This is a genomic window from Zooshikella harenae (assembly GCF_018837975.1).
Lineage (GTDB): Bacteria > Pseudomonadota > Gammaproteobacteria > Pseudomonadales > Zooshikellaceae > Zooshikella > Zooshikella harenae.
Window position 1 is genome coordinate 1 of the sequence record NZ_JAGSOY010000027.1, and the last position, 57671, is coordinate 57671.

General features: G+C 39.9%; 46 protein-coding genes and 1 pseudogene (1 of these 47 running past the window's edge). 28 read left to right on the forward strand and 19 right to left on the reverse strand.

All coding sequences use genetic code 11. From position 1 onward, the window contains the following. From KCG35_RS12590 to KCG35_RS12605, 4 genes are all read left to right on the forward strand, one after another. Nucleotides 1–273: hypothetical protein (locus KCG35_RS12590; RefSeq protein ID WP_215820057.1), on the forward strand; the 273-nt coding region annotated here is incomplete at its 5' end. Beyond that, nucleotides 254–622, forward strand: a complete 369-nt coding sequence (locus tag KCG35_RS12595) for a hypothetical protein (RefSeq protein WP_215820058.1) — start codon at nt 254–256, stop codon at nt 620–622. The genes KCG35_RS12590 and KCG35_RS12595, both read left to right, overlap by 20 nt. Nucleotides 623–717: 95 nt before the next feature. Beyond that, entirely contained in the window at nt 718–936 is a 219-nt protein-coding gene (locus KCG35_RS12600; protein WP_215820059.1) for a hypothetical protein, read from the forward strand. Between the two features lie 5 nt (nt 937–941). Beyond that, on the forward strand, nt 942–1373 hold the full coding sequence (locus tag KCG35_RS12605) for a hypothetical protein (RefSeq protein WP_215820060.1): 432 nt from the start codon (nt 942–944) through the stop codon (nt 1371–1373). Nucleotides 1374–1392: 19 nt separating this feature from the next. On the opposite strand, the gene KCG35_RS12610 is transcribed toward KCG35_RS12605, so the two are convergent. Both KCG35_RS12610 and KCG35_RS12615 read right to left on the reverse strand, forming a co-directional pair. Beyond that, a complete protein-coding gene (locus tag KCG35_RS12610; protein WP_215820061.1) occupies nt 1393–1734 on the reverse strand; it encodes a DUF6717 family protein in 342 nt (113 codons plus the stop codon). Nucleotides 1735–1744: 10 nt separating this feature from the next. Beyond that, on the reverse strand, nt 1745–2119 hold the full coding sequence (locus tag KCG35_RS12615; protein ID WP_215820062.1) for a helix-turn-helix domain-containing protein: 375 nt from the start codon (nt 2117–2119) through the stop codon (nt 1745–1747). 100 nt (nt 2120–2219) lie between these two features. On the opposite strand from KCG35_RS12615, the gene KCG35_RS12620 reads away from it, so the two are divergent. The 5 genes and pseudogenes from KCG35_RS12620 to KCG35_RS12640 all read left to right on the forward strand — a co-directional run bounded on the left by KCG35_RS12620 (nt 2220) and on the right by KCG35_RS12640 (nt 8283). After that, nucleotides 2220–5219: a CHC2 zinc finger domain-containing protein gene (locus KCG35_RS12620; RefSeq protein WP_215820063.1), complete on the forward strand. Its 3000-nt coding sequence runs from the start codon at nt 2220–2222 to the stop codon at nt 5217–5219. Nucleotides 5220–5221: 2 nt separating this feature from the next. Next, complete coding sequence (xerC, locus tag KCG35_RS12625; RefSeq protein ID WP_215820064.1) at nt 5222–6292, forward strand: site-specific tyrosine recombinase XerC; 1071 nt, start codon at nt 5222–5224, stop codon at nt 6290–6292. Between the two features lie 742 nt (nt 6293–7034). Further along, a pseudogene (locus KCG35_RS27080) lies at nt 7035–7343 on the forward strand (RNase A-like domain-containing protein); the annotation flags it as partial. Next, nucleotides 7340–7636, forward strand: a complete 297-nt coding sequence (locus KCG35_RS12635; RefSeq protein ID WP_215820065.1) for a contact-dependent growth inhibition system immunity protein — start codon at nt 7340–7342, stop codon at nt 7634–7636. The pseudogene KCG35_RS27080 and the gene KCG35_RS12635, both read left to right, overlap by 4 nt. Before the next feature lie 155 nt (nt 7637–7791). Further along, complete coding sequence (locus KCG35_RS12640; protein WP_215820066.1) at nt 7792–8283, forward strand: hypothetical protein; 492 nt, start codon at nt 7792–7794, stop codon at nt 8281–8283. Nucleotides 8284–8396: 113 nt separating this feature from the next. Here the strand turns inward: KCG35_RS12640 and KCG35_RS12645 are convergent, their stop codons facing one another. After that, nucleotides 8397–10913 carry a glycoside hydrolase family 15 protein gene (locus tag KCG35_RS12645; protein WP_215820067.1) on the reverse strand — a complete coding sequence of 839 codons (2517 nt, stop codon included), beginning with the start codon at nt 10911–10913 and terminating at the stop codon, nt 8397–8399. 848 nt (nt 10914–11761) lie between these two features. Next, nucleotides 11762–13054 carry an FAD-dependent oxidoreductase gene (locus KCG35_RS12650; RefSeq protein ID WP_215820068.1) on the reverse strand — a complete coding sequence of 431 codons (1293 nt, stop codon included), beginning with the start codon at nt 13052–13054 and terminating at the stop codon, nt 11762–11764. 1389 nt (nt 13055–14443) lie between these two features. Here KCG35_RS12650 and KCG35_RS12655 point away from each other — a divergent pair. Continuing rightward, nucleotides 14444–14734 (forward strand): MarR family winged helix-turn-helix transcriptional regulator, encoded by a 291-nt coding sequence (locus KCG35_RS12655; protein WP_215820069.1) that lies wholly within the window; start codon nt 14444–14446, stop codon nt 14732–14734. A gap of 469 nt (nt 14735–15203) precedes the next feature. On the opposite strand, the gene KCG35_RS12660 is transcribed toward KCG35_RS12655, so the two are convergent. Further along, nucleotides 15204–16163 (reverse strand): RsmB/NOP family class I SAM-dependent RNA methyltransferase, encoded by a 960-nt coding sequence (locus KCG35_RS12660; protein ID WP_215820070.1) that lies wholly within the window; start codon nt 16161–16163, stop codon nt 15204–15206. A gap of 301 nt (nt 16164–16464) precedes the next feature. On the opposite strand from KCG35_RS12660, the gene KCG35_RS12665 reads away from it, so the two are divergent. The 4 genes from KCG35_RS12665 (at nt 16465) to KCG35_RS12680 (ending at nt 21490) form a co-directional block, all read left to right on the forward strand. Next, nucleotides 16465–17370 carry an SdiA-regulated domain-containing protein gene (locus tag KCG35_RS12665; RefSeq protein ID WP_215820071.1) on the forward strand — a complete coding sequence of 302 codons (906 nt, stop codon included), beginning with the start codon at nt 16465–16467 and terminating at the stop codon, nt 17368–17370. A 93-nt stretch (nt 17371–17463) separates the two neighbouring features. Next, on the forward strand, nt 17464–18873 hold the full coding sequence (locus KCG35_RS12670) for a carotenoid oxygenase family protein (protein WP_215820072.1): 1410 nt from the start codon (nt 17464–17466) through the stop codon (nt 18871–18873). A 148-nt stretch (nt 18874–19021) separates the two neighbouring features. Next, on the forward strand, nt 19022–19885 hold the full coding sequence (gene murI / locus KCG35_RS12675; RefSeq protein WP_215820073.1) for a glutamate racemase: 864 nt from the start codon (nt 19022–19024) through the stop codon (nt 19883–19885). A 105-nt stretch (nt 19886–19990) separates the two neighbouring features. After that, the gene (locus tag KCG35_RS12680; RefSeq protein WP_215820074.1) at nt 19991–21490 is read left to right on the forward strand and encodes an aldehyde dehydrogenase; all 1500 of its coding nucleotides are present in this window, start codon (nt 19991–19993) and stop codon (nt 21488–21490) included. A gap of 15 nt (nt 21491–21505) precedes the next feature. Here the strand turns inward: KCG35_RS12680 and KCG35_RS12685 are convergent, their stop codons facing one another. From KCG35_RS12685 to alr, 3 genes are all read right to left on the reverse strand, one after another. Beyond that, nucleotides 21506–22186, reverse strand: a complete 681-nt coding sequence (locus KCG35_RS12685) for a TIGR00153 family protein (protein ID WP_215820075.1) — start codon at nt 22184–22186, stop codon at nt 21506–21508. 142 nt (nt 22187–22328) lie between these two features. After that, complete coding sequence (locus tag KCG35_RS12690; protein WP_215820076.1) at nt 22329–23693, reverse strand: NAD-dependent succinate-semialdehyde dehydrogenase; 1365 nt, start codon at nt 23691–23693, stop codon at nt 22329–22331. 229 nt (nt 23694–23922) lie between these two features. Then, entirely contained in the window at nt 23923–25023 is a 1101-nt protein-coding gene (gene alr / locus KCG35_RS12695; protein ID WP_215820077.1) for an alanine racemase, read from the reverse strand. Nucleotides 25024–25305: 282 nt separating this feature from the next. Here alr and lrp point away from each other — a divergent pair, with 282 nt between their 5' ends. Further along, nucleotides 25306–25797, forward strand: a complete 492-nt coding sequence (gene lrp, locus KCG35_RS12700) for a leucine-responsive transcriptional regulator Lrp (RefSeq protein ID WP_215820078.1) — start codon at nt 25306–25308, stop codon at nt 25795–25797. 95 nt (nt 25798–25892) lie between these two features. Here lrp and KCG35_RS12705 read toward each other — a convergent pair whose 3' ends face one another. Next, nucleotides 25893–26225 carry a PilZ domain-containing protein gene (locus KCG35_RS12705; protein WP_215820079.1) on the reverse strand — a complete coding sequence of 111 codons (333 nt, stop codon included), beginning with the start codon at nt 26223–26225 and terminating at the stop codon, nt 25893–25895. Nucleotides 26226–26698: 473 nt separating this feature from the next. Here KCG35_RS12705 and pdhA point away from each other — a divergent pair, with 473 nt between their 5' ends. The 8 genes from pdhA (at nt 26699) to KCG35_RS12745 (ending at nt 37132) form a co-directional block, all read left to right on the forward strand. Beyond that, nucleotides 26699–27793 carry a pyruvate dehydrogenase (acetyl-transferring) E1 component subunit alpha gene (gene pdhA, locus KCG35_RS12710; RefSeq protein WP_215820080.1) on the forward strand — a complete coding sequence of 365 codons (1095 nt, stop codon included), beginning with the start codon at nt 26699–26701 and terminating at the stop codon, nt 27791–27793. 2 nt (nt 27794–27795) lie between these two features. Next, nucleotides 27796–28785, forward strand: coding sequence for an alpha-ketoacid dehydrogenase subunit beta (locus KCG35_RS12715; RefSeq protein WP_215820081.1), 990 nt, complete (start codon nt 27796–27798; stop codon nt 28783–28785). After that, entirely contained in the window at nt 28782–29885 is a 1104-nt protein-coding gene (locus tag KCG35_RS12720) for a dihydrolipoamide acetyltransferase family protein (RefSeq protein ID WP_215820082.1), read from the forward strand. The genes KCG35_RS12715 and KCG35_RS12720 overlap by 4 nt, the downstream gene beginning before the upstream one ends. 114 nt (nt 29886–29999) lie before the next feature. Continuing rightward, nucleotides 30000–31922: a PrkA family serine protein kinase gene (locus tag KCG35_RS12725; protein ID WP_215820083.1), complete on the forward strand. Its 1923-nt coding sequence runs from the start codon at nt 30000–30002 to the stop codon at nt 31920–31922. A gap of 24 nt (nt 31923–31946) precedes the next feature. Next, nucleotides 31947–33221 carry a YeaH/YhbH family protein gene (locus KCG35_RS12730; protein ID WP_215820084.1) on the forward strand — a complete coding sequence of 425 codons (1275 nt, stop codon included), beginning with the start codon at nt 31947–31949 and terminating at the stop codon, nt 33219–33221. Then, nucleotides 33218–34750: a SpoVR family protein gene (locus KCG35_RS12735; RefSeq protein ID WP_215820085.1), complete on the forward strand. Its 1533-nt coding sequence runs from the start codon at nt 33218–33220 to the stop codon at nt 34748–34750. The genes KCG35_RS12730 and KCG35_RS12735 overlap by 4 nt, the downstream gene beginning before the upstream one ends. A gap of 354 nt (nt 34751–35104) precedes the next feature. Next, nucleotides 35105–35581: a hypothetical protein gene (locus KCG35_RS12740; RefSeq protein ID WP_215820086.1), complete on the forward strand. Its 477-nt coding sequence runs from the start codon at nt 35105–35107 to the stop codon at nt 35579–35581. Between the two features lie 540 nt (nt 35582–36121). Next, the gene (locus tag KCG35_RS12745; RefSeq protein WP_215820087.1) at nt 36122–37132 is read left to right on the forward strand and encodes a tryptophan--tRNA ligase; all 1011 of its coding nucleotides are present in this window, start codon (nt 36122–36124) and stop codon (nt 37130–37132) included. Nucleotides 37133–37205: 73 nt separating this feature from the next. Here KCG35_RS12745 and KCG35_RS12750 read toward each other — a convergent pair whose 3' ends face one another. The 4 genes from KCG35_RS12750 to KCG35_RS12765 form a co-directional block, all read right to left on the reverse strand. Beyond that, complete coding sequence (locus KCG35_RS12750; RefSeq protein WP_215820088.1) at nt 37206–38996, reverse strand: alkaline phosphatase D family protein; 1791 nt, start codon at nt 38994–38996, stop codon at nt 37206–37208. A 199-nt stretch (nt 38997–39195) separates the two neighbouring features. After that, nucleotides 39196–40320 carry an ABC-2 transporter permease gene (locus tag KCG35_RS12755; protein ID WP_215820089.1) on the reverse strand — a complete coding sequence of 375 codons (1125 nt, stop codon included), beginning with the start codon at nt 40318–40320 and terminating at the stop codon, nt 39196–39198. A 1-nt stretch (nt 40321) separates the two neighbouring features. Continuing rightward, nucleotides 40322–43066, reverse strand: coding sequence for a ribosome-associated ATPase/putative transporter RbbA (gene rbbA / locus KCG35_RS12760; RefSeq protein WP_215820090.1), 2745 nt, complete (start codon nt 43064–43066; stop codon nt 40322–40324). A 112-nt stretch (nt 43067–43178) separates the two neighbouring features. Continuing rightward, on the reverse strand, nt 43179–44153 hold the full coding sequence (locus KCG35_RS12765; RefSeq protein WP_215820091.1) for an HlyD family secretion protein: 975 nt from the start codon (nt 44151–44153) through the stop codon (nt 43179–43181). Nucleotides 44154–44293: 140 nt separating this feature from the next. Here KCG35_RS12765 and KCG35_RS12770 point away from each other — a divergent pair, with 140 nt between their 5' ends. Beyond that, nucleotides 44294–44917: a DUF924 family protein gene (locus KCG35_RS12770; protein WP_215820092.1), complete on the forward strand. Its 624-nt coding sequence runs from the start codon at nt 44294–44296 to the stop codon at nt 44915–44917. A 176-nt stretch (nt 44918–45093) separates the two neighbouring features. Here KCG35_RS12770 and KCG35_RS12775 read toward each other — a convergent pair whose 3' ends face one another. Beyond that, nucleotides 45094–46872: a choice-of-anchor I family protein gene (locus KCG35_RS12775; protein ID WP_215820093.1), complete on the reverse strand. Its 1779-nt coding sequence runs from the start codon at nt 46870–46872 to the stop codon at nt 45094–45096. A 460-nt stretch (nt 46873–47332) separates the two neighbouring features. On the opposite strand from KCG35_RS12775, the gene KCG35_RS12780 reads away from it, so the two are divergent. After that, the gene (locus tag KCG35_RS12780; RefSeq protein ID WP_215820094.1) at nt 47333–48136 is read left to right on the forward strand and encodes an NPP1 family protein; all 804 of its coding nucleotides are present in this window, start codon (nt 47333–47335) and stop codon (nt 48134–48136) included. 55 nt (nt 48137–48191) lie between these two features. Here KCG35_RS12780 and KCG35_RS12785 read toward each other — a convergent pair whose 3' ends face one another. From KCG35_RS12785 to KCG35_RS12795, 3 genes are read right to left on the reverse strand one after another with little or no spacing between them, the layout of a single operon-like run. Further along, nucleotides 48192–49103, reverse strand: a complete 912-nt coding sequence (locus KCG35_RS12785; protein ID WP_215820095.1) for a nucleotidyltransferase domain-containing protein — start codon at nt 49101–49103, stop codon at nt 48192–48194. Nucleotides 49104–49128: 25 nt separating this feature from the next. Continuing rightward, nucleotides 49129–50532, reverse strand: coding sequence for a 3' terminal RNA ribose 2'-O-methyltransferase Hen1 (locus KCG35_RS12790; RefSeq protein WP_215820096.1), 1404 nt, complete (start codon nt 50530–50532; stop codon nt 49129–49131). Between the two features lie 19 nt (nt 50533–50551). Continuing rightward, entirely contained in the window at nt 50552–53134 is a 2583-nt protein-coding gene (locus tag KCG35_RS12795; RefSeq protein ID WP_215820097.1) for a polynucleotide kinase-phosphatase, read from the reverse strand. 327 nt (nt 53135–53461) lie between these two features. Here KCG35_RS12795 and mnmL point away from each other — a divergent pair, with 327 nt between their 5' ends. Beyond that, complete coding sequence (mnmL, locus tag KCG35_RS12800) at nt 53462–54364, forward strand: tRNA modification radical SAM protein MnmL/YtqA (protein WP_215820098.1); 903 nt, start codon at nt 53462–53464, stop codon at nt 54362–54364. A gap of 42 nt (nt 54365–54406) precedes the next feature. On the opposite strand, the gene KCG35_RS12805 is transcribed toward mnmL, so the two are convergent. Together KCG35_RS12805 and KCG35_RS12810 are read right to left on the reverse strand one after the other, a co-directional pair. Beyond that, a complete protein-coding gene (locus KCG35_RS12805; RefSeq protein ID WP_215820099.1) occupies nt 54407–54673 on the reverse strand; it encodes a hypothetical protein in 267 nt (88 codons plus the stop codon). Between the two features lie 286 nt (nt 54674–54959). After that, complete coding sequence (locus tag KCG35_RS12810; RefSeq protein ID WP_215820100.1) at nt 54960–55322, reverse strand: Mor transcription activator family protein; 363 nt, start codon at nt 55320–55322, stop codon at nt 54960–54962. An 808-nt stretch (nt 55323–56130) separates the two neighbouring features. Between KCG35_RS12810 and KCG35_RS12815 the strand changes: the two genes are divergently transcribed. Beyond that, nucleotides 56131–56769 (forward strand): LexA family protein, encoded by a 639-nt coding sequence (locus KCG35_RS12815; RefSeq protein WP_230409174.1) that lies wholly within the window; start codon nt 56131–56133, stop codon nt 56767–56769. A 482-nt stretch (nt 56770–57251) separates the two neighbouring features. Then, nucleotides 57252–57671, forward strand: partial view of a M12 family metallopeptidase gene (locus KCG35_RS12820; RefSeq protein ID WP_215820101.1) — the 5' portion only. The gene runs 1209 nt beyond the window's last position; the window shows 420 of its 1629 coding nt (coding positions 1–420); the start codon lies at nt 57252–57254; its stop codon lies beyond the right edge, outside the window.

Sequence of the window (57671 nt, forward strand, 5' to 3'; positions counted from 1 at the left end):
GAAAAGATACTCACTTCATACTACGGAAAAGTCAAGACCGGTAGTCGAGTTGGTAATGGTGGATTGGCCGATGCTCTGAGGCACGAGAAAGCAACAGGTGAGCTACTGTCTCCTTCAGGGCATGGGGCTAAAGCAGTTGAGCAGCGGAAGAGGTTAAATAGCTTTATACGAAATGCCGATAATCAACCGCCGGGGTCGTACCCTTATAGTGCGAGAGATGTTAACTTTGCGAAAGAACTTGTGAGGGATCTTGATGATGCCATCGGTCGATAAAATGTTTCAGCAATTTATAGAGTGGTTTATTTCTCTGGCATTTGTATCTCAAGGAGACTTGGATGCCGCTCTTGAGGAGTTCGGAGGAGTTAGTGGTGTTATTGAAGATGAATTCTATGTGTCTGCCTATGAAGAACTTGGGCGCACCTTAGCTAATAAAGTTGATCTTGTAACATTGATAGACCTTATGCAGGCTCATAATATCTATCTTTCTAAAAATCCTGATCACGCATACTACTTTGTAGAAGCTATTATCGATGAGGTGTCTTCGAAGGGATACAACGTCAATGCTCTGGTTGATGTTGTACCTGAGGAGTACCAGAAATTTTTAGAAAAGCGCTTTAGTTAGATGTTCCAAAGGGAGCAGCAGATGCAGCCAAACGACTTGGAGTTAATTTAGATAAGATCTCCGTTACGAATGGTGTAGGCCGCGCAAAAATTGATTTGTCTGCGAATTTAGATCCGGGAGACATTAATAAACTTAAAGATGTATTTAAAGCGCGCGGAGCAAGTAAAGCGGAGATAGATACCGGTTTTATTGCGAACGAAAAGCTAGATACCTTTTTACGTCGACGAGTTCAGGATGGTAAGCCATTTAATGGGGGTACCGTTAGAAACAGCACCTCTAAAGACTCTGACTTTACGATAGATTTTAATTTGTGATGAGCATGATGAATAAAGATGATTGGTACATTGATCGAATATTGTGGAGGGCAAATCAACACAATCTTTTTGATAAGTCATGTGTCAAATATTCCGAACTAGATAATAGCTGCGTTGCGGCTATTGATGATGCTATTTCTGGAATAGAAAAACCTGTTCTAGTTTTCTGGGATAGTGAAAAAAAGTGGACGGTTCTATGTGCTTTGCATATCTACTCTTTCTTTGATGGGCAGCTAGTGTCATCAGATTTAGATGAGATTGATAAGTCTGTTAGTGTGGTTTCAACTGATGGGCTTTCTGAAGATATTAAAAAGAGCGCAGATATTCTTAGTTTGGACAAGCTGAATAAATCTGTTTGGGCTCCAGCGGGTTCGGAGTTGTTCGCACTTATGAGTATTCTTCAAATGTTCCCTTTAAGGCTAAAAAATACTGCGTAGCCAAAAAGCTGAGAGCAAATTATTTGCTCTCAGCTTTCACAAAAATATTCAGTGGCGCTTTATCAAAGTATTTAAATAAGGCTGGGCATAGCCAGCCTTCTTCCTTCCCATCGATGGTGTACCAATTACCTTCGCATTCTTCCCTAACCCAGCTGAGTTTACGTTGATGGCCGGGGAACTCCTTTTTAGAAAAAATTAGCTTAAACCCCTTTGGGGCATTGGGTATGTTAGTGACTAGATCGTCTATCATCTCGGGTACACCGAAGACAAAGGGTTCTTTAACTAAATCAACATCGGGATCATCAAAAACCCAAGTTCCTTCGTATTGGTAAGGGAAAATTACGATTAATGCGTTATCCATTATGAACTCCTCAAGCTAATTTATCAGCAAAAGCACGTTTGGCGTTGTGTTTAAGAATCAGACTTTCCAGTAGTTCCTTAACCACCATTCGCTCAGTCTCATCAAATTGGCTTAATGCTTCAAATTGCAGCTTCAAATCATCATCGGGGCTGCGGTGATCTTCTCCAAATACCAAATCATCCAGAGTGACGTGTAGTTCCTTAGCCAGTCGTACCAGTGTATCTAGGGTAGGTTGAGCTGTACCAGCCTCGTACCGTTTAATCTGGTTTACGTGCAACTCAATCGCGTTGGCTAGAGCTTGCTGTGTTAATCCACGCTCTTTACGTAGTGTTATCAGTCTGTTTACAAATTCCATCGGAAGCATCCAAAAAATCGTGGTGTCCATAAGTGTACCCCCTAGGTATCTTTAACTGCTGATAAGGTACAGTATAGTGTGTCAGAATAAACAGTTAAAGATACTTGACAGGTTTTAGGGGGAAGTCGCTATGGCGAGGCTAGCTGATGATGTAATAAGTAGGATTAAACAGGATGTGTCGTTACTGCGATTGGTAGAAAGCCAAGGTCATAACGTGACCAAGCAAGGAAAGGATTATGTGGTGTGTTGCCCGTTCCATGATGAAAAAACGCCATCCTGCATAATCAGCCCAAAAACCAACCTCTTTAACTGCTTTGGTTGTGGCACTGGCGGCAGTGTCATTGATTGGGTGATGAAAACCCAAAGTGTCAGCTTCCGCTTTGCTTGCGAGATGTTGCAAAAAGACTTGGGGCTAGTGATTGAAAGCAGCACCACAGCCAAGACGAAAAACACCACTACAAAACTCACTCCACCCTTAGCCGCTAATGCTGACAGTCAAACCGCCTTGCGTCAGGTGATTGATTATTACCACGAGACCTTCAAGCAGTCGCCTGAAGTTATCGAGTATTTACGTTCACGAGGGCTAGAGCATCCTGAATTAATAGACCGTTTTAAATTAGGCTTTGCCAATCGCACCTTGGGTTATCGTCTGCCAGAAAAGAATCGCAAGGCCGGTGCTGAATTACGCGGTAAGCTTCAAGAAATAGGCATCCTGCGAGATAGCGGCCACGAGCATTTTAACGGTTCGTTAGTGGTGCCGATCATCGATGAAAATGGCGTAATCAGTGAAGTGTATGGCCGTAAAATATTAGGACAGCGGTTAAGGAAAGGGACGGCTCAACACCTGTATCTACCTGGGCCACATAACGGCGTATGGAATGTTGAAGCCTTTAAAGCCAGTAACGAAATTATTTTATGTGAAGCCTTAATCGATGCGATGACCTTCTGGGTTCATGGCTTTAGAAATGTGACGGCAAGCTATGGCACAAGCGGTTTTACTTCTTCTCACTTAGCCGCCTTTAAGCAGTATGAAATTAAACGAGTGCTGATTGCTTATGATCGAGATGAGGCTGGCAACAACGCCGCTGAGAAATTAGCCAAGGAATTACAAGCCGAATGTATCGACTGTTTTAGAATCCTGTTACCTAAAGGTATGGACGTTAACGAATATGCCCAACAAGTAACACCAGCTCAAAAAACATTGGGCTTAGTGATTAGAAAAGCCGAGTTTATGGGCGCTGGAAAAGCCCCGGAGCGTCAGCTTGATATGGCAACACAAGAACCTGCGTTCGATCCTGATACGGGTGAAATCTTCGATCCAGAACAACCCGAAGTTGAGGCGATACCGGAAACCATTAACGCTTCACCACTGCCAGAACCTGCCGACAATGTAACCGCCGAAGTTAGCGACCATGAAACCATTATCGAGTTGGGCGACCGCCGTTATCGTGTTCGCGGTATCTCCAAAAACATGAGTTACGACCAGCTCAAGGTCAACGTGTTGGTGAGCCGAAGCGATAACTTCTACGTGGATACGCTGGATATTTACAGTGCAAGACATCGCGCTGCCTACATTAAACAAGCCAGTATCGAACTCGGATTAAAGGACGATGCCATCAAAAAAGACCTGGGCAAAGTCTTATTAAAGCTGGAAGAGCTGCAAGAAAAACAGATTAAAGGCGCACTGGAACCCGAAGAGAAAAAGGTCACGCTGAGCGATGAAGAACAAAGCGCCGCTCTGGAATTACTGAAAGACCCTTCACTCCTTAGCCGCATTCTTGAAGACTTTAATCGTGCCGGTGTGGTCGGTGAAGAAACCAATAAGCTTGTTGGTTATCTGGCTGGCGTATCACGCAAACTGGATAAGCCTTTGGCGGTGATTATCCAATCCAGCAGCGCCGCCGGTAAAAGCTCATTAATGGATGCCGTTTTAAATTTAATGCCGGAAGAAGAGCGGGTGCAATACTCTGCGATGACAGGGCAAAGCCTGTTTTACATGGGTGAAACCAATCTTAAAAATAAAATACTGGCGATAGCGGAAGAGGAAGGCGCAGAGAATGCGAGTTACGCTTTAAAACTTCTGCAATCAGAAGGTGAGGTGACAATAGCGTCCACGGGCAAGGATGCCACGACAGGGAATCTCACCACGCAAGAATACCGTGTTGAAGGGCCGGTGATGTTGTTCCTTACCACAACGGCAATCGACATCGACGAAGAGCTAATGAACCGCTGTTTAGTGTTAACGGTGAACGAAAACCGCGAACAAACCGAGGCCATCCACTCGCAACAACGCTTAGGTGAAATGTTGGAAGGCTTGTTGGCTAATGAAGAAAAACAACGGCTTATTAGCTTGCATAGAAACGCACAGCGCTTGCTAAGACCGTTAAAAGTGGTGAACCCTTATGCTAATCAGTTGAGCTTCTTAAGCGATAAAACTCGCTCGCGCCGCGATCACATGAAGTACTTAACACTCATTCGTACCATTGCATTATTGCACCAATACCAGCGTGAAATTAAAACGGTGACTCACCAAGGTAAGCAACTGAAATACATTGAAACTACGTTGGACGATATCGATACCGCCAACCGTTTAGCCAATGAAATATTAGGTCGTACCCTTGATGAACTACCGCCACAAACGCGCCGCTTGTTGATGTTAATGAATGACATGGTGAAAGAGCGTTGCACGGCGTTAAAGCTGGAAAAACAAGACTACCGTTTTAGCCGCCGAGATGTACGCGAGCATGTGGGCTGGACAGACTTCCAGATCAAAACGCACATGAGAAAGTTAGAGCAAATGGAATACGTGTTGGTACACCGTGGTGGCCGTGGGCAATCGTTCGTCTATGAGCTGATGTATAACGGTGAAGGTAAAAATGGTGAAACGTTTTTAATGGGCTTGGCTGATGTAAAGGAGCTAAAAAGCACAACAAAAAATAGTTATGACGAAAAGAAGGAGCATCCAAGTAGCCCCCAAGTTGCTACCAAGGAGCCCAGTGGTAGATTGTCTGAAAGTACTGTAAATAAAGGGCTAAATGGCAATAATCTAAAAAGTGACTCAGAAAGCACTTATCCCGTAGAAAAGTTAGTTGCATCGCATCATAACGATGCAATCACAATGGACGTTTAGTAATGCCGAAGAAAGGAGAGAAAACACCACGCCCACCGATAGGCGACCCCAACGACCCAGAAAGCTTATTTAATTACATGCGCCGATTTTTACTCTGGCAAGCCGAAAAAAACTACTCACCAAAGACGATTGAAAACCGCGAAGTGTATCTGAGGTATTTTATCCAATGGTGCGATGAACGAGGATTAACAAAGCCACCAGAAATTACCAAGCCGATTATCGAACGCTATCAGCGTTACCTGTTTATGTATCGCAAAGAGCGAGACGGTGAGCCGTTATCAACACGAAGCCAGCACGTAAGAGTTGCGCCCATTAAAGCTTGGTTCAAATGGTTAGCGAGACAAAACTATATCTTGTACAACCCCGCCAGTGACTTGGACTTGCCACGCCTAGAACGACGACTGCCAAAAAATATATTAACCGTGGCCGAGTCCGAAGCAATCATCAATCAACCCAACACCTACACACCAACCGGCGTGAGAGATAGAGCGATATTAGAAACGCTTTACTCAACTGGTATGCGTCGAATGGAATTAATCAACTTGAAGTTGTTCGACATCGACACTGAGCGCGGTACGGTGATGGTGCGGCAGGGCAAAGGCAAAAAAGACAGAATGATCCCAATCGGCGAACGGGCTTTAAAATGGATTGAGAAATACCAAGTGGAAGTGCGACCAAGCCTAACCATGCCAGACGACGAAGGCACCTTGTTCTTGACCAACTTGAGCCAAGCCTTTACCGCGAACCGATTAACCCAGATGGTGCGGGAATACATCGACCAAGCCGACATCGGCAAGCGTGGAAGCTGTCACTTGTTCCGCCACACGATGGCAACCTTAATGTTAGAGAACGGCGCAGACGTTCGCTTTATCCAAGCCATGCTTGGCCACGTAAGTCTTGAGACAACCCAGATCTATACGCAAGTAAGTATCCGAAAACTAAAAGACATCCACACCGCCACACACCCCGCCAAGATGATGCGAGCACAGCAGCCAGAACAAGAAGCCGAACTCGACGAAGAGGGCTTACTCTCTGCCTTAGCCGCTGAAGAAGCCGAAGAAGAAAAAGACTAAAAGACAAAACCCGCTTTGTTTATGGGAGACATTGAGCTTCTTCCGCCGCTCGTCACATGGCTTGCAAAAAGACCGCAAGCCAAGCGCCAAGCTCCATTGTGCCAAACGGGAAGTGAATCACTCCGTAAGAAGGTGGCTAATAAGGTTGCGGCCCGTTCAGTCAGTCGTGTGTCACAGGCTTTGCAAAAAGACGCAAAGCCAGCGCCAAACGCCTTCCTTCTCTAAGCGCGCAGCATCCATAGCCGCGCCCTGCGCGCACCTCTGCCCAACCTGGGCATTTATTTTTAGGGAAAAAGCACCCCTAAAAATAAATACCGTCGGTTGCCCCGTTTTGTCTCCGCTGCGCTCCGCCAAAATGGCCCTTTAAAAAACACAAAGGGCCAGTGCTTGCTATGTGCAGCCGCAAGCGGCGCTTAAAATCTGTTTACCTAATCCCCCAACCCCCTTTAGCAAAAGGGGGCTTGCCGCTAAGCGAGGTCGGTGCATGACGTGCGGAACTGGCTTGTGCTTCTTCCCGCCATCCGTTGCCGCACGTGTCCCCCTGCGGTGGCCACCTTGCGCAAAAAGCGCGCAAGCTGTCCATCCTCGGCGGATCAGTTAAAAGCAAAAGTGCGTCGGGGCTTTTAACTTGGTAAACTGCCTGGGCACCTGGGGTGCAGGCTCTTTAAGGCGTTGGTAGCTCTAGGGTTGAGGCGAGTTTAGTGTACGATGAACATCAGGGTGTCTTGATGTAGGGAAGTCAGAAGCCGAGTTATTAGGTCGTCTAGCATCCAATTCCCGAATAACAGGAGCATCATCGTTCACTAATAGAGAAATAGCTGAGTCAGCTGTTTCTGCTGCGCTAGATGCAAAGCAAGCAGATATTCAGAACTTCTTAAGCGGTACTTCTAACCGTTTAGTAATTAATCATTCTTTACCAAGTCAAGTAGGAATAAGCGTTAGCAGAGGGGCTACAAATGCTGTTCCAGCTTCAAACGTTAGAGTCGTCTTACAGCGAGATACTTCGCTATCAACTGGTTATCGTATAGTCACAGGATTTCCTACACCATGATGAATGATAAATATCCAGTATTAACTCACTTATTCAGCTGTTACTTCCATCAAGATTGGCCTGATGAGTTCGATTCTCCTGATATGGCTTTAGATGCCTTTGTTGACTCAGAAACTGCAGAATTTGTCAAAATTGCCAGGGATGAGCTAAAAAAAATTATTGATTCTGGTTGCAGTGACAATGAAATTTTGCGTCTCCTAAATGAATTGGGTTGTTATTACGAACCTACAGCTGACTATTCGAGTGCTGTAAGTTGGCTTAAAGATATTAATAGGAAATTAAGTTTCCACTAATATCAAATACTTCCAGATTGATTTAACTGACTAATCTGCCTCTGGCAGTTTAGTCAGACGACAGTGGCTATAAAAGCTGATGGTGAGTTTGTAACTTTGCTAGAGTCAGGAAAGGGAATGGATATACAGTTTACAGATTTTATGGTGGACTAAAAGTGGAGAAAAGCCAATTAAGCTCAATAATAGGCATGCAACTTAAAGATATAATTCATGTTGGTGTCATTGATTTTGAAGAGAATATAGGTGAAATAACAACCTTTCATACTCATCTTTTTTTAGAAGTCAATAAATTATTTTTAAAGCTTGAGTCTGTAGAACAGTATTCAAAGTTAAAGGTAAGCTTTAACAGTGATGTTGATTTTAGCTTTGATTTTGACATAGAAGAAGATATGTCATTTTGTAAGTATTCAGCTGCAAACATCTATTTTGATAGTACCTTAGCTGAAAACTATATATCATCTGTGGCTCTTTATGAGCCACTATTCTATGATAAATCACTAGCCTGTGATGCAATGGAAGTTGTTTTGGATAACAATCAATGCGTTTTTTTCGACCCTAAAAACTTATTTGGAATAAAAGTTGGAGACAGTAAACTGAAAGACGTATTTTTAATGCATAACAATATCAATAGCATTATTAACCTCTAGTATTTGAGTAAATTCTAGCTTGTTACCCTCCCCCTCTAGAATAAAAACTTTATATACACATGGTTGCCGAGGGGGCACATTTGATTTGCTAAAAAGTTATAAACGTTATGTTGTTAAAAGCGTGGCCAGAAATGGTTATCTTCACATGGTTTAACCTTAAAGTTCTCTTGTTTCTGCCAGGTTTTATCATTGATTAGGGCTTTCACTTCAAATGCTGATGTTTGTTGTGGAAATGTTAAACGCCATACATTGCCTTCTGTCCAGCGAGTTGCTGCCCCTTCTTTCCAATTGAGTAGCTTTGCGTCGCCTCTGACAGTAATGTGATTACCCCAACCAGCGTCATAATGTACATTAACTGTAGTCATACAACTTTGATAGCGTTTTGCTACGATGCCAGGTGTATCGATAATACGATGTTCACGTTTTGATTTTAACAGTTTAATGTACTCAGCATGGGACCAAGCAAGAGGTGTTGCACCACCAGTACCTTCGCCAAACTGGTATGGCCCTTCAGCCTTATCCCAAACTTGTTCTGGAAGCATATTGCCTTCATTGGCAAATTTTTCCATTGCTTGGATATACTGATCAACACTCTGCTTTTTGGCTACTTCCAGGTGGGCTCGTTCACCTGTAAGAAGCGGCCATAAACGACCTTTTCCTTCGCCGGTATAGTCGCTACCTCCTTGCTTTTCTCCGTAGCCATCATGATTGTATCGGTAAAATCCTGGGCCATTAGGAGTCTCCACTTTTATTGATTGTTCGTAGTTCTTTAGTGTATTTGTTATTGAGGTATCAAAAGGACTTTTTATACCGAAACGAACAAGCTCAAGAAAACCACCATCCATCACATTACGTTCTAAGTGTTGACCACCACCATTTGCGATATAAAAGACACTATCATCATTTGGGTTGTAACTTGAATGGCAGTAATCGGCACCTTCTATACGTTGATAATATTGCCCATCACCTAATTCACCTTGGTGTGTAAATGACCAGTCGGCAATGCCATCGGCCCATAAATCGGCTTTTAAGCGATAGGAACGGGCAGCTTCTTTATCACCCTGGTGGTCGGCAAAATCAGCTGCTGCAATTAATCCTGCAATCGCTGCCGAAAGTGTTGAGGGAGAAATACCACTCGTTTCTTCCCATCTTTCTTGATGAGTCCATGGTCCTACTTTAGCAACAAAGTCTGCTGCAGGTTTGACAAATGAGCTGTAATAGTCAATTGGGTTGATAGCGCCTTCTTTCCATAAACGCCACGCTAATACTATAGGCATAGCAGTTTCATCAAGTTGCATGCCTTGCCAGTGACCTTGCCCAGAAAGCCAGAAGTTTTGAGGGAACGATCCTTTTTTATTGACTGAAGAGCCGCACAGTTGCCAGTTACCATCATCAGCTTGAAATTGTACTTCTTTTAGGTAACTTAATGCTTCTTTTGCTGTATATTGATCTCCTGCTGCAAGAAAGGCGGTAGCAACTTGATATAAATCTCTGGGCCAAACAACATGATAACCAATTGGACCATCTTTATAGCCATCCGCTTTTGAGCCTGGGAGAATACCACGTTGGTCTCCAGAATCTTTATCAAACTGGCTTTGACCCCAAGGTACACTTAATGAAGCAATCATTGCACCATTATAGGTTTTATCCTCATGTGCTTTCAGGACCATGGCTGAAGTATAATATAAGGCACCATTGTCAAAAGATTCCTGACTTAGGTCTTCTAAGCCATCACAATAATTATTCCATTGTTGGTTATAGAGAGAGAGTACATTCTCAAATGATTTTTTCATGCTATTTTTAGCTGTTAGTTGTGCTTTACTTTTTTCTTCTGCAAATCCAATTGCGACTGTAAAGGTGTATTCTCCCGCTTTTGTAGGTAAATCTAGTTGTCCAGTAAGTGCGATATTACCATTTCTAGCATATTGGTAATTCCAATCCATACGATAGTTGTCGTTTAAATCTTGCCAGCCATCGCTTCTACCAACAAAACCCACTGATGTTTGCTTGAATGGAATACTTGCCGTCAGTGCCTGATATTGAGCAACATGATTGGTACCATTATCATACTGAGCTCGATCATCCCAAGCATATAAAGCATCTTTTGTTGCTTCTCCATAGTCATATAAACCTGTATTACTCACAGCAGGGTTGAGTAAAATAAATAAACCTAAATTATCTTCGTAGGCTTTGAAGGTAACGTTTAATAGTAAAGTATTTGTTGTTGGGTCGGTAATTACTTTTTTATGAATTTCGTACTTTCTTTCTTGGTCAATATTTACTTGTTCATAAGCCAGTGTTTTTTTATTTAAAGAACGTATTTCATGTTCTGTATGTTTTTTTTCTTCATCAAAAAAAGTTCTGCCATCACTTACCATGAATTGTAAATCAGTAATTTGAGCCATATCGATTTGTGGCCAGTATACTTCAGAAACAATGCCATCAACTAAGCTAAACCAAACTTTTGATTGTTTACTATTAGCTGTTCCAATTCCAGTTTTACTGGCAGAACTCCAATGGTGGTCAATGCCAGGGGTTCCAGGTGCAAGACCACTGTTACTCCAGGCAAGGCCACTAGTAATGCTTGCAATAATAAGTGTTAACGCCTTTTTTTTTAGGCTTGTCATCATTAATTCCTCTCAAATTGCCATCTTTGTTTTTATATAAATAGTTTTAGCTATAGTTATTCTTATAGTTTGTATCGATTTAAAAGACTGTGCAGTTTTATGTGGTACTTATAAAAACTTTTTTACAATATGTGATAAATTTGCAACTGTTTTAATTGTAATCCTTTTCTATTATCCTCCACTAATAGGTTTAGTAAGTTGCTGGTTAAAGTGATAAATGAATACTCTTACTGCTTTTTAACTCCTGAAAGTGAAGTGTTCTAGTTATATATGATGTGATTATGCTAAATGCCAATAACTTTTGTTGATAGATATATGCTTGTAGTGATGAGTATTAGATAAATATTATTTGTATGGCAGCTAATTGAAAGCATTTTTAGGTATGAAAATATATTACTGCTGTTGTTTTACTTTCACAGTAAATATAGAGAAAAGTCTTCATTTAAGTATCTTTTAGATACTATGGAGGTGTGCTGTAGATTAACTTCATATTTATGACTTCTTTTTTTGTTAGGATAAATAGCCATCAGTATAATTATATATTTTGTAACTGCTTGAACGTTGATGCAAGTCATTTATGTAACTCAAACAAGCTTTAATACAAAAGTAATAATATGTTACTTTGTGAATTGTTTGTTTACAGAAAACTATCTAAGATAATGAGGAAGCAAGCGAAGTAAATTATTGAGTAAGGTGTGAAGCAATTAGTTTTTCTTGTGAATACCCACAACTAAAGGGCTCTTCTTAAAAAGCACTATTTTGAGAGATAGCCAAAATTGTTAGTGCTATTTATTTTTTAATTTAAGGCTGATACTCAAATAGACCAGGATGAACTATTTGATTGAATAGCTTCATTGAAAACTATCAGGCAACTGGTGAGATAAACCTGATGCATACTTAATAACAGGTTTATGGAACGGTCTTGCAAAGTTGGCAAGAGTAAGCCCAGTATTTCTTAGTAGTTTGAGAGGCGCTTTATTGTTGCTAAATAGATAGTAGAACATATCCATAATATACATCATTCGAGTATTCTCTGGACGTCTACGTTTTTCATAAGTAGATAACATCTTTGGGATGTTTGATGTTGAAAGATTGCCTTTCTCATTAATAATGATGTCGGCTAAAACAGCTGCATCCATAAACCCTAAGTTTGCACCTTGTCCTGCTAAGGGGTTAATTGTATGTGCTGCATCTCCTATAAGAACTGTATTATGTGAAGAGTAGGTTTGAGCATGTCTTTTAGTGAGTGGAAAGCTACCAGTTGCTACTATTTGTTCAAGTTTTGGTAGTTCTTTAGGAAAAGATTGTTGGATTGTATGCAGAAGTTGGTTTGTGCTCAGTTGTTTTAATTGCTCTATAGCGTCAGGGCAGTTATACCACACAAGTGAAGCGTAGTTTGTACCATTGACTCTTGGCAGTGGTAGAAATGCCAAAGGTCCAGTAGGTGTGAATGCTTGCCAAGTAATATGCTGCTGCGGTCCTTCTTGTAGAGCAACAGTAACCACAAAAGCATGTTGTTCATAATCACTTTGTGTTATGCCAATATTAGCGGCTTGACGAACGGCGGAAGAGGCGCCATCTGCACCAACTAATAGGTTTGCAGTTAGCTGAGTTTTATCATTTAGTTGAACCGTTGGATTTGATTTTTCTAATGTAAACTGTTGAATTTGAGCAGGGCAGTACAGATCTAGAGTCGCTTGTTTTGGAACTTGTAAGTGCAGTGCCTGCTGAATAATGTTATTTTCGATAATATATCCAAGCGCGGGTAGCTTAGCTTGTTTGGCTGAGAACAATGTTTTATTCAGACGATTGTTGTTGATGCTCAATTCATGAGCAGAGAGTTGCTCCCAAACGGCCATTTCATCGTATGGGCATGCTCTCATTGCAAGGATATTACTCCATGCCTTAACGTGCTTAAGAACACGAATACTTGCTTGGCTGAGGGCTGATACTCGAATATCAGGAGGTGATAGAGGATCAAACTCTGGACAAGGGTGCTTTTCAACCAAGGCAACGTTGATTCCTTTGCTGCTTAAAGCGAGTGCCAATGTTGTACCGACCATGCCCGCACCAATAATGATAACATCGTAGTGTTGTTGCATAATCAACTGTAATCCTCTCTTCAACTGCAAGCGTATTGTCATTATACCTTAGTTGGAGTTGGTATTGCTTGAAATATACTTTTGTAACTAACAGGTATAGGTAAAGAAGACTTGTGTCTTAAGGTTTAATGTTGTTAGCCGTTTACTATGCCCACAGCGAGGGATATAAAATTGATTCTTGCCATGAAATGATTATTGCCTTTTACTCTTATAGGCATAAAGAAGTCAACTGTAGTCTATAGCATTAGATGAGTGGCTATTGTATTTAGAGTTTGCTTACCACAAATAGTACAAAGGTAACTAATGCAATCATCTTACATTATTTGAAGTAAGTTGTTAGTTAAAACTCACCAAATTTCTGTCTTAAAAGCACGTTATTTGTGGAATGAGAGTTGCCTTCCTGATTTTATATACGTTTGATATTTTCAGTAAAAGCTGAATGTATATCTTTCATTGGCAATCAGAACTAGAGAGTTGCAATAATTCTAATCAAGACTTTGTGATTATTATTTGACTTGATATGGTTAAATGTAGGAAGAAGTGGTTGTCTAAAGGAACCAGTTATTCATAATTTGTATATTGGCACATTGTTTAAATAAATAGTCAAATATGAATAGTTGATAAAAAAAATATTAACAAATGATTTTATGATGGTAAAGAACTAATAGACTAAGTTGATATGGCGTTTTTTCATGTATGTAGTATACAGTTCTATGGCGCTATTATCAGTATTATTGATAAGTATTTTGCGTAGAAAATTTCTCTTTTATTTTCCCAATCGCTGATTATACAGACTTGGAAAGGTTTCCAAGCCCAGTATGTGTGAGGTCTGGCAGGGTTTGGTATGATTAGTTGTAAATCTGTTCGATACAACCTTGGTAAGATAATTGGCAATATTTACCAATTACTCCTTTATGAAGCTATACGTAAACTGATTTCTAATAAATAATTTGATATATAACTAACTTATTGATATAAAAGCAAAAGATTTGATCAAATATTATTGCGCAACTAAACATGTAGCACGAACTTGGGGTGAAGATAGCTAATTATAGATTGGGTCCACTAGCCGTTTTAACTGGTGAATAAAACAAGAAAAGATCAGATTTTGCTATATAGTTAGGTATTATCTATTTCAATAGGGCCTTAAACCTTGGTAGAAAGTGAGCTTAGAGCCTAGCTATTTTCATTAACGCTGTATAAATACTGCGCTTAGCAACGGTATCTACAAAAATTAACAATTGTTTTCATATTTTTAATCTGAAGTACATTTAACACATTGCAAAAATATACATACTAGACCTTGTCATTAGACTATAATAATTATGTTATTGCTACTGGCATGGACTGTTGTACGTCTAAACCGCGTACATTTCTCCAACGAAGCATTACCTAGTAATACAACATTGACCAATTAGCTGATAGACCACTATGAACACTAAAAAGTTGATTAATCTGTCCAGTCAGTACCCACGGCTTACCGTGCGTACGTTAGCGACACTCATGGCTATCGGAGAAAATGAAGGTTGCTCCGTGTCAGAGCTATCGCACTACATGGGTGTCAATGAAAAAAATGTTGCCACCACAATAAGGCGTTTAGAAGAAGGTCGCGCTGGTAATCCGGGTGATAAGTTAATTCGGGTTAAACAGTATCCTGATGATAAGCGCTATAAGTTAATTCATTTAACTGCAAAAGCGAGACGAATTTTAGCTAAACTTTAATAGCTAATAATGCAGGTGATGTAGATCTCCTGCATTTTTTCGTCTATAAGTATTCATGGTATTTATTTTAACTTGTTACTAATATTAATTAAGTTGATTTTGCTTATATTGTTGACTATTTAGTTACTAATAATTTCAAAGGCTACTTTGGTTAGGTTGACTTTCTTTCTTGCTCCATTAGTAGTGCTTTTCTCTCCACTGTTTTCTATCTTACAAAGCCATTGTGAAAAAATAACGGCACTTGAGGTTTTATTCTTCGCGATACATATTTATTGTAAAGGAAGTAAACGTTATCTACTTTGCTTATGAGAGATATTCTAAGTGTGGGTGGTGTGTTTCCTGAAATAAATTACAAGTGTTATATATTATAAGTGAGGGTTATTTTACTTGGGAAAGGAGCTGCCAATGAGCCAAACAATAGTTGCTTGACTCATTTACCATTCGCATTATATCTAGCGTAGCGCTGAAGTTAACAAGAGGCGTGCTTTCTTAGCTTACAAATGAAGAAGCCATCCATGATGTTGGTAGGTAGAATTCTTCGACTTTGCGTTAAAGCATCAGCATATGTCTTATTCTGCCAATGGGTTATGCCGGCCATGGTATTGGAAAAAGGTAGCTCGATAGGCTCAAGACTGACACATGAGCTGTATTTTTTGAGGAGATGATTCACTACATGTTCATTTTCTTCAGGGGAAAATGAACATGTGCAATAAATCATGAGCCCACCCACTTTTAAACTTGTAAGGGCTGATTGTAGTAAGCGTTTTTGCTTTCGAGCGACCTCCGAAACTTTTCGAGTCGACCAATGCTCCCAGCTAGAAGAGTCGAGTAGTGAAAACCGGGCTTCAGATGAGCAAGGAGCATCCAGCAATACACGATCAAACATTTCAGGACACTTATTGCCAACAGAGCGCCCATCAGTCAAATAGGTTTTCACCATACTGGTACCTTGTTGATCCAGATTTGCTTTAAGCTTAAAAAAGCGATTTTTGACAGCTTCCACTGCAGATAGTCGACCTTGGTTGTTCATCATCGCAGCTATTTGTAGTGTCTTCCCGCCAGGCGCAGCCGCCAGATCCAGTACAGTCTCCCCAGGCTGAGCTGCTAAAAGAAATGGGGCAACCATACTGGATAGATTTTGAATATAAATACGTCCTTGGTAGAAAGCATCTGTTTCGGTGAGTGCTCTTCGCTGATCAGGTGGTATATGGAATGCAGTCGGTAGCCAGGAGACGGGGGTGAGATTGAACTGCGCAGAGCGGAGTTCATCTGTTGTATCCTGAATACTTCCTTTTAGTGTGTTGATACGAAAAGTGGTGGGTTTGTCCACACTAAAACTATTCAGCACTTGCTCGAGTTGCGTTTCGTCTAATAGCAAGGAAAGCTTTTCCAAAAAGGCTGGAGGTAACTCTGTGATAGGGCTAAGCATTGAATATCCAGTCTGTCAAAAGTGAATCAATCACAGCCTCAGTTAATTGCGTTAGCAAATAGCTCTTCCTTCTTTCTTTTCGCGTCTGAAAGTTTGCAAATGAATGAAGATAGAGCTGGTTAACACTAATGAGACTGCAAAGTGCTCAAGAGTGGAATTATCTGATTAGCTCAATCTCTAAGCAAGCATAGTGAATTGCTACCAAGTTTTCTTTTGAAGTAATACTAAAGTGATGTTTGCAATGAAACATATACCCATCGCTGATAGTAAAGTTGTCGGTTGTCAGCAGGAATAAGACATTATGCGGTTGTTTAAGCGAAGTATCATTATTCTATTAGCGCTGTTTTTATGCTGGACTGGAGAGTATGTATTTGGCTGGGGATCAAGACTGCAGTCAATTATGTTATTGCTAACTACATCAGAACAGGAGCAACAACAAAGCATATGGTTACCCCGTTATAGTGCTGATATAGAAGCATTAGCTTTAAGTGGTGTGGATAAGAATGTTTCAGGCATCACTTACTCGTCAAAACGAGACAGTTTATTTGTCATTGTTAATCAGCCGCCAACAGTTCTTGAGGTGGATAAGCAGGGTGGGATTGTCAGAAAGATATCACTTGAAGGTTTTCATGATACAGAAGCGATAGCCTATATTGGTGATGATCAGTTTGCGATTGCAGAAGAGCGTGAGCAGCGTATTACCTTAGTTGAGATTACTAACGACACTGACAAAATTAAACGAGACAGTCAGCCACAAATACAACTTGTTTTTGGGCCAAAGACCAATAAAGGTTTTGAGGGGATTGCTGCTGACCAGACTGCAAACCGTATCATCGTAGTCAAGGAGCGATCGCCATTGAGAATATACGAAATCTTCCGTCTCAAACACGAAGAAACAGGTAACTTCAGTTTACGGGTTGAAATGCCAGAAAACTTCCGCTGGTCTTCCTTGTTTATGTCTGACTTATCTGGTCTGCACTTTGACTATAAAACGCGTAATTTGCTTTTGCTCAGCGATGAGTCAAAACGGCTGACTGAAGTGAATGCTTCTGGTGATACTGTTAGCTTGCTGGAGTTACGCCATGGTTATGGTGGGCTGTCCCGTAATATACCTCAAGCTGAGGGGGTAACACTGGATGATGAAGAAAACTTGTACATTGTGAGTGAGCCTAATCTGTTGTACAGGTTTCGTAAAGTTGTACAGTGAACATCAAGCTTGAGGGCGCTATCAGCTTTATATCTCTAGCACTTAATGAAGGATTACCAATTCAAAATACGGCTATGGATGGGGAAATAAAACATGGAACGTTTTACTTTCACTGGGCACGATGATAACCCTTTTCTGCAGGGACCCTATGCGCCAGTTTCTTCTGAATGCGTATTAACCAACTTCAACATAACAGGTCGAATTCCTGACGACTTAGCAGGTGTTTATTTACGCAACGGGCCTAACCCTAAATACAACCCTGCCAATACTTATCACTGGTTTGATGGTGATGGTATGGTGCATGGATTTTGTTTTCAGAATGGAACACTAACCTATAGAAATCGCTGGATAAAGACTAATGGGCTGGTAAAGGAGGAGGAGCAGGGGAGAAGCTTGTTGCCAGGTGTTTTTTCGACGGTTAGCCCAATGGAAACAAAAGATACTGCCAATACCGATATCATTATCTTTAATAAACGTGCCTATGGGCTCTGGTACAGAAGTGGGATGCCTTATGCTTTAGACCCAGTAACACTTGAAACACTGGGAATTGATAGCTTTTCAGACACACTTCATGCCCCCATTTCAGCTCACGCGAAGGTTGATCCTATACACAATGAGTTAAGGGTATTTTGTGTCAGTATGAAACAGCCCTACTTGTCTTATGGAGTGATTAATGAGGAGCATAAAGTGAGGCACTGGACGCCAATTGAGCTGCCAGGTATACGCCTTCCTCATGATATTGCTATTACGACACATTATTCCATTGTTATGGACTTGCCTCTTTACTATGTACACTCACCCAAAGGTTTGCGTAGTTATTTCGATCACTCACTACCCGCAAGGTTTGGCATTCTCCCTCGGTTGGGCAAAGACCAGCATACTCAATGGTTTGAGGCTGAACCTTGTTATATTTACCATGTTATTAATGCATGGGAGCGGGAGTCTAAAATTGAGCTGTTGGTTTGTCGGGTTACAGACCCTGTACCGCCATTAGAAGAAAAGGCCAATGATCCGCTTCATAGCATGATCAACTTTCTTGGTAAAACATTAAAAACGGCACAGTATTACTACTACTGCTTTGATTTAAAGACAGGCTCTGTAGAAGAGCAGCCCCTGGATAGTCGTAATAGTGAATTTCCTGTAATAAATCAATGTTATATGGGGCAACCAAGTCGCTATTCTTATCATGTCTTACTGGACGAAGTGGATCTACCCTTATTTTCAGGTTTGATCAAGTATGACTATAGGGGAGAGCATACTGAGACAGTCATGTGGTCAAAGCCCTATGTAGGAAATGAGCCTGTATTTGCACCAAGAAGTAATGCAAATGGTGAAGATGATGGTTATGTTTTGACCATATTAACAAGTTGTCATCAAGAGCAAAGCAAGCTACTTATCCTTGATGCCAAGAGAATAACTGCACCCCCGTTAGCGACTGTTGATATACCAGCCCATATTCCAATAGGATTTCATGGTTGTTGGGCGGAAATGAGTCAAATTTAGTCAGTATAAGTATGTCAACCCATTGGTATCAGCAATCGCTCACGCTAAAATGCTTGCTTAAAAAATAGCAGGAAGCGCATGAGTGGATATTCCTACGCGTATGTGACTTCAGATATCTAGTTCATCTTTGTTAGGGTCAGATGTATCTGTGGCTAAAGTTGTAATTTTTGATTCAGGTGTTGGCGGACTCAGTATTTTCAGTGAGCTTGTGAGATTAATGCCTGAAGTCTCTGTTGTTTATGCTTCAGATAATGCTGCTTATCCTTATGGGGATAAAAGTGAGCGCTATTTGAAAACCCGGGTAAAAGCGTGTTTGGATACACTTGTCCAATATCATCAGCCTGATATGGTTGTTGTTGCCTGTAATACGGCGAGTACCGTTGTGTTACCCGTACTTCGTGCCCATTTCTCAATACCTGTCGTAGGGGTTGTTCCTGCTATTAAAACGGCGGCACAGGCGACTAAAAATGGTGTTATTGGACTGTTGGCAACGCCTGGTACTGTGACTAGGGCCTACACAGAAGACTTAATTATTCGTTTTGCTAAGCAGTGTGAAGTGATTAAGGTGGGCTCTCGTGTTTTGGTTGATTTAGCAGAAGCTAAGCTACGCAGTCAGGCAGTTGACTTAAATCGCCTCAAACAGGAAATATTACCTTTTGAACAAGCATCTGTTCGCCCTGATACGATTATACTTGGTTGCACACATTTCCCATTGTTAGTGGATGAATTACAGCAGATTGCAGATGTATCAACACAGTGGGTTGATTCAGGGGCAGCCATTGCTCGCCGTGTTAGAACATTACTAGAGCAACAAAAAAAGCTTAGACCAGAACATGCTGGTATCTATCAAGCAATGTTTACGACCAATTCTCCAGCGGTGACTCAATTAAAACCTTACTTGTTTCAACTTGGGTTTAGTGCTTTAAGTATTTTACCCGTAGATGAAGCATTTACAGTTTTTTCTGAGCCAAAAACGGCGAATGTTGTTACTGTTTCCCAAGCAGTAAAGTAATCTTTGCTAACGCCACATTTTTTTCTCTTATAATAAAAATATCCCTATATCGTAGTGATGCGGCTTTATTTCTGGGGTATTTTTTTGAAAGTAAGGAGAGAACTGATGGAGTTAGGCACACAAGTAATATGGGAACAGGCAGCAGAGCAACTCCGCATTCCAAATCAAGCATTCATTGGAGGCGAATTTGTTTCTTCCCAAAGCCAACAAACATTTTCTTGTATAAACCCCGCAAATAACCAGTTATTGACTGAGGTAGCACTATGTGATGTGGCTGATGCACATAAAGCGGTAACCCAGGCATCAACTGTTTTTCAACAAGGAGACTGGTGTCGTCAATCACCACAACAGCGTAAAAAGTGTTTGTTAAAGCTGGCAGACTTAATAGATAAAAATGCTGATACTTTAGCACTACTCGAAACGCTAGATATGGGTAAGCCCATAAAAGATAGTCGGTTGGTTGATATTCCTTCTGCCGCAAATTGTGTTCGTTGGTATGCTGAAGCTATTGATAAAATATATGGTGAAATTGCACCAACGGCAGAAAATCAGTTAGGTCTTATCTCGCGTGAACCTATTGGCGTAGTGACTGCAATAGTTCCTTGGAATTTTCCACTACTAATGGCTTGCTGGAAAATAGCCCCTGCATTAGCGGCTGGTAATAGTATTATTTTAAAACCCTCCGAAAAGTCTCCCCTTACAGCCCTTAAACTAGCTGAATTAGTCGCTGAAGCTGATTTTCCTCCAGGAGTATTTAATGTGCTGCCTGGTTATGGGCATACTGTGGGTAAAGCACTGGCGCTACATCCACATGTTGATGTAGTAGCGTTTACTGGTTCTACTATGGTAGCCAAGCAGCTATTAATTTACGCTGGGCAGTCCAATATGAAAAGAGTGTGGTTGGAAGCGGGTGGCAAAAGTCCAAATATAGTGTTTGCTGACGCGCTAGACTTAACACATGCCGCTGAAGCTGCTGCAAGTGCTATTTGCTTTAATCAAGGGGAAGTATGCACAGCAGGTTCGAGATTATTTGTGGAAAAGTCTATCGCCAGTGAGTTTTTATCATTGGTTAGTGAGGCCATGGATAAGTGGCAGCCAGGAAATCCACTTGATCCTGAAGTAACATTGGGTGCAATTGTTGATGCACAACAACTTAAAAAAATTCAGCAATATATTGAGCTTGGCCAAAAAGAAGGTGCAGAACTCTTACAAGGCGGTCAAAGAGTACGACAGGAGTTGGGTGGTTTTTTTATTCAGCCCGCACTGCTTGGCAATGTTGAAAATAAAATGCGTGTTGCTCAAGACGAAATATTTGGGCCAGTGTTAGCAGCAATAACATTTACAGACAGCAAAGAGGTGATCTGTCAGGCAAATGCTAGCCAATATGGATTAGCGGCAGGAATCTGGACCCGTGATTTAAATAAAGCACATCTTGTTGCAAAACAATTAAGAGCTGGATCGATTTGGATTAACAATTATTTTGGTGGCGATATGACGGCACCTTTTGGTGGATATAAGCAGTCTGGAATAGGGCGAGATAAATCATTACATGCGTTTGATAAATACACTGAAATGAAAACGACGTGGTTTTCATTTCAAGGGTAATAGTTGTTTTAAGGTTTATAGCTTAACTAACATAACTTCTAAGCACATAGCGATATTTCTAGCTGTACGGGCTAACTCGTCTAACCGGTCTATCATTTGATACAGAGTAATGGCATCTAAGGCTGAAAGTTCACTCTCTAAGCTATGAGTCGTACGGCGTGTACTTCTTACTTGAGAGCGAATTTTATCTTCATGCTCTTCCAGTGAGTCAATAATTTTTTGGACAAGCACTGACTCTTTGCCTCGAAAACCAAGCTCTAATAGTTCATCTAATTCAGAAACACTTTGGTGGGTTAGTTTGACTGCTTCAATACATAAATTAAGCAAACTTGTAATTGAAGGTTGTAATGCACTGGGAATATTCACTTGTCTGGCTGTTATTCGGCCGACAATATCATCGGCTGTGTTCGCGGCAGCATCCTGTTGATAAATAAGGTTAAACAGAATTTCTCGGGGAACAGGTGTTAAAACGCCAGAGGGTAAACGCGATAAAATTTCTCGTTTTAAGAGATCGGCTTCGTGCTCTAAATTAATCATCTGTTGCTCGAAGTTCTCAGCTTTATCCCAGTCTCTCCCCATCACACTTTTGAAAAATGGCTCCAGTAATTTAACGCAAGACAATACGATGTCCATATGTTGTTGCATAGGACCAAATGGGGACTTGGCAAACAGCTCTGAGATGACACTTTTAATCATTAGGCGCTAATCTCCATAACACGCTTTATTTATGAGATTAGCAGTGATCGAGAGATTTAACTTTAGTTTAAGGTGTTAGTGTTTAACCTGCTGGTTTTAGACAGCTAACACCTACTCTAATGATGCGAGTCTTTAAGTGACGCTATTGAATCCAGATCGTTTTAATATTGGTGAATTCTTGTATGCCATGAGCTCCAAGCTCTCGGCCATAGCCTGAGTTTTTTATGCCGCCGAAGGGTAGAGCACAATGGCTTTTTACAAAACTATTAATAAAACATGACCCTGCTTCTATACGAAAGGCAATCTTTTCAGCTTTATTGATATCTTTACTCCAAATACTTGCACCTAAACCATAATGACTTTGGTTGGCAAACTGGATGGCTTCATCAGCACTTTTTACTCGGATGACACTGGCTACCGGTCCAAATAGTTCTTCCTGAAAGGCACTCATAGTTGGATTGACATTATCAAGCAGGGAAGGGAGATAGAAGTTGCCATCACGATCAGGAATTTTGCAGCCTATAACATCTTTAGCTCCCTCGTCGAGTGCACAGAGTACTTGATTGTGAAGGTCATTTCTTAGATCAGTTCGCGCCAGCGGCGCTAATGTGGTTTGATCATCGCTTGGGTCACCAATCATGAGTTTTTGCATTCTATCGATCAGCCCTTGAATGAAATCATCGGCTACAGAAGGCATGACAAAAAAACGTTTTGCCGCAATACATGTTTGACCTGCGTTCATACAGCGAGATGTCACTGCCGCGTTAACCGCTTGTTTAATATCGGCATCATCACAGACAATGAACGGATCAGAGCCTCCCAGCTCAAGTACTGATTTTTTTAAGTACTGGCCTGCTAGCGAGCCCACACTTCGTCCAGCAAACTCACTTCCTGTTAGGGTTACACCACGTATACGCTGATCTTTAATCAGCTCATTGGCTGTTTTTGAATTAACAAGTAGTGATTGCATGCAGCCATCAGGAAATCCAGCTTCCTGCACAAGTTGCTCAATGGTTTGAGAGCACTGTGGCACATTAGAGGCATGTTTTAACAGAAGTGTATTACCCGCCATTAAGTTTGGCGCTAAGGCTCGAAATACCTGCCAAAAGGGATAGTTCCAGGGCATGATGGCTAATAGAGGGCCTAATGGCTGATAGCAGATATAGCTACGCTTTGCTTCTGTAGCGATTGTTTGAGGCGCTAGGTAACTTTCAGCATGCTCAGCATAGTGCTCGCATACCCAGGCACACTTTTCTACTTCAGCAATCGCTTCATGGTGTAACTTGCCCATTTCTTCAGTAATGATGGCTGCAAGCGTCTTTTTACGGTGTTTCAGTTGTTCACAAAGTGCCCGCATAGGGGTGGCACGTTGGGCTAGGGTTCGTTTTGACCACATATGAAAGGTCTGCTCAGCCAGCTGCAGTTTTGCTTCCAGTTGACTTGGTTGTAGCAGTGAGTAAGTGGCAATGACTTCGTTAGAGAAAGGGTTAATAGTTTGTATGCTCATAAGAATCTTGTTTCTGGTTTATATGGGTGCCCGTCTATGAGGTATATATTACAGATTTGGTTTTTTACGGCGATCTCCATATCGAGCAGTATCTTTTGTATTGGTTAGATACATTTAATGACAAAGGATACGCTTCACTATAGCTTTACATGCTAATTAATGTACCAGCTGAATATTTTTAGAGGTGCCCTTATGTTTTAGTCCTTACTCACTTGTTGTGTATTCAATATTACTTACTTGTTGAGTATCTAATATAGTGGCGTGGGACTCGTTGGGTAATTTTAGTTAATAACTCATAGCTGATTGTATTGGCATATGCTGCGATCTCATTAACGGATAATTGATTGCCCCATAGTTCAACGGTATCGCCAATATTAGCTTGAGGGCAGTTGGTAAGGTCTACAGTGATCATATCCATAGAAACACGCCCGATAATGGGGCAGCGAATACCATTAATAACAACAGGTGCTCCCTCTGCGATATAACGAGGGTAGCCATCGCCATAGCCGATGCTGACAACGCCCATAGGCAAAGACTTACCAACTTGGTATGAAGCACCATAGCCAATGGTTTCACCTTCTGCCAAACTTTTTATAGCAATGACTTCTGCTGTAAGGGTCATGACTGGTTTCAGTACAGAGGCTTGGGGTTGGCTGTGAGCAAAAGGTGATGAACCATACAGCATGATGCCAGGTCGTAACCATTGGTAGTGGCTATCTGGCATAGTCAGTATGGCGGGGGAATTGGCAAGGCTGGCTGGTGGATTACCTAGTGTTTTTATGATTTGAGCGCAACGGTCGAGTTGCTTTTTATTCATAGGATGATCAGGTTCATCAGCACAGGCAAAATGTGATGTACAAATAATGCTTTTAATGTATGGCAGCTGTGTTAGCTCTGTATAAGCTGTAATGAACTGCTCTGGAGAAAATCCTAAACGATGCATACCTGAATCAAGTTTCAGCCATACGGTGAGCATTTTGTCTTGCGGGTGTTTATGTAGAACTTCAATTTGCTGCCGGGAGTGGATCAATGGCTGTAGATTGAAATGACTAATTGCCTCAAGTTCTTCGGCCGAAAAGAAACCTTCGAGCAGGACAATAGGGCTTTTTATATTTGCATGTCGCAGTTGAAGCGCTTCTTCAACGCTGGCGACTGCAAAGCCGTCAGCTTCCGCATCCAGTGCCTTTGCTGATGCAATTGCGCCATGTCCATAAGCATCAGCCTTAATGACTGCAAGCGCTTGGGCGTTAGTGGCTGACATTTGCTTAGCATAAAGATAATTAGCCTGTAAGGCATTGAGATCAATGGTGGCGCGGATTGGGCGAGTCATGCTACTTCACTGTTTTACAGGTTAAAGTCAATACATTAATCCGTTTTGTGTTGAGAGGGAACCCTATGCTAAAGGTTAGTCAATATAAATGTGTCATTATTGCTATCACTCGTTTTAATATATCAAACAAACACCAGGTATTACCCATTGTTGTGAGTATAATAACGCTCAGTAATGAAGTCTTCTGAGCCATTTAATGGAGGGAGACATTATTTAGCCGAGTGAGAATATTAATTGTGGAAGCAAATGTCTCCTTCCCGTTGACTGAAAAGTTTAAATAGAATGCGTAACAAGAAAGAAACAACAAGACAAATCGATCGCATTGATAGAAAAATACTTAAAATTTTACAACAAGATGGTCGTATTTCTTATGTTGATTTGGCTGAACAAGTTGGCTTAAGTACCACACCTTGTATGGAGAGGGTGAAGCGCTTAGAAAGAGAGGGCTTTATTCAAGGGTATGCTGCAAAGGTTAATCCTCAGTTGCTACAAGCAGGGTTGTTGGTTTTTGTTGAGATTAGCCTTTATTCTAAGTCAGCAGATATTTTTGATGAGTTTCGACGAGCGGTAGTCAAACTACCTCATGTTTTGGAATGTCATTTAGTATCTGGAGACTATGACTATTTAATAAAAGCGAGAATTTCAGAAATGGCATCTTATCGGAAATTACTCGGAGATATTTTATTAAAGCTGCCTGGAGTAAGAGAGTCAAAAAGCTATATTGTTATGGAAGAAGTAAAAGAAACTTTAATAATACCTGTTTATGATGCTTAAGTGACAGGAAAGGGTTAAAACGTTCAAAATTAAAAGAGAGGTGATATTAATAAAACCATACAAAATGTATGGGGTAATAGATGTAAGTATTTGGGCTAATGACCATTGATATAACTATCCAGTGTTTCCGAGTTTTGATCATCAATTTGTTCAATATGGAAGCTTGCGCCAAACTTACTGGAAAAATTAGAGTTTTGGCACCATAAACATTCCGCCTTTAGGCAGACTGTATCGTGCGAGAGAGTTGGCTCAGGCATGTGGAGAATCAAGTTTATGGTTTGCTTTGGCTGAAGTTGATGATCGGTCAAAACCATAAAATGATCAATGTTTAAGTCTAGAATTCTACCCAAATACTCTCCAGTATCAGCATTCTCGACGGTGACGGGGTGTCCTTCTCGACGATGTCTTTGGGAGTGCGTTAGAGCCATAAGATGAAAATCCTGTCATTAGTATTATAAAAATAGTTCACCAAAATTTAACTTTAACTTTTTCTTTTCAAAAATCTATCCTTAATCAAACATTCTTTCCAAAAAATAATCTAAAGCATTAAGCGTCTAGTAAAAAATAGCAATATAGAATTAACATTTCTTTATTATTTATTTTATTTATTACGTAAGGAATTAGCCATGGAGATGGTTACAACGTCTCTAGGTATGAGGCTTTAAAGTATATATGTTTCTAGCTTGCTTTATAGATAGTAAGGAGTTACTAAACTTGGTTATTTTAACTGGCGATAAATTTAGTTCTTCTTATGAAGTTAAAATCAAATAATTTTAACGCGGTTATTAACAATTAATATGGTTTGTCCCAATAGCAATTTACCCATTAGTTTATTGGGATGATAGTCGATGGTCAGTTATCCACAGATCGTTGGCTTTTTATATAACAAGAGGGCTGGCTTATGAAGCGAAACCCGGCATGTGCCATTGAATATGTGCAGTACTTGAATGAGAAAGGTGAGTTAACACAGCCAATACCTAAGTGGGCAGAACAGTCTAACCTGCTGCTTCGCTACTATCGTGAAATGGTGATGGCTCGTCATGCAGACCAAAAGGCAATCAGCTTACAACGTACCGGTAAGCTAGGTACTTATCCTTCAATATTGGGCCAGGAAGCCATTAACGTGGTTATTGGTTCTGTGCTTAATAAAGACGATGTCTTTGTGCCCTATTACCGTGATCATACGGCGATGGTTATGCGTGGCATGAAACAGGCCGATGTTTATCGATATTGGGGCGGTGATGAGCGTGGAAGTGCGAACCCTGATGTAGGTAAGGACTTACCTTACTGTGTTCCCATTGCTACACAAGTTTCCCATGCTACAGGTGTTGCTGCAGCAATTAAGATCCGTGGCGAGCAGCGTGCTGTGCTTTGTACTTGTGGCGATGGCGCTACTTCAAAAGGTGATTTTCTCGAAGCCATCAATTTAGCGGGTGTATGGCAGCTACCTGTGGTCTTTCTTATTAATAACAACCAGTGGGCCATATCCGTTCCCCGAACAATTCAATGTGGTGCACCTACACTAGCTCAAAAAGGAATTGGTGCAGGTATTCCAGCTTTGCAAGTGGATGGTAATGATGTCATTGCACTGCATGAGATAGTATCTGAGGCTTTGCAGCGAGCTAGATTACATAAAGGTGCTACAGTCATAGAGGCAATAAGCTATAGACTCGGTGACCATACTACTGCAGATGATGCAACTCGATATAGAACAAATGAAGAGTTAAGAGATGCCTGGCAACGAGAACCAATTAAGCGGCTGCAACATTACCTTCATCAACGAGGGGATTGGGATGAAAGTAAAGAGCAACGTTTGCAGGCTCAAGCCGCTGACCAGGTTCAGCAAGCCGTTGATGAGTATTTACAAACCCCGCAACAGTCCATAAATGATCTTTTTCTTTATCACTATGAAGAACTCCCTGCTGGCTTAGCAGAGCAGCTTAGTGAAGCTGATATGGCAAACCAATTACAAGAAAAAGCAGGGCAGAGGGGTTAGCAATGACTGAGCAGAATCGAATTACGCTGGTAGAAGCTGTAAATCAGGCACTCCACTATGCTATGAGTAAAGATGAAAATGTGGTGGTGTTAGGAGAGGATGTTGCGGTGAATGGAGGCGTATTTCGCGCAACGGTTGGTCTAAGGGAACGTTTTGGTATCAAGCGTGTTATGGATACCCCTTTGGCTGAAGCATTGATTGCAGGCGTAAGTATTGGAATGGCATCGCAAGGATTAAAGCCTGTCGCTGAAATCCAGTTTCTTGGTTTTATCTATGCAGCGATGGAGCAACTGGTATCTCATGCGGCCAGAATGCGTAATCGTACCCGTGGTCGAATAACATGTCCTATGGTTGTGCGTGTACCCTTTGGTGGTGGAATTCATGCGCCAGAGCATCACTCGGAGAGCACAGAGGCATTGTTTGCCCATATTCCTGGTTTAAGGGTGGTGATTCCCTCTTCGCCACGACGAGCTTATGGCTTACTGTTATCTGCAGTAGAAAATCCAGATCCTATAATTTTCATGGAGCCAAAGCGAATATACAGAGCCACTAAGCAAGCTGTGCCTGATGATGGTAAGTCTTTACCTCTAGACACGTGCTTTACCCTGCGGCAGGGAACGGATGTGACCTTAGTGAGCTGGGGGGCTTCTATATTGGAGACTATGCAAGCTGCAAAACGCTTAGCTGAAAGGGATATTTCGGCAGAGGTGATTGATGTTGCCTGTATCAAGCCTTTAGATATCGACACCATTCTTTACTCAGTTAAAAAAACAGGCCGCTGTGTTGTTATTCATGAAGCAGCTAGAAGTTTTGGGGTGGGGGCTGAGATTGTGGCTCAACTGCATGAACAAGCATTTTTTGACTTGTTAGCCCCTGTCAAACGGGTAACAGGTTATGACGTCACAATGCCTTACTACCAAATGGAAAAACATTACATTCCGACTACTGAGCGCATTATTTCTGCTGTTGAACAAAGCATGGAGCAAGCATGAAATTTTTTAAACTACCAGATTTAGGAGAAGGCATTCCTGAAGCTGAGATTGTAACCTGGCATGTTAAGCCTGGTGATACAGTTGAGGAGGATCAGCCACTTGTATCAGTAGAAACAGCAAAAGCTATCGTTGAGGTACCTTCTCCACAGTCGGGACAAATCGCCAAGCTATTTGCCAAAGAAGGGGATGTGGTTCATACCGGGGAGCCTTTGGTTGAATTTGCTAATGTAGAAGAGGATGACACAGGAACCGTTGTTGGCAAAATAGAACAGGCAAGTGACCAAGAAGAGGAAGAACAGTTTTATATTGGGGCACCACCAGAGTCCCGATCTGAGCAAACACCAAGAGCTGCACCAGCCATCCGTGCACTTGCCAAAAAAATGGGGGTGGATTTACGTCAAGTAACTGGCACGGGACCTAATCAACAAATCCTGACCGCTGATGTTGAAGCGGCGGCAGCTTCGACTGCAATTGGTGGCGAGCCTGTTCGAGGCGTAAGGCGGCAGATGGCTATTAATATGGCCAAAGCTGATCAGGAAGTAGTACCTGTCACTATTTTTGACGACGCTGACATCGAACATTGGCAAGAAAAGGAAGATATCACTATTCGCTTGGTTTTTGCGATTGGTCATGCATGTGAGGCTGAACCAGGCTTGAATGTTTGGTTTGATGGGGCACGGATGACACGATTACTGCATAAGCATATTGATTTAGGGGTAGCGGTAGATACTGAAAAAGGGCTTTTTGTACCTGTGTTAAGGAATATTACAGGTCGAAGCCGAGAGGACTTACGAGAAGGACTAAATAGATTACGTGCTGATGTGAAAGCGAGAACAATCCCTCCATCAGAGCTACAAGGTGCTACACTAACTCTTAGCAACTTTGGCACCATTGCAGGACGATATGCAAGTCCAATAGTTGTTCCCCCAACCGTGTGTATTTTGGGAACAGGTAAAATTCGGCGTGAGCCTGTTGTTGTAGCCGATCAAGTTAGTATTCATAAAATTATACCCCTTTCCTTAACATTCGATCACCGCGCAGTTACCGGGGGAGAGGCGGCGCGATTTCTGCATGCAATAAAAATGCATCTTGAGTCCTGAAAAATCGAAAAACATATATACTTAATTTAAGAACAACATTTCCTTAAAAAACTAGTCTAACGGGTTGAGAAGCTAGGTCATTTCTAATCAGTAGGGTTTCAGTGGGTGAGTGCAATGGATATTTTTGATACTGTAAAAAGCAGGTATATCAATACCCAGCAGGAAGAGATCTCATTACATGAATATCTCGAACTATGTAAAAAAGATCCTATGGCGTATGCAAATGCTGCCGAACGTATGTTAAATGCAATTGGTGAGCCTGAATTAGTTGATACGTCATTTGATTCACGCTTGAGTCGAATTTTTTCTAATAAGTTAATAAAAAAATACCCCGCCTTTAGAGAGTTTTATGGCATGGAAGAATCTATTGAGCAAATAGTTTCTTACTTTAAACATGCAGCACAAGGCTTAGAAGAGAAGAAACAGATTTTATATCTATTAGGTCCGGTAGGTGGTGGTAAGTCATCACTTGCAGAAAAACTCAAACGTTTAATGGAAAAAGTACCTTTTTATGCCATAAAAGGTTCTCCTGTTTTTGAATCACCTTTGGGATTATTTAATCCTGATGAAGATGGACAAATATTAGAAGAAGAATATGGTATTCCAAAGCGTTATATTAAAGGCATCATGTCTCCATGGGCTGTTAAACGTTTGAAAGAATATGGGGGAGATATTTCTAAATTTAGAGTAATACGGCTTTACCCTTCTCTTGCTCACCAAATTGCGATCGCAAAAACAGAACCTGGTGATGAAAACAACCAAGACATTTCTAGTCTTGTTGGTAAAGTTGATATACGACAGTTAGAAGAATACGCACAAAATGATCCTGACGCCTATAGTTTCTCGGGTGGATTATGTCGATCTAATCAAGGTCTGTTAGAGTTTGTGGAAATGTTTAAAGCACCTATAAAAGTGCTTCACCCATTACTCACTGCAACCCAAGAGGGAAATTACAATAGTACAGAAGGTATGGGTAGTATTCCTTTTGAAGGAGTTATCCTTGCTCACTCAAATGAATCAGAATGGCAGAGCTTTAAAAATAACAAGACGAATGAGGCATTTATTGACCGGGTGTACATTGTTAAAGTGCCTTATTGTTTGCGTGTTACTGAAGAAATCAAGATTTACGAAAAATTATTATTACACAGTTCACTTCGTGAAGCACCTTGTGCGCCTGATACGCTAAGGATGTTGGCTCAGTTTTCAGTACTTTCCCGTTTAAAAGAGCCAGAAAATTCCAATATTTTTTCAAAAATGCGTGTTTATGATGGACAAAACCTAAAAGACACAGACCCTAATGCAAAGTCACTGCAAGAGTATAAAGATTCAGCGGGCGTTGATGAGGGTATGGAAGGCCTATCAACACGTTTTGCATTTAAAATTCTGTCAAAAGTCTTCAACTTTGACCCCAGTGAAATTGCAGCGAACCCTGTACATTTGCTGTATGTTTTAGAGCAGCAAATTGAACAACAGCAATATCCGCCAGAAGTGCATGAACGCTATTTACGCTTTATTAAAGAGTTCCTTGCACCTAAGTATATTGATTTCTTAAGTAAAGAAATTCAGACAGCGTACCTCGAGTCTTATAGTGAGTACGGTCAAAATATCTTCGACCGTTATGTGACTTATGCTGATTTCTGGATTCAGGACCAAGAGTATCGTGATCCTGAAACAGGAGATATCTTAGATAGGGCTGCGATCAATGATGAATTAGAGAAAATTGAGAAACCAGCTAGTATTGCAAATCCAAAAGATTTCCGGAATGAAATCGTTAACTTTGTACTTCGTGCTAGAGCAAATAACAAAGGTAAAAATCCTTCGTGGCTTAGCTATGAAAAAATGCGTACTGTTATTGAGAAAAAGATGTTCTCAAATACAGAAGATTTATTACCTGTTATTTCTTTCAATGCGAAAGCATCAAATGATGATCAACGGAAACATGGTGAGTTCGTTAAACGGATGATTGAGCGTGGTTATACTGAGAAGCAAGTAAGGCTACTGTGTGAATGGTATATCCGCGTAAGGAAATCACAATAAAATTAGACCATTACGGGTGCCACCATGACTCATATTATTGACAGACGTTTAAATGGTAAAAATAAAAGTACGGTAAACCGACAACGCTTTCTAAGGCGTTACAAAAAGCATATCAAACGTGCAGTAGCTGATGCTGTTAACAAACGCAGTATTACTGATATTGAAAGCGGTAGCCAGATTACCATTCCGAATAAAGATCTGTCAGAGCCAAACTTTCAACATGGTCGTGGTGGTTTTAATAATATTGTTCATCCTGGCAATAAAGAATTTATTAGGGGTGACAAGATTAGACGTCCGGAAGCTGGCGCTGGTCAAGGTCCAGGAAGCGGTAAAGCGAGTAATCAAGGTGAAGGTATGGATGAATTCACCTTTCAGATCAATCATGAAGAATTTCTTGAATATATGTTCGAAGACCTCGAACTACCCAATTTAGTCAAGAAACAATTAAAAGAAACGATTGCATACAAATTCAGACTTGCAGGTTTTTCAAGTAAGGGTACACCAGAAAAGTTAAATATTATTCGTTCTTTGCGTAGTGCCCACGCAAGGCGGATAGCGCTCAGTGGTTCCGAGCGGAGAGAAATTAGGCAGTTAAAGCGTGAACTGAGAGAAATGGAAGTAAGCCCAGAGGAAGCAGATCAAGAGCGTGTTGAGTTTTTACGAGATCGAATTAAAGAGCTTAATGCAAAGCTGAAACGTTTGCCTTTTATTGATGAATTTGATTTGAAGTATAATAACTTCATTAAAACACCAGTACCTAGCACTAAAGCCGTTATGTTTTGTGTAATGGATGTTTCTGGATCAATGACGCAGGAAATAAAAGATATCGCTAAACGCTTTTTTATATTGTTGTATTTATTTTTGTGCAGAACATACAAAGAAATTGAAGTGGTATTTATACGACATCATACATCCGCAAAAGAAGTTGATGAGAATGACTTTTTTTACTCAAGAGAAACGGGCGGTACCATTGTTTCCAGTGCACTGGAATTATCAAGAGATATCATTAGAGAACGTTATTCTCCTGCACAATGGAATATTTATATTGCCCAAGCCTCTGATGGTGATAATTGGGAGGGTGATTCAAGTATATGTAGTAACATTCTCGTTAATGGAATTATGCCTCTGGTACAGTATTTCGCCTATGTAGAAATAACTGACAGACATCACCAAAATTTATGGCGAGAGTATGAAGCAGTTTATGAAGCCTTTCACGAAACGTTTGCTATGCAGCAAATTAAGACGGTAAGTGATATTTATCCCGTTTTCCGTCGATTATTTGAAAGGAAGGAAGCATGAAAAAAAAGCAGCCTATTTCTACGGGGTCAGAGTGGACGTTTGAACAAGTTGAGCGGTATGACAAAGAAATTGGCAGGGTTGCTGAGCACTATGGTTTGGACACTTACCCAAATCAAATTGAGATCATTAGCTCTGAGCAAATGATGGATGCTTATGCTTCAACAGGCATGCCACTCATGTACTCGCACTGGACATTTGGTAAGCATTTTTTACATACCCTACAAAATTATCGTCGCGGTCATATGGGGCTGGCTTATGAGATAGTCATAAATTCAAGTCCATGTATTGCCTATTTAATGGAAGAGAATACTATGACTATGCAAGCATTGGTTATTGCCCATGCCTGTTATGGTCACAACTCATTTTTTAAGGGTAACTATTTATTTAAAACCTGGACCGATGCAACATCAATCGTTGACTATCTGCTTTTCGCAAAAAATTATATAGCTCAATGTGAGGAAAAATACGGTATAGATGCAGTAGAGGATCTATTAGATTCATGTCATGCGTTGATGAATTATGGGGTTAATCGCTATAAAAGGCCTGCTCCAATTTCAACAGAAGAAGAAAAAGCACGACAAATTGAACGTGAAGAATATCGTCAAAGACAAATTAATGAGTTATGGAATACGATTCCCAAGAATTTAGATAAAGATAAAGATATTGAAGAAAAGAAATTTCCAGAAGATCCTGAAGAAAATATTTTGTATTTTTTCGAAAAAAATGCACCTTTGTTGGAAACGTGGCAGCGGGAAATGATCCGTATTGTGCGTAAAATTGCACAGTATTTTTATCCTCAGCGACAAACACAAGTAATGAATGAAGGATGGGCATGTTTTTGGCATTATACGTTACTCAATCATCTTTATGATGAAGGTCTAGTAACAGATGGTTTTATCATGGAGATGCTGCATTCTCATTCTAATGTTGTCTTCCAGCCAGCTTTCGATGATCCACGTTATAGCGGTATTAACCCATATACACTGGGCTTCAATATGATGATGGATATAAAGCGTATTTGTGTAGATCCAACTGAAGAAGATAAGCGTTGGTTTCCAGATATTGCTGGGTCAAGTTGGTTAGAAACATTGAAGTTTGCCATGGAAAACTTCAAAGACGAAAGTTTTATTTTGCAGTTTTTATCACCGAAAATTATGCGTGATTTAAAGTTATTTTCCATTACTGATGATGAGAATCTACCTTACCTTGAAGTTTCAGCTATTCACGATGATGAGGGATATCGTTTAGTTCGTGAAGCTTTGGCATCGCAGTATAATATTGGTAATCGCGAACCCAATATCCAGGTTTACAATGTGAATGTGAGAGGTGACCGCTCTTTAACGTTAAGGCATTATCAGCATGATCATCGTCCTCTAGGAAAAACAACCGCTGAAATGCTGAAACATGTACATAATTTGTGGGGTTTCGATGTTCATTTAGAATCAATTCGAGATGACAAAGTACACAGCAGCTTCCACTGTCCCCCAAAAGAAGCTGAAGAAGAGCGTAGCTTAATTGAGCTTACTTAGCTGATGTTAATGAGATAAAAAGCGCTTGGCGGTTCGTTAGGCAGACTCACTTCGAAAGGCTACTTGTCCATGTTTAATCTGAGCGAAAAGTAGCCTGTTTAAGACTCAGTTTTTTTGATAAAAATACGCTTAGGGGTTGTCCTCTTCCTCATTTACACTTGATTGTCGGCTATGGTCGAGCTTAAGCTGTTGCTTTGTGACAAACTATGTAATTTGTGGTCTACGTTTTTAGTACCTTTGCTTTTTTTAGATATACCTGAAGTGAAGGGTATACACCCAAGTGATGCAAAAGTTTGAAAAATGATGGGTGGAAAAAGTGTTGGATAATATGACCATGTTTGGGGAATCAATGCTATGAAACTGAGTTATGCCATCTATACTGCTGTCATTACAGTGTTGTTGGCAGGTTGTCAGACTGGCACTCAAGTAAAGCCTAAAGATGATGCTGAGACAGTAACAAACCAACCTGAAGCCGTAAATCAGGTACGAGATATCTGGAGCTTCGATCGTACACACATTGTTAAATGGACGCTGTGGAGTTATGACAGCGAGCTGGATTTAGCGGCAATATCAAAATTGGAAGAACAAAGCATTCAAGATGCCTTTAATAGCTTCAAGGATGGCGAGTATCGTCAGTGGAAAAATGAGACACTAGGGACAATGGGATTTACTGCTGGAAGTAAGTATCAAAACAGTGAAGGGCTTAACTGTCGTAATTACAGTATCACTGTTGAGTTAATAAATGATACTGGCCAGGTACAGCAGTTACAACGACCTGCAATTGCTTGCTTTAGTGAAGGTGCATGGGAGTTTGATCGCTCAATTTTATGAAGCTGATACTGATCAGCTTCATCACTTTTGTGAAGTTAATCAATATATTAAGGTAAAGTGAGCTTCTGAAATGCTTGCTAATGTTGCTATGCATTTGACTAAAATAGCGTTATTTTACAAATAGTTATAGGTATTGTTAGTTGATAGGTTTGTTTTGAGGAAGAAAAAAGACTAGACCTGCCAGAGAATTGGCGTTATAGTTCGCGAATCTAAAAAAAAAGAAGCCCTGACCGATTTGGAGGGGATCAGGGCAATGAAAGTGTACCAATTAGGAGTCAAGCGAGTAACTTAACTGGGTATAAGTATAGATTATCAAGTCAAACAACAAATTCGTACATGTACCCAATTGATTGTGGAAACTACCTATCACACACAAATAATGATTAAAATCCCTTTCTTTTGGTGGCCTTGAGGCCACTTACATTTCTTAAAATCTACGAGTTTTCATTGTAGGCCTCATATATCTTTTTCAGTTTAGGTATAATTCTCTGCCTGAATAAAAGATCTATTTCCAGCAGGTTTCAGCAAAAAGAATATGTTATGAAAAAGACCCGTGTTTTAACTGGTATTACGACCTCAGGGACACCGCATTTAGGTAATTATGTGGGAGCGATTCGTCCTGCTATAGAAGATAGCCGTAAAGAAAATGTCGAGTCATTTTTCTTCTTAGCGGATTATCATTCAATTATTAAAACTCGAGATCCAATCAGAGTTCATCAATCTACCCGAGAGATTGCGGCTACCTGGCTGGCACTAGGTCTTGATGTTGATCGAGTCACTTTTTATCGACAGTCTGATATTCCTGAAATTACTGAGCTGTGTTGGATCTTGAACTGTATGACAGCCAAGGGGCTGATGAACAGAGCACATGCTTATAAAGCCGCTGTTCAACAAAATATTGATGATGAAGAAGCTGATCCTGATAAAGGAATAACAATGGGGTTATTCTCTTATCCTGTGCTAATGGCTGCAGATATTTTGATGTTTAATGCACACAGAGTACCTGTTGGTAGAGACCAGATTCAACATTTAGAAATGGCGCGGGACATAGCCGCTCGTATGAATCACCATTATAAGTTGAAATTTGCCTTGCCTGAAGCGGTTGTAGATGAAAATACGGCCGTATTAAATGGGCTTGATGGGCGAAAAATGAGTAAAAGCTACGATAATATTATTCCTCTTTTTGCTCCTGAGAAAAAGCTGCGTAAGCTGATAATGAAAATTAAAACAAACTGTCTTGAGCCTGGCGAACCAAAAGATCCAGACACCTGTACGTTGTTTCAGATCTTTTCTGCATTTGCAGCACCCAGTGAAGTTGAAGAAAAGCGTCAGCAGTACTATAACGGTGCGGGTTGGGGGGAGCTTAAGCAAGCGTTATTTGAATACCTCAATGAACAGTTACAAGGGCCAAGAGAGCGCTATGAGGCTCTTATGGATGACCCACAGTATGTTGAAACAGTGTTAAAAGCTGGGGCAGAAAAAGCGCGTGCTGAAGCGAAACCATTTTTACAAAAAATTCGGCATGGCATTGGTATTAGACCTATAGAATGAAAATGTTCTAAAAAACAAAAAAGGCTGTTGATTACAGCCTTTTTTTGTATCGAAATAACAGCTACAAGTTAAGTTAGCTGACATTTCGAGTGGATTTTTTAAACAACCAAGGTAGTTCAGTATACTTATGTACATGGGATATAGGTCGTTTAGTGAGTCCATTGCCTGTGCTTTCTTTGCTAACGCCGTAAACTACCCACTCACAGTGATCACGGAAAAACTCCAGTGTGGCATAACCATGATCATTCGCATTAAAGGTTTTAATATGTGGGTTATTGATACGGACAGCACCTTCACTAAATAAGCGAAGCAACTCAGGCTTTTTAACATCGTACTTAAGATGTTGTTCTATTCCGTCTAAAAAGGTTGTTGATGTGACAGAAGGTGCCATGAACTCAACGCCTATTAAATTATTATCTAACCCTGTATTAAGTGATTTTTCATAATCAACCTTTAAGTAGGAGGATATGTTACAATGCAAATCACCCGTGAGTACAACAAAATTATCAACATTATAATTTCGAACAAACTCAGCTAATTGGCGGCGTTCATATTGAAAGCCATCCCATGAGTCAACAGTAAGCAAGGCTAATTCCTGGCCTAATAATGTTGCAGCTAATCGCCCCATATAAGTTTGGTTCCCTAAAACATTCCATACTGTTTTAGAACTACTTAAATTATTAAATAGCCATTCTTTTTGTTGGTAACCCAACATAGAATTTTCAGCATCATACTGATCAGTGCAGCCTATTGGAAAATAGCGTTCGAATATTCGATTATTTCCACAAGGTGGCGCTGTGCGGTAGGAGCGTGTATCTAACATGTTAATAGTGACTAGGTCACCAAATGTGAAATGACGATAAATACGTAAGAATTGGTGAGGATGGGTTTTATCATAAGTGAGTGTTGCGCGAGTGGGTGTGTACTCAAACCAAGCTTGCTGTGCTGATAATTTAAGTGAGCGTAATAAATCTATATTATTACCAAACTCACTGTCTTTAGTAAATGGGTGATCAGGTGCACCTAATGTATCTCGAGAATAATCCCAATAACAGTCATTCGCCGTTTCATGGTCATCACTGGTCATTATCCAGGTATGAGCTTCTAAGCAGGTTGTTAAATTATCATCTTGTCGATACCTACGATATATATGTCGGTAATCATCTAAGCTAGACGCATAACCTGCCTTGCTAGGTAACTTAATTTTCCTGTCTTCGTATTTATTGGCTTGAAAGCTTTTATCTCCAGTACTTTCGTAAATAAAGTCACCTAAGTGCACAACAAAATCAATTGAACTGTCTTTTGCAATAAAGTTATATACACCATAATAACCGTTTGTAAAATCCTGGCAGGTTAAGACAGCTATTTTTAGGCTTTTTTGAATACTATGGTCTGATGATGTTGTTCGACATCGACCGATTTTACTTGAGGTATTTTTATAAATAAAACGATAATAATAAGTTTGGTTGGGTGCAAGCTGTCCATCCAGATCAATTTTTACAGTATAATCTAATAAAGAGTTTAATTGTTCAGGATGTACTTCACCTTGTAAATACAGAGATTCGCAACGATTATCAAGACAAACCTGAAAGACTATAGGCTCATATTCATTGTACTCTGCTGGGTTGACTCTTGTCCAAAGAATGACACCACTGTTAGTTGGGTCTCCTGAAGCAATAGATTGTGGGAAAATTTTGTTTGCTTTATTGATATTTATAAGCCCATTGTCAGGCAATGGATAATCATTATTGTTAGTAATTAAATTAGGCGGTAGACTTTTTGCTTGACTGGAACTAATTATATAAGGTGAAGCTAATCCAGCACTCATTAGGCCAATAAACTTTCGACGGTTTAGGGCTGACATACATTTTCCTTTATTATTGTCATTTTGCTTGGTGACGGAAAAGGAAATTAGCAGTTGAATGTTAATATTTCTTTAAATAAATATTATTCTTATGTATGTGCCTATTTGTAAGTAAGTTGAAACTTTTCAAAAATAAAAACTAATCTATTCGTATATTATGTATTTATAATGTAATAAAGTGGAAAATAGTAAATTAAATTTAGGACAAATTTTTACCAACGGTTTTTCGTAACCGTTGTAGTGATACTGAAAAGAAAATTATGCCAATAACAATAATCGTGAGTAAGGACCCCCAAACAACGGTTAAGTCTGCTTGACGAAATAATACCGCGCTACTGAACTCAACAAAGTGGGTTGATGGAAAAACCTTCATAAGGTATTGAATAGCAAAAGGCATATTATCTAAAGGTGTGATTCCTCCGGATAACACATTCATAACAACAACTATGGGTAGAAACAGTAGCCCAAGTTGAGGCATTGAGTTTGCGACTGTACCCAAGAAAATACCTAATGAGGTTACAGCAAACAAGTAACTACATGTACCAATGATAAATAGCCCTATTTCACCTCGAATAGGAATAGATAAAGCTTCACCAATAATCAGCTTCAACGATAGAAGTGATGCTAAAACAATGACTAGTCCATTAGACCAAATTTTAGCAAGCATAATTTCTGCTGGCGTTAAAGGCATTACCAGTAGGTGTTCAATAGTACCATGCTCTCTTTCTCTAATTAACGCTGCACCTGTTAGAACGATAGCAAGCATGCCAATAACATTAATAAACTGGTTCACTGACATAAACCAACTGCTATATAAGTTTTCGTTGAATCTAACTCGAATATTCAAGTTTATGAGATCTTGCGCTGAGACTTCGTGATTAAAAAATTGCGTTACTTCACTCGTTATTATTTGATTAATATAATCTAAACCGATGACGGCTTGGCTCATCGCGGTTGCATCAATATAAACTTGAATGTTCGCTTCATTCCCATGAGATATATTTTGGGAAAACTTGCTGGGAATGAGTAAGACAAAGGTATAAATACCTTGGCTCATATTTTTGTCAATTTCATTAAATTGAATAATATGTGGTTTTTGAAAGTAAGGAGGGAGAAGAGAAGTATATAATTGACGAGACAGCGGCGAATTATCTTCATCTACGACAGCTATAGCTGCATTACGCATTTCTAACCCTGTTTCTTTGGCAGGAACGTAAATAAAAACAGTAAACGCGAATGTCATGAGAAAAAGCATAACTTTGTCTTGACGTAAGCTGGCTATTTCTTTTAACCCCAGCCAAAAAATAGACTGTAGAAACTTCATATTAATGTTCCTGTTTAGGTAAAAATAATGCACTAAGTAACGTGAACACAATAAAGAAGCCAATAATTGCGAGAAAATTTGGTTTGAGATCAGCCCAAGTGGCGGCTTTAGTAAAAACGCCTACTGTAATATTTAAATAATAAGCGGCAGGGAAATAGGTTGACATCACTGAAGCACCTCCTGAAAGCGATGCAACAGGACTTATTAAACCTGAAAAATTAATTGATGGAATGATGGTGATAATCAAAGTACCAAATAAAGCGGCAACTTGGGTCGTGGTGAATGTGGAAATGAGTAAACCTAAAGCGGTCGTTGCTACAACATATAGACCAGAACCAATAACTAATAACCAGAAACTGCCCTTAACAGGAACACCGAAAAACAGCCAAGTCACAAGAAACAGTGATATAAAATTAATAAATGAAAGTGAAATGTAAGGCAGTTGTTTCCCCCATAAAAACTCGAGACGTGTAGTGGGGGTAGCATAGTAATTTGTAATAGAGCCTAACTCTTTTTCACGCACTACTGCAACAGCCATAAGCATGGCAGGAATAAAAGTCAGGAGCGTTGCCATAACACCAGGCACAATGGCATATATACTTTCAATGCTTTGGTTATAACGAAAACGAGGCTCAATCTTTAATTGGTGATATGTTTGACGGGCACTGGTTTTACTTAATTGTTGCAGGTAATTTTGATGAACACCTTGCACATAACCGCGAATTGTTTCTGCCCGAAAGGGCATTGCTCCATCAATCCATATTCCCACTTCAGGAGATTCTTTCTTAAGTATTTGTCGTCCAAATTGGGGGGGAATCTCAATCACCAGCTCAATTTCACCCTTAGTAAGCGCATGTTCAGCTTGCTGGTTATTGCCTACCACCAGTTGCTGTTGAAAATACTTAGACCCTTCAAATGCTTCTAGATAGTGACGGCTGTATTGTGTTTGATCGTGATCTAATACGGCATACTTCATATGGTTTACATCCATAGATATTCCGTATCCCATCACAACCAATAAAAAAATGGGGCCTAATAATGCAAATAAGAAACGAATAGGGTCACGCTGAATTTCCATGGTTTCACGTTGAGCATAGGCCCATAAGCGTTGCCAGGATAACAGTGAGGCTTGTGAGTGCTTTTTTAGCGTAGGTGGAGACTGTTTGCTATCAGTATCACGACTTGATATTGAAAGTTGAGTTTTTTGATCCGCTTCTGTCTGTTCACTTTCCTGTAGATATTGGATAAATGCAGCTTCTAAATTAGAAGCTTGCTTTTCACTAACAAGTTTCTCTGTTGTACCAGCAGCTAAAACTTTTCCGGCATGCATCAGTGAAATTCTATCACAACGTTCAGCCTCATTCATAAAATGAGTTGAAATAAAAATGGTGACATTTTCCTTTCGTGATAGCTCTGCCAATAACTGCCAAAACTGGTCTCTGGCGATTGGGTCAACACCAGAGGTTGGCTCATCAAGAATCAGAATTTTTGGGCGATGAATGATGGCAACAGCCAACGACAAACGTTGTTTAATACCTAGTGGTAAATCTACAGTCAGTTCATCAGCCACATTTGCTAATGACATACGCGAAAGTAATTCATGTATTCGGCGATTCGTTTCGTCATGGGATAACTGAAATAAGCGAGCATGTAATAATAAGTTTTGTTTAACCGTAAGTTCTTGGTAAAGAGAAAAGTTCTGTGACATAAAGCCAATGTTTTTGCGGTGCGAAAGACTTCTGCTATTCATTGGTTCGCCAAATAACGTAGCTTTGCCTTCAGTTGGTGGTAATAAGCCTGTTAGCATTTTCATTGTGGTGGTTTTTCCACAACCATTAGAACCAAGAAAACCAAAAATTTCGCCTTGGTATATGCGAAAATTAACCTGATCAACAGCCGTAAAATCGCCAAAACGTTTTGTTAACTGGCTAGCTTCAATTGCAACTGGTTTGCTGTTCTGTTGATAAGGTGGAATGCTTAAATTAGCTTGTTGGGTGTGCTCTGGTTGTAATGCTTTAAAGGCTTCATCCAGATTTTTTGTGAGGGTTTGTTGGCAGAGTGCTTTAGGGCTACCTGTTGCTAAAATTTTGCCATTATAGAGTGCTGCGAGCGAGTCATAGCGCTCTGCTTCTTCCATATAGGCTGTTGCAACAAGGATGGTCATATCAGGCGTTCGAGCTTTTATTCGTTTAATTAACTCCCAAAATTGTAAACGTGATAAAGGATCAACACCCGTTGTAGGCTCATCTAAAATGAGTAAATCGGGATCATGGATCAGGGCACAGCAAAGCCCAAGTTTTTGCTTCATACCGCCAGATAATTTGCCTGCGGGACGTTTGGCAAAAGGCGCTAAGCCAGTAGCGGCCAATAATTCCTCAATATGTTGTCTGCGTTGCTGGTGATTTTGTCCAAAAAGCTGGCTAAAAAAGCGTAAGTTTTCATACACAGATAGTGTGGCATAAAGGTTTTTACCAAGCCCCTGTGGCATATAGGCTATACGGTGACATAACTGATTTCTAACATGATTAAGCTTGATATTTTGTGAAAATAAATGCACTTCACCGTGTTGAATCTTTTTTACTCCAGCAATTAAACTTAATAATGTTGACTTACCGACACCATCAGGACCAATTAAACCTGCGATAGACCCTTTTTCGATACTCAGTGATATGTCAGCCAGAGCTAACTGCTGCTTATAATGATGGGTGACTTGAGTGACTGATACGACTTCATCTGGCTTATCCATGAGAATGCCTTTATTTCATCGCGATAAAGAGCTGCGTCTATAGTCTTAAGCACTTAGTACAAGAAAGATTACACTCAGCTATTTTCTAAATAGCTTTTAGTAAGACCTAACGTCAAAGAATATCCGACCATTTTGCTTCAGAATTGAGCTTTATATAAGCCATACCTGGCATACCAGGTTTGATTAGATCAATATGGTCTTGTAAAAAAGCGTTGTTTACACGTACTTTAATTCTAAAGCGTAACTTGCTCCGTTCTTCTCGGGTTTCTACGACCTTAGGAGTAAATTGAGCTAGAGGGGAAATAAAGCTGACCTTAGCAGGGATGTGTAAGTCTTGGAAAGCATCTAAAATAATACGTGCATCACTTCCCACACTTACCTTACCTGCATCAGCCTCACTTAAAAAGACCGTCATATAAACATCTGACAAATCGATTATGGTTAAAATTTTACTGCCACTAGCAACAATTTCACCAGGTTCTGCAATGCGATAGAGTACTCTGCCAGAAACGGGGGAAGTAATGCTACTGTCTTCTAAATCAACTTGAAGACGTTCTGCAGAGGCTTGTGCTGCTTGTATCGACGCATCTGCAACTTCAACCATCGCTTCTGCAGCTGCACATACAGCTTGAGTTGTTTCAACTTTAAGTTGAGCTGTATCTAAATCATCTTCAGAAGCAAATTTGCGTTGGATAAGGTCTTGTGTTCTTTGTAGCTGTTTTTTGGCGTACTTACATTCACTATTCCGTTCTTCAACAACTGCCATTGCTCGTTGACGTTCGACTTTTGCTTTTAATATTTGTGAATCCGCTTGTTTGAGTTGAGCTTCAAGTGTTTTGGTATCCATTTTTACAACAAGCTGATTTTCAACAACTTTATCTCCTTCCTTGACGGTGACCCGTTCTATACGCCCAGGGAGTTTGCTGGCAATGTGGACATCATTAGCTTCCAAGCGACCATTCCCCATCGCAAAGTGGGTAGGTGCACTGGCATAGTAGAAAGTGTAATAGATAGCATTCACTACACCCGCTAGTACCAGCAAGCCAAAAATCCAGTATAGAATAGGTGATTTTTTGCTCGTACTCATTGAATTGACCACCTAATAGTCCGTTATGTAATACTAACGATTTATGCTTTATCCTGTATATCCATTATTGATATTAACTTTGTGCAGGATCTATTAATACCAAACAAGTTGTTTATTTACTACTGTCTGGAGCAATAAGTATGAAAGAAAAGCAACCTAATGACGTTATTACTACTTGGTTTGGTGAATTAGATTCAGAGGGTAATACTTCTTCAGAAATACGTAACAAATGGTTTAATGCCGCAGCTGATGATGACTATGAGTTTCGTAACAAATTTGAACCATCGGTATTTGCAGCAGCAGATGGCATGCTTAATAATTGGGAAGATAGCGCAGAGGGACGGTTGGCACTAATCATCTTGTTAGACCAAATCCCGAGAAATATTTATCGCTCAACATCGAATGCATTTAAATATGATGCTATTGCGTTAAATCATGCTAAACAGGCCGTACAATCAGGGCAAGACAAACAGCTACCATACCTAATGCGTGTTTTCTGCTATATGCCATATGAACACTCTGAAAGTCTGGCTGATCAACAACAGGCCGTGAAACTGTTTAAAGAAATTGCGGATGAAGTTGAGCCTTCATCTTCTTTGTATTCCCAGATGCAGTCATTCTATGATTATGCTGTGCAACACTTAGAGATTATTGAGCAATTTGGTCGCTTTCCCCATCGTAATAACACGCTAGGGCGTGCATCAACGCTTGATGAAGAACGCTATTTGGAGGAAGAAAAAACTCATTTTGGCCAGAAATCATAGGTTTTATTTTTTGCTAATCAATCTTATGTAGGTTATCTATAACGCTTACCCTTGGTTATGGGTGTTATGTAGCTGGGCTCTCACAAAAAAAACACTATTTTTAGAGATGCCCTCTACTCTATATGGTTAAAAACTACATATCCGTTTTTCAAACACAAGTTAATAATATACGGTTTTTAGAAACTTATTTGATAAACAGACGTGGTACCACTCACCTCATTGCCAACGGCAAGAAAATGTTGCTCATTGCGCTGGAAATATTCTATTGATTCTGGACCAAGATCTCCGGCTTTAGGGTTATAAATGCCGTTATCACATTCACCATCATCAACTTTGATACAAACACTTTCTTGGTAGTTACGATTATTAACATAAGTAATAAATTTAGCCATTGTAGGGTTAGAAATATCGTAAACCATGATGCCCCCTTGCCGTTCTAAACCAATAAATGCGTAATGGCTACCATTAATATAAGCGACTTCAATAGCCTCTGGTTCTACACCTTTATCATCACTACGGTCATCACCGCTATCATTGTTGTCATTAGTGCTATTAAAGTGTTGTTTTTCGCTGGTTAAGACAATTTTTGCAAAGTCATCACCACTATCATAAACAAGCTGACCCTGTTCATCCCAAATGGAAAAAGAACGGGCGCCAAATAATTTTACTGGTTTGTTGGCGGGAATTTTTTCATTGTGTTTAACAAGCTTGAGTCTGCCAAGCTTTTTCTTATCTTTAAGTAATTTTGCTAACGGGTGGTCTTTCGCGATATTAAGTTCTTTGCCACGTATTTCATCTGAGTGAGCAATACAAAAACTTTCTTTGGTGGTGTAGTCATTAGTGCCTTTGAAATCCTCACTATCCCAAGAGTAGCCTAATTGATCACATATATGCTGAGTGGTGGTAAAACCATATTCCCGTCCATCACCTTCGTTTGCCGTTACAATATACGTTTTGCCATTAGCAGTGTAACTGGCAATGCTGTCAGGCATGTATAGGCTTTCAAGTTGTGGATAGTATTTAAGATTACCTGCTACTTTATCTTTATTAGAAGCATCTAACGCATAGGATGCCCATGATTTACTACCCAGGACTAAAATAGCTTCGACGCGTGCCGATTTTACATCCACCTTAGCAAGTGCATTATTTTCTTGTAATGAAACAAAAAGCTTTCCTTTATCAGTAAAAGTTAAATACTCTGGCTCAAGGTCTTGAGCAATAGAAGCATTAGGGCCGGAAATACGCACAGTGTTGGGTAGCTCATGATGGCGAGAATTACCTACATTAAATGCCTTAAAGTTAATTTGTTTGATTTCTGCATTAAATGGTCCACGGATTAAATCGACAAGGGTAATACTTCCTTCTGGATCTACTTGATAGTTTGAACTTGGTTCCCCTTCATTGGCAGTAGCAATATAGCGACCGTCTTTTGAAAAACTGACCATATCAGGTAGAGCACCAGCAGGAAATGTATTGATCAGTGTTAGCGTATCTGAACGATATAAACCGATGATGCCACGTGCTTGTTTATTAGCATTTTCAATAGCAACGGCAATCAGTCCTTGATGTGTTGCAACGCTATTTGCTGCACCAATTTTAATGCCTGCATGTTTACCTGCTGATTGAAGATTTATCGCGCCTGTAGAATAAGGCTTGTCTTGATCATTCAAGCTTATGATATCTACTTGCTTAGCCTGTGCATTGACCACATAGAGTTTGTCTGTACAACTATCGTAGCTGACAATCTCTGCTGCTGAAGTGGCAAAATTTTCATCAGCTATAGAGGTACCTATTAACGTTAAACCACTAATAGCTGCTTTGGTTTGCTTTATAGTTTGAGAAGCTCGGCACTCAATTTCTAATTTTTTTATGGGCTGTGAGTCATTTGAAACGCATGCACCAATGTATGTACTTGTTAAGCATATCGCTATTATGGACTTTAGTTGCATTTCCATTAAAGTGGGCACCTTGTAACGAAGATGATAAAAGAATAACGTTATTTTGTAATTAGATTGTTACATGCTGACTGATATTTACTAGCTTTACTTGCTTTTTTGTTAGTTAGTTGTGATCAAGTAAAAAGTTGTAATAATTATTTCTATTTTGATTTGTTTATAATAAATTTTAAATGATACTTAGAGTAACTGTTTTTATTATGGGGTAATGAAATTGTAAATGTATTTATGTTATTACAATAAAAATTATGAAGTGAACGTAACATAAATAATTTATTAAATGATATACATTTTAATACCCTTTATAACTTGTTTGTAGTGGCATATATAATATAGTTTAGTTGTTGATGATAGCGTATGAATATCACCAGCTAAGCCACTATTAAGTTATCTTTTTATTATAAGAATAATAACTAGAGCCCTTTGAACATAACTTATCGTTTACAAAGGAACCTTTTAAATGAGTATTAAATCTGCACCTATACCTGTTATAATGAGTGCGTTGTTAGTTACGATGACTCATGCGGATGACTTTAATAAGCTTGATCAAGCGTTACCTGCTAACAATATTATAAACTCTCAAGAGCCTGTTTTTGACTTTGATACTGATGGCTGTCTACCAGCGGCAGGGATCAGTCGAGATGGACGAAAAAACCCTGGCTTAAAAAACTCGGGTGGGCTTGCAGAAGGTTGTGATGACAACAATTTTATAAATACTTCAAATACACTTCATCGATATGCTTGCACAACATCAGGCAAGGATCAATTTTGTGGTCATTTTTACGCATTATATTTTGAAAAAGATCAGGTGGCAGCGTGGATAGATGTTTTTGGTCATCGCCATGATTGGGAGCATGTCGCTATTTGGACTACCAACGGTAAAATCACTCATGCAAGTTACAGCGCGCATGGAAAATTATACACAAAGCTAGTTTCAAAAGTGCCTTTTGAAGGGACTCATGTGAAGTTTGTTTATCATAAAGATGGTATTTCTACACATGCAATGCGTTTTGCAAAGTCTAATGAAATTGCTGAAAATCCCTATGGTCAATTTGTGACACCCACTATAGTGAGTTGGTACGAATTAATAGGTAATGGTATTGTTAATCGAGAAATGCGCAATAAATTAAATAGCTTTGATTATGGTAAAGCGACTATACCTTTAAAAGATAGTAATTTCAGAACAAGGTTGAATGATAACAGGCCTGATGGTTATCCACTTTTTTCAGAGCGGGATATTGAAGCGCCAAACTCTAACCACTAATCCCCACCCCTTTTTAAAGGGGGAGGTTAGGAGGGGGTTAAAAAGTTAGCAGGGGCTATTTTATTCGCTGTTGATACTGATTTATAAGCAACTGTATTTGTTCCAGCGTGGCTTCGGCCAAACCCGGTTGGCTAATACATTCACTAAGGCTGCCATAATGCATTTCTAAGCATTCCAGTAATAGTTGTCGAATGGCATTTTGATCAGCTTTAAAGGGTAATTCACTTTGTTCGTAGCACTTTTCTAAATGCTGTTCTTTTTTAATAAAAAATTCTTCAACTTGTTGTATTTCCCATTCGCCACGACGAATCGATTTTAATTGTTCTTTGTGAAGGGTTAAGTCCATGTCTTGCTCGATGAGTAGCTGTTCAACTTCTAAGAGTAAGCGGACAACATGATAGGCAAATTTAACATCATAACCATACTGCTCAACCATTTTGGCTCGTTTGCCTTCGGGTTGTTTGGTTTTCATTTTATGCATTTGTGCATAAGCGTAACCTTTAAATTTTGCCCAACATCCTTTATGTAAAAACAGTTTGCGTTGTTCACGAACACGTTCACCCACTGCGGTACTATGTAAAATGCAGTTGCGAGGAACATACAGACTATCCACTATATTTGGGTTGTTATCCATGAGTAAGCGGAAATATTTAGCAATAGAGTAAATGGTAAGATCGTATTCTCGACCACGTCCGCCTAATGCGGATGAATCATAAATATGGTGTTGCTGATACTGTTGAAACTTAGGTTGTGCTAAATCAAAGCCAGGGATTTCACCTCGTAAGTGAGGAAATATGTCAGATTTAGGTGGAATCGCAAATCCATAAACATCCATATCTGAGCTATCATTTGAAACACCATAGGCCATGGAGCCCATGATGACTTCGTAATGTACTGCGTCACTCAAAAATGGAGGAATACCCGGCAGCAGGTTTTTTTTCATTAATTGCTGGGTTGTACTGCTCATAAGATAACTCTTCACTAAAGGAATATTATGTACTGCTTGTAAATACTGCCATTTGCGTTGGATGGCCGAAGGTTGAGTTATTCTCTCCAATGCCTTCGAGCGTTACCTGATAATCATAGTTATCCACAATGCACTGACACCATGTAGTGAATTCTGCTCGCGTCCATTCAAAGCGGTGGTCATTGTGTCTACGTTGGGTTTCAGTTAAACCAAATACTACATTATATTCCTGATTAGGGGTGGTGATGATGACCAGTTTGGGTTGTGCAATGTTAAAGACATTTTCAATAAATGCTTCCAGTCGATCTTCATCCATATGCTCAATCATTTCTATACAGCAAATGGCATCAAATGATGTCCAACGGGTATCACTGTAGAATGCTGAGCCATGCCAAAGCTGTATACGGTGCTGTTGTCTTTCAGACCAATATTCTAAGCGTAGCCGGCTACTAGCTCGATCTAATGCTTGGGATGAAACATCAACACCAACAATGGATTTAAATTGTGTATGGCTTGCCAGTAATTTCATTAATTTACCTTCACCACAACCTAAATCAAGAATGGATTGAACCTGATGTGCAAGTAAAGTATCAATCACTTTTTGCTGTCGTTGTTGATTTAATGTCTGCGGTTTTTCAAGTTCGGCTTCAGCTTGATCGGCTTTTTCCTCTGCATCAATTTGTTCTGGTGCCAATGCGGCCAAAGCAATTTGAGCATAGTGCTTTTTATGCTTTAAATAACGTAGTGATATAAATTCTTTGGCGGGATGTTGCGCTAACCACTCACCCCCACGTAATAATAATTTTTCAATTTCATCAGCACTTACCCAGTAATGTTTGTCATTATCAAGCACGGGCATTAAAACATACAAATGCGAGAGTAAATCGACTAAACGACATTTGTTTTTTAATGTGACCTGATAATAGTGACTATGATCCCATTCTGAAAATTGATTATCTAAGGCAATGGGTTCTGCAGTGATATGATAGCCAAGTGGAGAAAACAACTTTTCTAAAACGGGTTGCCCTCCTCGACAGGGTAATACCGGGATATGAACTGTTAATGGAAGTTTGCAGTCCACTAATTCTTTACGCTCTTTGCTACGACCTCCCATTGCAGAACGAAAAGCTCTTGCCAGTGCCACGCTCATAAATGAGTTCGCGGTATAAGGCCGATCATTTAGATAGTGAGTAAGTTGTTTGGATGACATGGGTCCACGAAAAGTCCGGACTAAGCCAATGGCATCCACCTCAAGTAGCAGAGCGACCTGGCATTGATCCTCATCATATTGAGGGTAGAAGACATGCGCTGTATTGTGACTTAATGAAAAGCTGTGGGTACGATCTGGATGTTTATGTAGCAGGTAGCTCAAGTCCGTCGCATTAATATTGTTTTCAGGATCACTTTGTAAAGATAGGGTTAATAACATCGTAAAGACTCCAACAGGCTTATAAACGTGGATCAACAGGTTCTGCAGATAATGCGATCAAACCTAAAATGCATTCATGCACACGCCGCAAAGGCTCTTGACCCACAAAGCGTTGCAAGGCTGCTAGTCCTAACGAAAACTCTTTAATCGCAAGACGACGTTTTTTACCTAACCCTCGTTTTTTTAAGCGCGCTAAATTTTCGGGTGCATCGTAGTTTGGACCATAGATTAAACGTAGATACTGTTTGCCGCGTACTTTAAGCGCAGGTTGAACGAGACCCACATTGGTATGACTGACAAAGTCTATGGGTTTGATCACAATGCCTTCTGATCCCTTTTCGAGTAAGCCTTGCCACCACTGGGTGACTGCTTGGCACTCATGCTCTTCTACAGGATGGATAATGCGATAATCTGTCGCTTGAATAAGGCCTTTACTGGCTTTAGCCAGATCACTAATATGCGCCATATGCCATTGGTGATTTTTATCTGTATGCATTGCGCCTTCACTGGCCATAATATGAAAAGGGGCCAGTTTTAGCTGACTCACTTCACTCACCGACCAACAATACTGTTGATAAGCTTGTCTAAAGCTACTGATATGCTGTTGGTGTGTTGCAATGCGTTGGTTTAAGCCATTTAAATCAACACCTCTTAATGCTGCTTGCTCAAGAAGCTGATTGGCGACAGGTAAAACATTATTTCCTGCACAACCTACGGCAGCATATTGCTGACGGATTAATTCTGATGCTTTGAATGACCAGGGCATCAGCTCGCAATCAAGAGTCAACCAGTCTGTATTAAGTGTATCCCACAAGCCTGCGTCTGTGACGGCTTGCTGTACCTCAAGTAAAAATGCTTGCTCTAATACGTCGTCATTAAAAAATCGTCGTCCTGTGCGTGTATAGCAACAACCAATGGCTTCACTTTGAATACCAAATACACGACGAGAGACATCGGGTGTTTTACAAATTTGTACAATTGCACGTGACCCCATGTGCTTTTCCTGGCAAATCACCGTTTCTACTTCCATTTGTTGGAAATAATCCAGTGCTTGTTGAGGATCTTCTAATAAATCAGCGTGTTCACTGGCTTGGGCTGGTGACATAGTCGGGGGCAAATAGTTTATCCACTTAGGGTTTACGGTGAATCGACTCAGGGTTTCCAGCGCTGCGGCAGCGTACTGCTCTTCAATACAAATTTTGTTACGCAGTGGGGTAGTAATAAAACGCTTACCCTGTACATCACTTATGTTAAGTACATCATCATGACGATGTTGAAGGGAGCGTGTATCTTGCTCTTCAAATAAAGGACGAGAAGGTTCGTAATAAACTTGTGATGCTGGAACACTGACAAGCTCACGTTCAGGATAACGAAGTGCGGTTAGCTTGCCACCAAATACACATCCGGTATCAATACATATTGTATTATTGAAGAACTCAGGCTCAATAGTGGGGGTGTGTCCATAGACCACAAGTGCTTTACCCCGATAGTCGTTCGCCCACTCATAACGAACAGGTAAGCCATACTCATCTGTTTCTCCTGTGGTTTCACCATAGAGGGCAAAAGCTCGCACAGTTCCAGAGGCTCGGCCTTGGTAGTGCTCTTTCATACCGGCGTGAGCAGCCACTAAACGACCATTATCCAGTACATAGTGGCTTATTAAGCCATCTAAAAAGCTGGAAACTTGTTGTATAAATGCTTCTGGCTGATTTTCTAATTGTGCCAGTGTTTGCTCCAAGCCATGGTTAACCTTCACTTGTCGGCCTTCCAGCTTACGTTTGAGCTTGTCATCATGATTACCACTCACACAAAGCGCATGTCCTTGGTGAACCATTGACATGACTAAGCGTAAAACCTCAGGGTTTTTCGGGCCACGATCAACAAGGTCTCCAACAAAAATAGCTTTGCGTTGAGCGGGGGGAGTAATTGAATAAGGATAAGCAGGATCTGAAGTATTTTGATCTACATGATATCCCAGCTTTGTTAAGAGCGTGACTAACTCATTAAAGCAACCGTGGATATCTCCAATAATATCAAAGGGCCCCGTCTCATTTCGTTTATCCGTCCATAGCGGAACGCGTTTGAAGCTAACCCGATTGATATCTTCTTCGCTTTTTAAAATATGGACCTGTGAAAAACCTTCCCGTTTAAGTTGGCGCATTGAACGCCGCAACTGACGGGCTTGATTACGAATGACATGAGGACCAAAATCACGGTCTGGACGCGTTTTGTTACGTTCTAGACAAGTGGATTCAGCAATATCCAAAACAATAGCCTGGGCTAAACAATGCTGTTTGCGAGCGACTCGAAGTAAAGAGCGTCGTGCTGATTCTTGAACATTGGTAGCGTCCACTACCGTCAGCAGCCCACGCCGTAATCTACGTTCTGCAATGAGATGAAGTACATCAAAGGCATCTGCAGAGGCATCCTGTGCATTCTCATCATCAGCGACGAGGCCTCGACAAGCATCTGAGGATAATATTTCTGTTGATAAAAAGTGTTTTCGAGCAAAGGTACTTTTTCCTGCACCTGAAGTACCTACCAGTAGTATTAAAGCGACTTCAGGTATGTGTATTTCTTTTTCTGTCATTATTGTGGTCATTAGTGAATTTTCATTGATTAAACATCTTGATCACTTCTTCACTCGTTATGTAATCGCTGGGTGCTATTACTCACTGTGTGTAAAAGTATTGTCGCTTGTTAAAAATATAAGCGCGATAAAGCTAATTCTATGCCATATTCATAACTCATTGATATTCAATGAGTTATTAGTTGTTAGGTCTCTTTGAAACAAGCTTGTTTCTATCTAAATAAATAAAATATTAACTATTTAGATAGTCTATTCAAAATGCTTTAGGTCAAACTAAATTTTACTGTTCTCTGTATCATAGCGTGTTTTTATTTAGCTATAACGCCTTTGGAAAACTACATGCAGTTAGATCAGTACGTTTATACATTTGGGCAGTATCTACGCCAGCGTTTTAATGAGAAGGTCCATAAACTGTCAATTCATGCTGGATTTACCTGTCCAAACCGTGATGGCACCCTTGGCATTGGTGGCTGCACATTTTGTAATAATGCTTCATTTAATAGTGAAGTAAAGACAAATAAAAACATAAGTGAGCAGTTAAGCTCAGCAAAAGAAAATGTGCGAGCTAAAAAATATTTAGCCTATTTTCAAGCTTATACAAATACCTATGCTGAAGTGTCGGCTTTGCAGCAAATGTATGAAGAGGCATTACAGAGCAACAATATTGTTGGCCTATGTGTTGGAACTCGGCCTGACTGTCTTCCTGAAAGTGTTTTGTCATTACTTTCAAGTTATCAACAACAAGGTTATGAAGTTTGGTTAGAGCTTGGATTACAAACTGCAAATGACGTTACTTTGCAGCGTATTAACCGAGGACATAATTTTGCAGCATATAGTGATGCCGTCAAACGAATACAACAGTATAAGCTTAATATTTGTACACATTTGATTGTAGGTTTACCAGGTGAATCTGCTCAAACAAGTTTTGATACTTTGTCCAGGGTGATTGATTTAGGCTGTGAAGGTTTAAAGTTGCATCCTTTAATGGTGGTTAAAGGAAGTCAAATGGCTAAACAGTGGAAAAATGGATTGCTATCAACACTCACTGCTGATGAATATGCAGAAATTGCTGCTGAAATGATCCGACAGACGCCAAAAGATATAGTATTTCATCGAGTATCAGCGACAGCAAAACGGCCAACATTATTAGCACCAGAGTGGTGTAATAATCGCTGGCCAGTGATTAATCAAATTGTTAAACATCTCAATGAAAAAGGAGGTCAAGGTAGTGGATTAACTTAATATTATTTCATTATTGAAATACTCTTAGGTTGGTGAATTAAGCTATGGACGAATGAGGCGATCAGTTTTATCATCTAATGACCGGATATCATTTTTCATATCATCTGTGATTTCATTCACCCTGTTTTTTTCAAGCGCAATAAGCTCAGTAATATGCTGAATATTTTGATTGTTTTGGTCAATCCGCTTGTCAATGGTTCCTCCCCAAACAAATAGTGAAATAATAACAGTCACGGTACTGATGATGTGAGTCATATTGACTGTTTTATCAAGCTGCCAGTGCCCATGCGGTATAGTATGTGGCTGCATCTTTTTCTCCAATTAGTCTTATGAAATATATTCCCTATAAAAAATAAATAGAGAATATTGTATACACCCATAGCGAAGGGCATATAACCATTCACAATGGACATAGTCATTAGGAGAGTAGTGAATATTGAAAGACTCTTGTAGGTGAAAAACTTCAATTTTTTAGATAAAAAGGGATGAAGTATGAAGGACGTTGTTACCCCAGTCACTGATTAATATCAGCTCCTGGGGTTTTGTTGCTTGACGGCCGCCCCTAAAAACCCTTCGGTTTGGTTATAGGAAGTGGCTAATGCTTTTTATGACTTGCGAACAGAATATTGTAGACATGGCGTCGTGTAATGCCAAATGTTAATGCTAATTTATCAATTGGATAACCATCATCATGATATTTTTTAATCAATGCGTTACGTGAGCGTACAAAAATGGATTTACGAGGAAGTTCAACCGTTTCTCCTGAAAAATGTTCACTGAGAAGCTTGGCGCTTTCATGGCCTATTGCCAGTGAAATAGGGTGATCAGGAGTTGCATCGTGAGGTATATAAACGCGAGCACCTCCTAAGCGTTGTGCTAACGTCAGGGTGGCATCTAGCCCTATGATATTGGCTGCGCTTTTTAGAAAGCCTGGTAGTTCAGTATTATGTGTGTTCATTTGTTATTCCTAGTAAGATAGTCTTCTGTAATGTGTAAACTCGCTGAGAACTTTTATAAGCTGTTCTTTGTGCTGCTACCTCCTTCAGGAAGTGCAAGTGCGAGAATTGATTCCTCTATGGGAAAGAAGTACGCCATCTTGTGAACTCTTCGAAATATAATATTCAATAGGTCATTTTGTTTTTTGTGAAGAGCACTGAATGGTTCTAAAAATTCTTATAGGGAAAAAACATACCTATTATTGTAAGCAAAAGTGTACTCATTCACATCTGTGTGTGTTACAGCACTTTATGTATACAAACTAGGTATTACTATTAGGTCAAATTTTTTTAAAGTTCAATTCATTTGTATTACTTATATGTACTCATTTTTAAGTTGTTTAGTACGTTAATTTAGAACATGATTATTCCTCCTGTGCTTTAAACAATTATTAAAAGGAAGTGTTGGTAGTTGTTACCATCTAAAGGTTAAACGTTTGTTTTCTTCTAGCTGTTTATACCCGTTGCTCTGGGTATAACTGGTTTTAGATATGCTCCATGTCATGTAAGTATGTTTCTCACTTCCTTGAGTACCATTATAAGTCTTCAATTTTACAACTAAAAGTTGTTATAATCAACTGGAAGTTGTTCATCATGATTGTCACAAAATGGACATGTGGTGTACTATGCGCGCATTCTAATAAGGACTTGATTCTGCTTTAGAGGCGTGAGCATGAAGTGATTGTAATAGTGAGCTTAGCGAGCAATAGCATCGATACAGAAAGAGATTCGTGAAGAATATGCGTTGAACATTTTTTAGGCAATATGATTATGATTGGCGATAGAGTGAAACTGGCTCGGGAGCATTTTTCCCTGACACAAGACGAGTTAGCAAGTGCGATCAATATTTCTCAAGCTGCAATTTATAAGATTGAGGATGGCTTAACTCAAAACCCGCGCTGTCTAGGTAAGCTTGCTGAAGCCCTAAAGGTTTCTCCTGAATGGCTACAATTTGGTATCAATCCACCAGCCTGGCTTAAACAGTCTCAACATACTATTGAGGCTAATAGTGACATTGAGGTGGGTTACCCGCTACTAAGTTGGGTTCAGGCGGGGGCATGGCAGCCTATTGATGAGGTTGAACTCTATGAAGCAAAGCGTCTGTGCTGTCCAGTTAAATGCAGTGTGGATACCTTTGTGTTAAGAGTGCAAGGGGTCAGTATGGAGCCTATGTTTCATGAAGATGACTTAATCTTTATTGATCCGAATGTTGAATGTCGGAGTGGCTCGTTTATCATTGCTCGGTTGGATGACCATAATGAAGCTACGTTTAAGCAGTTGGTTATTGAGGGTGGGCAACGTTATTTGAAACCATTGAACCCTGATTGGCCAGAGAAAATCATCCCACTTAAGGGAAGTTCATGTTCAGTTGTAGGAACGGTCATCTTTGCTGGTAGAGCATTTATTTAAAACTATAAGTTGTATTTCGTGCAGAATCAACAGCTCTTTTACATCTAACAGTTTGTAGATAGTGGCTCACGTTCATTTTTTGTACGATAGGAATATGCCTATAACTTATTTTTATTAATGAGTTTATACGACATCAGTATTTTATTAAAGGAGATATTGCAAGTTAGTCGAACAGATAATAAAAAAAATAATCTTAAATAGAATAACTATAAATAGTTATTTAGTCTAAAAACTATGCCAGTAAGATATAACAATTTGCTTTAGTTGCCTTACTATCAATTGCGATATAAAAATTTTACTTAATTAAATCCTATCTATACTGATACCTGTCGAAGAAGTAATTCAACTTTATGTGTATATTTCAAAGCAGGTTGCTATAAATCAACTAATTATGCAATTTTAAATGTTTTTCTATAGAGATGATTACTGCAATGTAGTGAGTGAGATATTAATAAGGATTAAATTAAACAGGGAGACAGTTTATGTTGCCTATAACATTGAAACGCTATATGCGTTTTATTCTTCCAGCTATCTGTATTCTCTTTTCATCTTCGTTATTTGCATTTGAGCGAAATGAGTTAGTACTGCAAAATGCACCTACCGCGACATCATTTATTAAGGGAACAGATAATACAGTCACTTACCATATTGTTGATGGTTTAGCGATTTATGGTGGTGATATTATCCTGGGTGAGCATGAGGAAATTCAAAAAAATGGTATTGTGCCATGGACCGTAAAACCTTGGTCTAATGCTGAAGATACGCAATCTGGTGCACCTTCAACGAATACCAGACTTCGTTGGCCAAATGGTGTTGTATACTATTCCTTTAATAGCAGTTATCCATCTCAATACCGTCAAAGGGTAAGAGATGCGTTAAAGTATGTTGAAGGTATGACAAAT

What these genes read in the sequence shown, in the direction of transcription:
- KCG35_RS12635 (WP_215820065.1), top strand. Translation starts at nt 7,340, where the DNA reads ATGATGAATGATAAATATCCAGTATTAACTCACTTATTCAGCTGTTAC.
- KCG35_RS12775 (WP_215820093.1), bottom strand. Translation starts at nt 46,872, where the DNA reads ATGGAAATGCAACTAAAGTCCATAATAGCGATATGCTTAACAAGTACA.
- KCG35_RS12810 (WP_215820100.1), bottom strand. Translation starts at nt 55,322, where the DNA reads ATGAACACACATAATACTGAACTACCAGGCTTTCTAAAAAGCGCAGCC.
- KCG35_RS12665 (WP_215820071.1), top strand. Translation starts at nt 16,465, where the DNA reads ATGCGGTTGTTTAAGCGAAGTATCATTATTCTATTAGCGCTGTTTTTA.
- KCG35_RS12685 (WP_215820075.1), bottom strand. Translation starts at nt 22,186, where the DNA reads ATGATTAAAAGTGTCATCTCAGAGCTGTTTGCCAAGTCCCCATTTGGT.
- KCG35_RS12620 (WP_215820063.1), top strand. Translation starts at nt 2,220, where the DNA reads ATGGCGAGGCTAGCTGATGATGTAATAAGTAGGATTAAACAGGATGTG.
- alr (WP_215820077.1), bottom strand. Translation starts at nt 25,023, where the DNA reads ATGACTCGCCCAATCCGCGCCACCATTGATCTCAATGCCTTACAGGCT.
- KCG35_RS12740 (WP_215820086.1), top strand. Translation starts at nt 35,105, where the DNA reads ATGAAACTGAGTTATGCCATCTATACTGCTGTCATTACAGTGTTGTTG.
- KCG35_RS12660 (WP_215820070.1), bottom strand. Translation starts at nt 16,163, where the DNA reads ATGCTTAGCCCTATCACAGAGTTACCTCCAGCCTTTTTGGAAAAGCTT.
- KCG35_RS12670 (WP_215820072.1), top strand. Translation starts at nt 17,464, where the DNA reads ATGGAACGTTTTACTTTCACTGGGCACGATGATAACCCTTTTCTGCAG.
- KCG35_RS12715 (WP_215820081.1), top strand. Translation starts at nt 27,796, where the DNA reads ATGACTGAGCAGAATCGAATTACGCTGGTAGAAGCTGTAAATCAGGCA.
- pdhA (WP_215820080.1), top strand. Translation starts at nt 26,699, where the DNA reads ATGAAGCGAAACCCGGCATGTGCCATTGAATATGTGCAGTACTTGAAT.
- KCG35_RS12730 (WP_215820084.1), top strand. Translation starts at nt 31,947, where the DNA reads ATGACTCATATTATTGACAGACGTTTAAATGGTAAAAATAAAAGTACG.
- KCG35_RS12595 (WP_215820058.1), top strand. Translation starts at nt 254, where the DNA reads ATGATGCCATCGGTCGATAAAATGTTTCAGCAATTTATAGAGTGGTTT.
- KCG35_RS12795 (WP_215820097.1), bottom strand. Translation starts at nt 53,134, where the DNA reads ATGACCACAATAATGACAGAAAAAGAAATACACATACCTGAAGTCGCT.
- KCG35_RS12750 (WP_215820088.1), bottom strand. Translation starts at nt 38,996, where the DNA reads ATGTCAGCCCTAAACCGTCGAAAGTTTATTGGCCTAATGAGTGCTGGA.
- mnmL (WP_215820098.1), top strand. Translation starts at nt 53,462, where the DNA reads ATGCAGTTAGATCAGTACGTTTATACATTTGGGCAGTATCTACGCCAG.
- KCG35_RS12790 (WP_215820096.1), bottom strand. Translation starts at nt 50,532, where the DNA reads ATGTTATTAACCCTATCTTTACAAAGTGATCCTGAAAACAATATTAAT.
- KCG35_RS12725 (WP_215820083.1), top strand. Translation starts at nt 30,000, where the DNA reads ATGGATATTTTTGATACTGTAAAAAGCAGGTATATCAATACCCAGCAG.
- KCG35_RS12645 (WP_215820067.1), bottom strand. Translation starts at nt 10,913, where the DNA reads ATGATGACAAGCCTAAAAAAAAAGGCGTTAACACTTATTATTGCAAGC.
- KCG35_RS12815 (WP_230409174.1), top strand. Translation starts at nt 56,131, where the DNA reads ATGATTGGCGATAGAGTGAAACTGGCTCGGGAGCATTTTTCCCTGACA.
- KCG35_RS12770 (WP_215820092.1), top strand. Translation starts at nt 44,294, where the DNA reads ATGAAAGAAAAGCAACCTAATGACGTTATTACTACTTGGTTTGGTGAA.
- KCG35_RS12805 (WP_215820099.1), bottom strand. Translation starts at nt 54,673, where the DNA reads ATGCAGCCACATACTATACCGCATGGGCACTGGCAGCTTGATAAAACA.
- KCG35_RS12765 (WP_215820091.1), bottom strand. Translation starts at nt 44,153, where the DNA reads ATGAGTACGAGCAAAAAATCACCTATTCTATACTGGATTTTTGGCTTG.
- KCG35_RS12605 (WP_215820060.1), top strand. Translation starts at nt 942, where the DNA reads ATGATGAATAAAGATGATTGGTACATTGATCGAATATTGTGGAGGGCA.
- KCG35_RS12655 (WP_215820069.1), top strand. Translation starts at nt 14,444, where the DNA reads ATGAACACTAAAAAGTTGATTAATCTGTCCAGTCAGTACCCACGGCTT.
- KCG35_RS12610 (WP_215820061.1), bottom strand. Translation starts at nt 1,734, where the DNA reads ATGGATAACGCATTAATCGTAATTTTCCCTTACCAATACGAAGGAACT.
- KCG35_RS12745 (WP_215820087.1), top strand. Translation starts at nt 36,122, where the DNA reads ATGAAAAAGACCCGTGTTTTAACTGGTATTACGACCTCAGGGACACCG.
- KCG35_RS12680 (WP_215820074.1), top strand. Translation starts at nt 19,991, where the DNA reads ATGGAGTTAGGCACACAAGTAATATGGGAACAGGCAGCAGAGCAACTC.
- lrp (WP_215820078.1), top strand. Translation starts at nt 25,306, where the DNA reads ATGCGTAACAAGAAAGAAACAACAAGACAAATCGATCGCATTGATAGA.
- KCG35_RS12615 (WP_215820062.1), bottom strand. Translation starts at nt 2,119, where the DNA reads ATGGACACCACGATTTTTTGGATGCTTCCGATGGAATTTGTAAACAGA.
- KCG35_RS12780 (WP_215820094.1), top strand. Translation starts at nt 47,333, where the DNA reads ATGAGTATTAAATCTGCACCTATACCTGTTATAATGAGTGCGTTGTTA.
- KCG35_RS12650 (WP_215820068.1), bottom strand. Translation starts at nt 13,054, where the DNA reads ATGACAATACGCTTGCAGTTGAAGAGAGGATTACAGTTGATTATGCAA.
- KCG35_RS12785 (WP_215820095.1), bottom strand. Translation starts at nt 49,103, where the DNA reads ATGAGCAGTACAACCCAGCAATTAATGAAAAAAAACCTGCTGCCGGGT.
- KCG35_RS12690 (WP_215820076.1), bottom strand. Translation starts at nt 23,693, where the DNA reads ATGAGCATACAAACTATTAACCCTTTCTCTAACGAAGTCATTGCCACT.
- KCG35_RS12755 (WP_215820089.1), bottom strand. Translation starts at nt 40,320, where the DNA reads ATGAAGTTTCTACAGTCTATTTTTTGGCTGGGGTTAAAAGAAATAGCC.
- KCG35_RS12705 (WP_215820079.1), bottom strand. Translation starts at nt 26,225, where the DNA reads ATGGCTCTAACGCACTCCCAAAGACATCGTCGAGAAGGACACCCCGTC.
- KCG35_RS12735 (WP_215820085.1), top strand. Translation starts at nt 33,218, where the DNA reads ATGAAAAAAAAGCAGCCTATTTCTACGGGGTCAGAGTGGACGTTTGAA.
- KCG35_RS12720 (WP_215820082.1), top strand. Translation starts at nt 28,782, where the DNA reads ATGAAATTTTTTAAACTACCAGATTTAGGAGAAGGCATTCCTGAAGCT.
- xerC (WP_215820064.1), top strand. Translation starts at nt 5,222, where the DNA reads ATGCCGAAGAAAGGAGAGAAAACACCACGCCCACCGATAGGCGACCCC.
- rbbA (WP_215820090.1), bottom strand. Translation starts at nt 43,066, where the DNA reads ATGGATAAGCCAGATGAAGTCGTATCAGTCACTCAAGTCACCCATCAT.